The organism is Lachnospira multipara ATCC 19207 (genome assembly GCF_000424105.1).
Lineage (GTDB): Bacteria > Bacillota > Clostridia > Lachnospirales > Lachnospiraceae > Lachnospira > Lachnospira multipara.
On sequence record NZ_AUJG01000012.1, the window covers coordinates 1 to 57,671 of the forward strand.

General features: G+C 34.8%; 57 protein-coding genes (1 of these 57 running past the window's edge). 50 read left to right on the forward strand and 7 right to left on the reverse strand.

Annotation, left to right across the window (positions count from 1 at the left end; all coding sequences use genetic code 11):
* The 26 genes from G600_RS0109315 to G600_RS0109440 form a co-directional block, all read left to right on the forward strand.
* Positions 1-328 (forward strand): RNA-guided endonuclease InsQ/TnpB family protein (locus G600_RS0109315; protein ID WP_027431697.1); only part of this gene is annotated, 328 nt, incomplete at its 5' end.
* Positions 329-502: 174 nt separating this feature from the next.
* Positions 503-1,450, forward strand: a complete 948-nt coding sequence (locus G600_RS0109320; protein WP_027431698.1) for an L-lactate dehydrogenase — start codon at positions 503-505, stop codon at positions 1,448-1,450.
* A gap of 150 nt (positions 1,451-1,600) precedes the next feature.
* A complete protein-coding gene (locus tag G600_RS0109325) occupies positions 1,601-2,116 on the forward strand; it encodes a GNAT family N-acetyltransferase (protein WP_027431699.1) in 516 nt (171 codons plus the stop codon).
* Positions 2,117-2,314: 198 nt separating this feature from the next.
* Complete coding sequence (locus tag G600_RS0109330) at positions 2,315-3,769, forward strand: Mbeg1-like protein (RefSeq protein ID WP_027431700.1); 1,455 nt, start codon at positions 2,315-2,317, stop codon at positions 3,767-3,769.
* A gap of 139 nt (positions 3,770-3,908) precedes the next feature.
* Positions 3,909-4,307: a hypothetical protein gene (locus G600_RS14295; protein ID WP_034246158.1), complete on the forward strand. Its 399-nt coding sequence runs from the start codon at positions 3,909-3,911 to the stop codon at positions 4,305-4,307.
* A gap of 135 nt (positions 4,308-4,442) precedes the next feature.
* Entirely contained in the window at positions 4,443-5,669 is a 1,227-nt protein-coding gene (locus tag G600_RS14300; protein ID WP_081669464.1) for a trans-sulfuration enzyme family protein, read from the forward strand.
* Complete coding sequence (locus G600_RS0109345) at positions 5,650-6,840, forward strand: MalY/PatB family protein (protein ID WP_027431701.1); 1,191 nt, start codon at positions 5,650-5,652, stop codon at positions 6,838-6,840. Before G600_RS14300 ends, G600_RS0109345 begins: the two co-directional genes overlap by 20 nt.
* A gap of 9 nt (positions 6,841-6,849) precedes the next feature.
* Entirely contained in the window at positions 6,850-7,761 is a 912-nt protein-coding gene (locus G600_RS0109350; RefSeq protein WP_027431702.1) for a LysR family transcriptional regulator, read from the forward strand.
* Between the two features lie 240 nt (positions 7,762-8,001).
* Positions 8,002-9,081: an ABC transporter substrate-binding protein gene (locus G600_RS14305; RefSeq protein WP_051195463.1), complete on the forward strand. Its 1,080-nt coding sequence runs from the start codon at positions 8,002-8,004 to the stop codon at positions 9,079-9,081.
* Between the two features lie 13 nt (positions 9,082-9,094).
* On the forward strand, positions 9,095-10,054 hold the full coding sequence (locus G600_RS0109360; protein WP_027431703.1) for an ABC transporter permease: 960 nt from the start codon (positions 9,095-9,097) through the stop codon (positions 10,052-10,054).
* Positions 10,048-10,833, forward strand: coding sequence for an ABC transporter ATP-binding protein (locus tag G600_RS0109365; RefSeq protein ID WP_027431704.1), 786 nt, complete (start codon positions 10,048-10,050; stop codon positions 10,831-10,833). Before G600_RS0109360 ends, G600_RS0109365 begins: the two co-directional genes overlap by 7 nt.
* A 65-nt stretch (positions 10,834-10,898) precedes the next feature.
* Complete coding sequence (locus G600_RS14310) at positions 10,899-11,315, forward strand: DUF4418 family protein (RefSeq protein WP_051195464.1); 417 nt, start codon at positions 10,899-10,901, stop codon at positions 11,313-11,315.
* 168 nt (positions 11,316-11,483) lie between these two features.
* Positions 11,484-12,539: an ABC transporter permease gene (locus G600_RS0109375; RefSeq protein WP_162141500.1), complete on the forward strand. Its 1,056-nt coding sequence runs from the start codon at positions 11,484-11,486 to the stop codon at positions 12,537-12,539.
* Positions 12,540-13,190 carry an ABC transporter ATP-binding protein gene (locus G600_RS14315; RefSeq protein WP_051195465.1) on the forward strand — a complete coding sequence of 217 codons (651 nt, stop codon included), beginning with the start codon at positions 12,540-12,542 and terminating at the stop codon, positions 13,188-13,190.
* A gap of 194 nt (positions 13,191-13,384) precedes the next feature.
* Entirely contained in the window at positions 13,385-14,320 is a 936-nt protein-coding gene (cysK, locus tag G600_RS0109385; RefSeq protein ID WP_027431706.1) for a cysteine synthase A, read from the forward strand.
* Positions 14,321-14,547: 227 nt separating this feature from the next.
* Complete coding sequence (locus tag G600_RS15475) at positions 14,548-14,700, forward strand: YezD family protein (protein ID WP_081669466.1); 153 nt, start codon at positions 14,548-14,550, stop codon at positions 14,698-14,700.
* A 188-nt stretch (positions 14,701-14,888) separates the two neighbouring features.
* Positions 14,889-15,761 carry a radical SAM protein gene (locus tag G600_RS0109395; RefSeq protein WP_027431707.1) on the forward strand — a complete coding sequence of 291 codons (873 nt, stop codon included), beginning with the start codon at positions 14,889-14,891 and terminating at the stop codon, positions 15,759-15,761.
* On the forward strand, positions 15,754-16,110 hold the full coding sequence (locus G600_RS0109400; RefSeq protein WP_027431708.1) for a NifB/NifX family molybdenum-iron cluster-binding protein: 357 nt from the start codon (positions 15,754-15,756) through the stop codon (positions 16,108-16,110). Before G600_RS0109395 ends, G600_RS0109400 begins: the two co-directional genes overlap by 8 nt.
* A 46-nt stretch (positions 16,111-16,156) precedes the next feature.
* The gene (nifH, locus tag G600_RS0109405; RefSeq protein ID WP_027431709.1) at positions 16,157-17,005 is read left to right on the forward strand and encodes a nitrogenase iron protein; all 849 of its coding nucleotides are present in this window, start codon (positions 16,157-16,159) and stop codon (positions 17,003-17,005) included.
* A gap of 36 nt (positions 17,006-17,041) precedes the next feature.
* On the forward strand, positions 17,042-18,040 hold the full coding sequence (locus G600_RS0109410; protein WP_027431710.1) for a PLP-dependent cysteine synthase family protein: 999 nt from the start codon (positions 17,042-17,044) through the stop codon (positions 18,038-18,040).
* Positions 18,041-18,049: 9 nt separating this feature from the next.
* Positions 18,050-19,516, forward strand: coding sequence for a nitrogenase component 1 (locus G600_RS0109415; protein WP_027431711.1), 1,467 nt, complete (start codon positions 18,050-18,052; stop codon positions 19,514-19,516).
* Between the two features lies 1 nt (position 19,517).
* Positions 19,518-20,816 (forward strand): nitrogenase component 1, encoded by a 1,299-nt coding sequence (locus tag G600_RS0109420; protein WP_027431712.1) that lies wholly within the window; start codon positions 19,518-19,520, stop codon positions 20,814-20,816.
* A gap of 34 nt (positions 20,817-20,850) precedes the next feature.
* The gene (locus G600_RS0109425) at positions 20,851-21,300 is read left to right on the forward strand and encodes a NifB/NifX family molybdenum-iron cluster-binding protein (RefSeq protein WP_027431713.1); all 450 of its coding nucleotides are present in this window, start codon (positions 20,851-20,853) and stop codon (positions 21,298-21,300) included.
* A gap of 132 nt (positions 21,301-21,432) precedes the next feature.
* Positions 21,433-22,518, forward strand: a complete 1,086-nt coding sequence (gene mnmA, locus G600_RS0109430; RefSeq protein ID WP_027431714.1) for a tRNA 2-thiouridine(34) synthase MnmA — start codon at positions 21,433-21,435, stop codon at positions 22,516-22,518.
* Positions 22,519-22,570: 52 nt separating this feature from the next.
* Positions 22,571-23,467, forward strand: a complete 897-nt coding sequence (locus tag G600_RS0109435) for a LysR family transcriptional regulator (RefSeq protein ID WP_027431715.1) — start codon at positions 22,571-22,573, stop codon at positions 23,465-23,467.
* Between the two features lie 307 nt (positions 23,468-23,774).
* A complete protein-coding gene (locus G600_RS0109440) occupies positions 23,775-25,097 on the forward strand; it encodes an O-acetylhomoserine aminocarboxypropyltransferase/cysteine synthase family protein (RefSeq protein ID WP_027431716.1) in 1,323 nt (440 codons plus the stop codon).
* A 148-nt stretch (positions 25,098-25,245) separates the two neighbouring features.
* On the opposite strand, the gene G600_RS0109445 is transcribed toward G600_RS0109440, so the two are convergent.
* Positions 25,246-26,826 carry a glucose-6-phosphate isomerase gene (locus G600_RS0109445; RefSeq protein ID WP_027431717.1) on the reverse strand — a complete coding sequence of 527 codons (1,581 nt, stop codon included), beginning with the start codon at positions 26,824-26,826 and terminating at the stop codon, positions 25,246-25,248.
* Between the two features lie 230 nt (positions 26,827-27,056).
* Between G600_RS0109445 and dtd the strand changes: the two genes are divergently transcribed.
* Together dtd and G600_RS0109455 are read left to right on the forward strand one after the other, a co-directional pair.
* Positions 27,057-27,503, forward strand: coding sequence for a D-aminoacyl-tRNA deacylase (gene dtd / locus G600_RS0109450; RefSeq protein WP_027431718.1), 447 nt, complete (start codon positions 27,057-27,059; stop codon positions 27,501-27,503).
* A 44-nt stretch (positions 27,504-27,547) separates the two neighbouring features.
* On the forward strand, positions 27,548-28,588 hold the full coding sequence (locus G600_RS0109455; RefSeq protein ID WP_027431719.1) for a M42 family metallopeptidase: 1,041 nt from the start codon (positions 27,548-27,550) through the stop codon (positions 28,586-28,588).
* Positions 28,589-28,805: 217 nt separating this feature from the next.
* On the opposite strand, the gene G600_RS0109460 is transcribed toward G600_RS0109455, so the two are convergent.
* From G600_RS0109460 to G600_RS0109470, 3 genes are all read right to left on the reverse strand, one after another.
* Positions 28,806-29,210: an RNHCP domain-containing protein gene (locus G600_RS0109460; RefSeq protein ID WP_027431720.1), complete on the reverse strand. Its 405-nt coding sequence runs from the start codon at positions 29,208-29,210 to the stop codon at positions 28,806-28,808.
* A gap of 152 nt (positions 29,211-29,362) precedes the next feature.
* Positions 29,363-30,331 carry a hypothetical protein gene (locus G600_RS15840; protein WP_027431721.1) on the reverse strand — a complete coding sequence of 323 codons (969 nt, stop codon included), beginning with the start codon at positions 30,329-30,331 and terminating at the stop codon, positions 29,363-29,365.
* A gap of 136 nt (positions 30,332-30,467) precedes the next feature.
* The gene (locus G600_RS0109470) at positions 30,468-30,944 is read right to left on the reverse strand and encodes an MFS transporter (RefSeq protein WP_027431722.1); all 477 of its coding nucleotides are present in this window, start codon (positions 30,942-30,944) and stop codon (positions 30,468-30,470) included.
* Between the two features lie 246 nt (positions 30,945-31,190).
* Between G600_RS0109470 and G600_RS14320 the strand changes: the two genes are divergently transcribed.
* Positions 31,191-31,943, forward strand: a complete 753-nt coding sequence (locus G600_RS14320) for a HesA/MoeB/ThiF family protein (RefSeq protein ID WP_051195466.1) — start codon at positions 31,191-31,193, stop codon at positions 31,941-31,943.
* A 139-nt stretch (positions 31,944-32,082) separates the two neighbouring features.
* Here G600_RS14320 and G600_RS15140 read toward each other — a convergent pair whose 3' ends face one another.
* The gene (locus G600_RS15140) at positions 32,083-32,646 is read right to left on the reverse strand and encodes a TetR/AcrR family transcriptional regulator (protein WP_027431723.1); all 564 of its coding nucleotides are present in this window, start codon (positions 32,644-32,646) and stop codon (positions 32,083-32,085) included.
* A gap of 197 nt (positions 32,647-32,843) precedes the next feature.
* Between G600_RS15140 and G600_RS0109485 the strand changes: the two genes are divergently transcribed.
* The 21 genes from G600_RS0109485 to G600_RS0109585 all read left to right on the forward strand — a co-directional run bounded on the left by G600_RS0109485 (position 32,844) and on the right by G600_RS0109585 (position 56,529).
* Positions 32,844-33,776, forward strand: a complete 933-nt coding sequence (locus G600_RS0109485; protein WP_027431724.1) for a hypothetical protein — start codon at positions 32,844-32,846, stop codon at positions 33,774-33,776.
* Between the two features lie 235 nt (positions 33,777-34,011).
* Positions 34,012-35,829 (forward strand): methyl-accepting chemotaxis protein, encoded by a 1,818-nt coding sequence (locus G600_RS14330; RefSeq protein WP_051195467.1) that lies wholly within the window; start codon positions 34,012-34,014, stop codon positions 35,827-35,829.
* Between the two features lie 184 nt (positions 35,830-36,013).
* Positions 36,014-36,544: an HDIG domain-containing metalloprotein gene (locus tag G600_RS0109495; protein WP_027431725.1), complete on the forward strand. Its 531-nt coding sequence runs from the start codon at positions 36,014-36,016 to the stop codon at positions 36,542-36,544.
* Between the two features lie 131 nt (positions 36,545-36,675).
* Complete coding sequence (locus G600_RS14335; protein ID WP_034246163.1) at positions 36,676-37,509, forward strand: hypothetical protein; 834 nt, start codon at positions 36,676-36,678, stop codon at positions 37,507-37,509.
* Between the two features lie 142 nt (positions 37,510-37,651).
* Positions 37,652-38,329: an NUDIX domain-containing protein gene (locus tag G600_RS0109505; protein WP_027431726.1), complete on the forward strand. Its 678-nt coding sequence runs from the start codon at positions 37,652-37,654 to the stop codon at positions 38,327-38,329.
* Positions 38,330-38,354: 25 nt separating this feature from the next.
* Positions 38,355-38,921, forward strand: coding sequence for a flavin reductase family protein (locus G600_RS0109510; RefSeq protein ID WP_027431727.1), 567 nt, complete (start codon positions 38,355-38,357; stop codon positions 38,919-38,921).
* 99 nt (positions 38,922-39,020) lie between these two features.
* Positions 39,021-40,556 carry a M23 family metallopeptidase gene (locus G600_RS0109515; protein WP_027431728.1) on the forward strand — a complete coding sequence of 512 codons (1,536 nt, stop codon included), beginning with the start codon at positions 39,021-39,023 and terminating at the stop codon, positions 40,554-40,556.
* 181 nt (positions 40,557-40,737) lie between these two features.
* Positions 40,738-42,033, forward strand: a complete 1,296-nt coding sequence (locus G600_RS0109520) for a UDP-N-acetylglucosamine 1-carboxyvinyltransferase (RefSeq protein ID WP_027431729.1) — start codon at positions 40,738-40,740, stop codon at positions 42,031-42,033.
* 65 nt (positions 42,034-42,098) lie between these two features.
* Positions 42,099-42,311: a DUF1858 domain-containing protein gene (locus tag G600_RS0109525; RefSeq protein WP_027431730.1), complete on the forward strand. Its 213-nt coding sequence runs from the start codon at positions 42,099-42,101 to the stop codon at positions 42,309-42,311.
* Between the two features lie 65 nt (positions 42,312-42,376).
* Complete coding sequence (locus tag G600_RS14340) at positions 42,377-44,461, forward strand: RecQ family ATP-dependent DNA helicase (RefSeq protein WP_034246166.1); 2,085 nt, start codon at positions 42,377-42,379, stop codon at positions 44,459-44,461.
* 142 nt (positions 44,462-44,603) lie between these two features.
* Positions 44,604-45,689 (forward strand): GGDEF domain-containing protein, encoded by a 1,086-nt coding sequence (locus G600_RS0109535; RefSeq protein WP_027431731.1) that lies wholly within the window; start codon positions 44,604-44,606, stop codon positions 45,687-45,689.
* 11 nt (positions 45,690-45,700) lie between these two features.
* Positions 45,701-46,444, forward strand: coding sequence for a tRNA pseudouridine(38-40) synthase TruA (gene truA / locus G600_RS0109540; protein ID WP_027431732.1), 744 nt, complete (start codon positions 45,701-45,703; stop codon positions 46,442-46,444).
* A gap of 170 nt (positions 46,445-46,614) precedes the next feature.
* Entirely contained in the window at positions 46,615-47,328 is a 714-nt protein-coding gene (locus G600_RS0109545; RefSeq protein WP_027431733.1) for a hypothetical protein, read from the forward strand.
* Between the two features lie 57 nt (positions 47,329-47,385).
* Complete coding sequence (locus G600_RS0109550) at positions 47,386-47,904, forward strand: hypothetical protein (protein WP_027431734.1); 519 nt, start codon at positions 47,386-47,388, stop codon at positions 47,902-47,904.
* A 72-nt stretch (positions 47,905-47,976) separates the two neighbouring features.
* Positions 47,977-49,182, forward strand: a complete 1,206-nt coding sequence (gene fliB, locus G600_RS0109555) for a flagellin lysine-N-methylase (RefSeq protein ID WP_027431735.1) — start codon at positions 47,977-47,979, stop codon at positions 49,180-49,182.
* A 29-nt stretch (positions 49,183-49,211) separates the two neighbouring features.
* Positions 49,212-50,972: an ABC transporter ATP-binding protein gene (locus tag G600_RS0109560; protein ID WP_027431736.1), complete on the forward strand. Its 1,761-nt coding sequence runs from the start codon at positions 49,212-49,214 to the stop codon at positions 50,970-50,972.
* Positions 50,972-52,735 (forward strand): ABC transporter ATP-binding protein, encoded by a 1,764-nt coding sequence (locus tag G600_RS0109565; RefSeq protein ID WP_027431737.1) that lies wholly within the window; start codon positions 50,972-50,974, stop codon positions 52,733-52,735. Before G600_RS0109560 ends, G600_RS0109565 begins: the two co-directional genes overlap by 1 nt.
* Positions 52,736-52,750: 15 nt before the next feature.
* Positions 52,751-53,431 carry an ABC transporter ATP-binding protein gene (locus tag G600_RS0109570; RefSeq protein ID WP_027431738.1) on the forward strand — a complete coding sequence of 227 codons (681 nt, stop codon included), beginning with the start codon at positions 52,751-52,753 and terminating at the stop codon, positions 53,429-53,431.
* Complete coding sequence (locus tag G600_RS0109575) at positions 53,428-54,678, forward strand: ABC transporter permease (protein ID WP_027431739.1); 1,251 nt, start codon at positions 53,428-53,430, stop codon at positions 54,676-54,678. The genes G600_RS0109570 and G600_RS0109575 overlap by 4 nt, the downstream gene beginning before the upstream one ends.
* 2 nt (positions 54,679-54,680) lie before the next feature.
* The gene (locus tag G600_RS0109580; protein ID WP_027431740.1) at positions 54,681-55,727 is read left to right on the forward strand and encodes an ABC transporter permease; all 1,047 of its coding nucleotides are present in this window, start codon (positions 54,681-54,683) and stop codon (positions 55,725-55,727) included.
* Positions 55,728-55,743: 16 nt separating this feature from the next.
* On the forward strand, positions 55,744-56,529 hold the full coding sequence (locus G600_RS0109585; protein ID WP_027431741.1) for a 4'-phosphopantetheinyl transferase family protein: 786 nt from the start codon (positions 55,744-55,746) through the stop codon (positions 56,527-56,529).
* Between the two features lie 233 nt (positions 56,530-56,762).
* Here G600_RS0109585 and G600_RS0109590 read toward each other — a convergent pair whose 3' ends face one another.
* Positions 56,763-57,380 (reverse strand): cytidylate kinase-like family protein, encoded by a 618-nt coding sequence (locus G600_RS0109590; RefSeq protein WP_027431742.1) that lies wholly within the window; start codon positions 57,378-57,380, stop codon positions 56,763-56,765.
* A gap of 264 nt (positions 57,381-57,644) precedes the next feature.
* On the reverse strand, positions 57,645-57,671 hold the end of the coding sequence (locus G600_RS0109595; protein WP_027431743.1) for a TRAP transporter permease. It continues 1,938 nt past the right edge of the window; only the last 27 of its 1,965 coding nucleotides appear in the window; the start codon falls outside the window, past its right edge — the gene reads right to left on this strand; it ends in the stop codon at positions 57,645-57,647.

Sequence of the window (57,671 nt, forward strand, 5' to 3'; positions counted from 1 at the left end):
AGTAAATCGAAAACCAAGATTTATCTGTATTGAAGATTTAAACGTTGGTGGAATGATGAAGAATAGGCACCTATCCAAAGTAGTTCAAAATCAGGGATTCTTTGAATTTAGAAAACAACTAGAATACAAATGCAATGATAGTGGTATTCAACTTATTATAGCTGATAGATTTTATCCATCATCAAAACTTTGTAGTTGCTGTGGGAAAATTAAAAAGGATCTAAAACTATCTGATAGAACTTATAGATGTGAGTGTGGAAATGTTATAGATAGAGATTTCCAAGCATCACTCAATCTAAGAGCTTATGGAGAAAAATTTGCAAGCTAACACCTAAACGTTAATGCAAATATGTACGGATACGTTAGTTCGGAATTTACGCCTATGGAGAGTACAAGAACTTGTGAGTAGATAGGTATTTATACCATCAAAAGCATACTCGCTGAAGTAGGAATGAAACATAAAAGTATATAACTTTTTATAAGTTTTCAGTAACGGTATATTATGGGAACATTAAATAATAGAAAAGTTGCAGTTATAGGTTGTGGATTTGTAGGAGCTGCTTCTGCTTTTGCCATTATGGAGAGTGGCTTATTTTCAGAAATGGTTCTAATCGACATGAATACTGACAAGGCGGAAGGTGAGGCCCTTGATATTAGTCACGGACTTCCTTTTTCAAAGCCAATGCAGATTTATGCAGGAGATTATAAGGATATTTCCGATGCTGCAGTTATTGTAGTTACAGCTGGCGCAGGTCAGAAACCAGGGGAAACAAGACTTGATCTTGTTAAGAAAAATGTTTCTATTTTCAAGTCAATCATTCCACAGATTTCTGAGGTTAATAAGGATGCAATCATGCTAATCGTTGCAAACCCAGTAGATATCTTAACTTATACAGCATGGAAACTATCAGGATATCCAGAGAATAGAGTATTTGGTTCAGGTACAACCCTTGATACTGCTAGACTTAAGTATTTGCTCGGCCAGCACTTAGATGTGGATAGCCGTTCAGTACATGCATTTATCGTCGGAGAGCATGGAGATAGCGAGATTGCAGTTTGGAGTAGTGCCAATGTATCTGGTATTCCAATTAATAGATTCTGCGAGATGAGAGGACATTTTCATCACGAAGAAGCAATGCAAAGAATAGCTGAAGACGTTAAGAATAGCGCCTATGAAATTATTAATAAGAAGGGCGCAACTTACTACGGAATTGCCATGTCAGTTCGCCGAATCTTAGAGGCGATTATTCGAGATGAGAAGACAATTCTTCCTATTTCAAGTATTCAGCATGACAATCACGGAGTTTCAGGCATTGCCTTTAGTATGCCAGCAATTGTTGGTAAAAATGGTGTAGAGGCCACAGTGCCTATCTCTCTAAGCCCAGATGAAGAAAAGGCCTTAAAGGAATCAGCTAGCACATTACAAAAGGTAATAGATGATGTATTCTAAATTGGATGTAGGCCTAGAAATGTATAAACTGATATAGATAAATTTCCCTCTCTACTTTAATTAGTAGAGAGGGTTTTTGCTTGCCATAAAGAGTTAAATGTTGTATCTTTTTAAGAAACAAGAAAATGTAAAGGCAAAGGGAGGCAGGCTATGATTTACCTAAAAGAAGCAAACATGGAAGACGTAGAAAAAGAATATGAGTTTATCACTAACACACCCGAGGATGAAAATGGATTTACAAACCCAGATTCTGGCTGTAGTCTAGAGGATTTTAAAGATAAGATTTTACCAGGACTTATAAAGATGTCTAGAGGTATTGATCTTCCAAAGGGATTCGTGCCACAGACCAGCTATTTTCTATGGGATGATGATAAAATCGTTGGCTTGTTTAGAGTAAGACATTATTTAAATGAATTCTTAAAGGAGCATGCCGGTCATATAGGTTATGGAATTGCTAAGGAATACAGAGGAAAAGGTTATGCAACTAAGGGACTATCACTTGCCCTTGATATGGCTAGAGATATTATCTTAGAGGATGAGCTTTACATGTCAGTTAGAAAAAACAATCCTGCTTCTCTTAAAGTTCAAACAAAAAATGGTGCTTACATTCATCATGAAGATGAAGAAGAGTATTACACAAGAGTTAAGATATGGGAAGTAGAATAGAATTAAAATTTGGGAAGTAGAATATGATAAAGAATGGGCAGCTAAGGAATACCTTAGTTGTCCATATTTTAGTTAGCTACATTTTATTGCTAAAGTAAGTATATAGAAGATATAATGATGTTAATGACAGCGTAAACAATTTAGAAAGATATTTGTGATATTTTTTTCTATTACAGCAGAAATGAAGGAAGGAAAACTATGGATAACATAGAGTCATATGTAAAGTGGAGAGCTGACATTGGATTTGATATAAGTCCTTTTAATTTAGTTGATAATGTGGTGTTTTGTGCCTTATCTTATACATGCTTTAAGGGTATTATACCTGTGCTTTTAGGAGAGACAATTACAGTAAAAGAGGCAATAGATCAGTTCTTTTTAAAGTATAGTGAAGAAGAAATAAATAATAATGGCGAATTAGTTTTGGCTAAGACTGAATTAATGAAATTAATGGCGAATTCTAATAGATATGGTCAGTTAAAGCTAAGTAATTATATAGACCTTTATGATGAAGATATGCAGTCTCAGTTTGCGGCATTTCATATTGAAATCAATGAAAACTATAGCTATGTTGCAATTAGAGGAACAGATATGTCTATTATTGGATGGCAAGAGGACTTTAGAATGGCCCACGAAGTGGTACCTGCACAGCGCTTTGCCACAAAATTTTTTAATAGGACATTAGTAGAAAATAAAAAATATTATGTTGGTGGACATTCAAAAGGTGGCAATCTAGCTGTTTATGCAGCATCAATGTGCGATGAAGAGGTACAAAATAAGATAGAGAATATTTTTGATAATGATGGACCAGGTTTTTTAAGAAATTATCTAGAATCTGAAAGTTACAAAAAAATTAGAGGAAGAATTGTAAAAATTGTACCTGAGTATTGTGTGATAGGTATGCTACTTGAACACGATTTAAATCCTATTATTGTAGGAAGTAATTTAGAGGGAATTATTCAACATGATTTAATGACATGGCAGGTAGATGGCTGCGATTTGAATAAAAAAGACAAACTATCAGATAAGGCTCAATTTTTAAATAATGTTGTGAATGATTGGATTAAGGATGCAAGCATAGAAAATAGAGAAGCTTTTGCTAATGATTTTTTTGAAGCATTAAAAGCTGGAGGGGCTAAGGATTTTATAGACCTTTCTAAATCAGGAGCAGGGGGCTTAGAAGATATTATTTTATCTTTAAGTTCATCTAAACCTAAGACTAAAGAGGCCGTCGGTAAGCTAGTTAAGTCCTTTTATCGCAATTCAAAAAGACTAGAATTAAGGTCATTGTTAAGAGATAAGAATTTGCTAATCTGCCTTTTATTTATTGTTATGGGCTTTATAATGATTGCATTTCCTAAATATGCTCTTTTTGGCATAGGAAGAGCAATAACTATAGGAATTATTTTTTATATGGTTTATAGAATTTATAGACTGCTTAAAACTAAGGAGCATGTTATTGTTATTAAAAAAACCAAGTTTTTACTCTATTTATTAGGGGAAGCCTTTGTAATATCTTTACTTTTAAAGCATGAAATGCTTATAGGACTTATGAATAATTTAATTGGAGTGTTGCTAGTATATACAGCAGGCGCATTTTTGATAATTATAAATGTAATAAACATTATTGTGCTAGTTTATAAAAAGATGAAGTAGCAAACCACATTGACTAACAGATTAATAGATAGATTTGTAAAAAAATAGACTCTACAATGTGTTGATCCATGTTGTAGAGTCTTTTGTTTTATATTAAAATTAAGATAATGAAATAATTATTGACAAAAAGGGGACAATAATGGAAAAAACAAGAAGCATATTAAGAAAGCTAATAGTTAAGATACCGAATTTCCTAGAGAAAATCATAGGTATAATTTTACTGATTGGTGTAATTTATGGCGGATTTAATTTAATACTAGAGGTTATGGATTTTTCAGGCAATATAGAAGTTACTGAATATGTTGAGAATATTTTAAATGCAGCTTTTAACGTAGTTATTGTAATTGAGTTTGTAAGAATGTTGGTGAAGCATTCTATGAACACAATTATTGAAGTGCTCATATTTGCAATTGCCAGAGGACTTGTGGCAGGACATGAAGAACCTTTATCCATTTTAATGAGAGTTATTGCAATAGCAGTTTTATTCTTTATTAGAAAGTATCTCTTTAAGGACTTCGATTTTGAGGAAGAAGAATAGAAATATTAGGTAAATTTTTTACAAAAGAATTGATGTATAGGTCAAAATTATAACAAGACATAAATATTAGGTATTTCCATAGCTAGAGGCCAAAACCTTATAATAAGACTAATCTAGGAAGGTGAGGTAATAGCTATGGAATTACAATTTTTAACACGATGTTTGTACGGAACTAATGATTTTGAAAACGTAGAAAACACAGGAAGTATAAGCTTCCCAATCTATCAAACAGCAACTTTTAAGCATCCAGGAGTAGGCCAAAGCACTGGTTTTGATTATAGTCGACTCCAAAATCCCACAAGACAACATTTAGAAGAAATATTAGCTAGTTTAGAAAATGCAAAAAAATCTTTTGCTTTTTCATCTGGAATGGCAGCAATCACTGCACTTATGGAAATATTTGAACCAGGAGATGAGCTTATAGCAGATGCAGATCTCTATGGTGGCAGTATAAGATTATTTGATAACATAAGTAACAAAAATGGTATTAAGTTTACAAGAATTAATTTATCTAAGGAAGATCCAAGAGAATATATAACAAAGAAAACAAAGGCAATTTATATAGAGACACCAACTAATCCTATGATGAATGTCATAGATATACAGGAAATGGCACGTATTGCAAAGGAGAATGATCTTTTGCTTATAGTGGATAATACATTTTTATCGCCATATTTTCAAAATCCAATTGATCTTGGGGCAGATATTGTGGTTCACAGCGGAACTAAATTCCTTGGAGGACATAATGATACATTAGCTGGCTTTGTAGTTACAAGTAATGAGGAAATTATTGAGAAAATGTCTTTTATTATTAAAACTGTAGGCTCAGGTCTCGCACCATTTGATAGTTGGTTAATTATAAGAGGTATTAAAACACTTGCTCTTAGAATGGAAAAGGCTCAAGAAAATGCCTTCAAAATTGTCAAATTTTTACAAAATAATAAAAAGGTAAAGAACGTCTACTATCCTGGAATTGAGGGACATAAAGGCTATGAGATTATGAAAAAGCAGGCTAGAGGTTTTGGCTCTATGATTAGTTTTGAGGTGGAATCTAGTGAACTTGCAAAGACTATTTTAAAAAGTACCAAGTTAATTCCTTTTGCAGAAAGTCTTGGAGGAACAGAGACACTTCTTACATATCCAACTACACAGACACATGCTGATGTTCCAGAAGATATCAGAATTGCTAATGGCATTACAGATTCAGTTCTTAGATTGTCTGTGGGAATTGAAGATGTGGAGGATTTAATAAAAGATTTAGATCAGGCTTTTAGGGCATATGAGGTTGATGATAAGGAAGTATGTCTTCAAGGAGCTGAAAATAAGCTTAGGAGGATTCATAATGAAGGAGACCAATCTTGATTTTGATGAGTATATAGAAAGAAGAAATACTGATTGTTTAAAATATGATTTTGCTGTCAGGAGAGGAAAGCCAGCAGATGTGCTACCTTTATGGGTAGCAGATATGGATTTTAGGGCACCTAGCACTGTCTTAACTAAGATAAAGGAAAGAGTTGATCATGGTATCTTTGGTTATACAGAGCCAAGGGATGATTATTATAATACAGTAATTGACTGGTTTAAAAGGCATCACGATTTAACAGTTGAAAGAAGTCAGATATTTACAACACCAGGAATCGTATATGCTATTGCGCTTGCAATTCGTGCCTTTTCAAAAGAGGGGGAAGCAGTACTTATTCAGCAGCCAGTTTATTATCCCTTTAGCGAACTAGTAAGGGATAACAATAGAAAGCTAGTAAGTAACGACCTCTATTTAGGAAAGGATGGAAAATATCACATTGACTTTGAAGACTTTGAAAAGAAGATAAAGGAGAATCATGTTAAGCTCTTTGTTCTTTGCAGTCCACATAATCCGGTAGGCAGAGTTTGGAATTATGAGGAATTAGAAAGAATCATTGATATTTGCTATGAGAATCAGGTTATTATCTTTAGCGATGAAATTCATTGTGATTTTACATTTTCAAATAACAAACATATTAGTTTATATAATGTAAATGAAAAGGCAAAGGAGATTGGTATAGTTGCCACATCTCCTGCCAAAACCTTTAATTTAGCTGGTTTACAGATTTCTAATATATTTGTTGCTAATAATGATTTAAGATATAAATTAAGAAAAGAAAAAGCAGCATCAGGTTATAGTCAACCAAATACTATAGGTGCGACGGCTTGTGTGGCAGCTTATAAATATGGCGAGGAATGGTATGAGGCTTTACTTGATTATTTAGATGCTAATTTAGAATTTGTTAGAAATTATTTAGAAGAAAATTTACCACAAGTTAAACTTATAGAGCCTGAGGGAACTTATCTTATATGGTTGGATTTTAGGGAGTTAAATCTATGCGTAAAAGATTTAGAGGATTTAATAGTCAATAAGGCAAAATTATGGCTAGATAGTGGTGAAATATTTGGTAAAATAGGAGAGGGATTTCAAAGAATAAATATAGCTACTAATAGAGCTATTCTTAAAGAAGCTTTAGAGCGAATTAGGAAGGCAGTAAAAGAGCTAGAATAGGAGTTTTTCATGACTATTTTACAGTTAAAATATGTTATAGCAGTGGCTAATTCTCGTTCTATGAGAGAGGCAGCAAGTGGACTTTTCATATCACAGCCAGCTTTGTCTGCTTCTATTAAGGAATTAGAGGAGGAGCTTAAAATACAGATTTTTGAGAGAAATAATAAGGGTATTAGTTTGACAAAGGAAGGGGCTGATTTTCTAAGTTATGCTAAGCAGGCTGTGAGCCAATACAGCTTAATAGAGGATAGATACTTAGATAAAGATAAGAATAAGATACATTTTAATGTGTCTATTCAACATTACATATTCGCAGTGCATGCATTTATTAACACAATTAAAGCGGTAGATGCAAGTAAATATAATTATTCTCTTAGTGAGACAAAGACGGATGATGTGCTTCTTAATGTAAGTAAGCTAAATAGTGAGGTAGGGGTTATTTCCTTTACTAAAGCCAATGAGAAACTTATTAAGAAACTTTTTAGAGAGTACGGATTAGAGTTTAAGGAACTTCTAAAGAGGGATACCTATGCTTATATGTGGAAGGATCATCCTCTTGCTAATAGGGATTTAGTTTCTTTAGAGGATTTAAGGGACTATCCTTGTGTCTCTTTTAATCAAAATAGTGATAGTGATTTTTATCTACCAGAGGAGGCTCTGTCTAATTATAATCAGGATAAGAGAATTGAGGTTAATGATAGAGCCAGTTCTGTAGAGTTTATGCAAGCACTCAATGGTTATTCTATTGGTACAGGCATAATGATTGCAAGTAAGGCTCTAAAGGAGGGCTTTGTAAGTGTTAAGTTAAAGGAAGAAGATCCTTTAACTATTGGTTATATAGTAAGAAAGAATAATAATCTGTCAGATATTGCAAAGATTTATATTGATGAGTTGTTAAAATATAAGGAAATTGTCGTCTAGGGATTAAATATGATAGAAAAGGCTTATCACAAACGATAAGTTTTAGAAAATAGTCATAAATAGTGGCTTATGCTATATTTTAAAACATAAAAATTAGAGCTTTTATCATTAACTGACTGGAAAGACCAGAGGTTTTTATAGCCTCTGGTTTTTTTGTTGTTCTAATAAAAATATAGAGCAAAAGAAATTGTGTTAATGACCACAGTTTCACATTATGAAAAAAGGAAGGAAAAAAGATTTATGAGAGAGAGACTAAGAAAGGCAAGACTAATAGAAAGGTTGTTTCCCTTAGCAGCAATTGTATTAAGTGTGGTGATATTATCCCTGAACTTAGTAGCATGTAACACAAGTAAAGAGTCAAAGGATGATGTTGATATTGTTATTGGAACAGCTAATGGTTCCCTTTGTTTAGCAGCGCTTCATGTTGCAATTGATAATGGATATTTTGAAGAGGAATTCTCAAAGGCAGGTATCAGTTGGAGAGTAGAAGAAATTGATATGTCAAATATTGCTGATTTGGTAGCTTCTAAAAAGATTGATGCTTCAACTCAGCTAGCAGGATCAATGATTCCTCAGATAGATAATGGTTTAGAGATTACATTTACAGCTGGTATGCATACAGGATGTACTAAGGTTTATTCTAAGTCAGATTCAGGAATTACATCACTTTCTGATTTAAAGGGAAAGAAAATCGGTGTTCCATCACTTGGTGATTCATCTGTTGTAGCACTAAAGAGAGCGTTATATGACTTAGGAATAGATGTATCTGCTTCTAAACCGGAAGTTGAGTGGGTAGTTTATTCGCTATCAGATTTACCAATTGCTCTTGAAAATGGCGCAATTGACGCAGCAGCTCTTCATGATCCAGTAGCTTATAATGCTGAGCAAGAATATGGATTTACTAAGATTTTAGATTTAAGTACTGATGAGAAATTTGCTAATGAATATTGCTGTATGTCATTTGTAACTAATGATCTTGCAACAAATAATCCAGAGGCAGCAGCAGCTTATACAAGAGCTATTTTAAAGGCTAGTGCATTTGTTTCAGCTAATCCATATGAGGCAGCTAAATTACAGATAGATAACAATCAATGCTCTGGTGATTTAGAGACTAATGCATATTTATTAGAATCTTATAATTATTCACCATCTGTAGAAGCAGCAAAGACAACAATTGTTAATGCAGCCAGTGAGTTATCTAGAATTGGTGAGTTAAAAGCCTCAGATCCATCAATCTTTGCAAGCAAGGCATTTACTAAATTTGATGGAGTACCAGATTCTTACACTTACGTGGATGGAGAATTTATAGAGAAAAACTAATTAGGAGGCATAAATGAAGAAAATAAAATTTGTTATTAGGCTTAGCCTTCCATTTATAGCAGTTATTATTTCTAATTTAGTTTACTATTTGGTAAAAGATAATGGAAAACAAAAGGAAATGGCACATCCCTATTATTTATATTTCTTATATTTAATAGCTGCAGTGATTTTAATAGAGTATATAATTGCAATTTTTAATGAAAAAATACGAAAAAGAATTATATATAAAACACCATTTTTAACAGGAATAATAGTTTTTTTATTGCTTCTAAATTACATAACAACTAAGACGCTATTACTTCCTACACTTTATTTCCCGTCATTAGATAGAATTATAGGATTGATTGTGGAACAAAGAGTATTCTTGATTCATAACATTTTAGATTCACTTGGACTTTTATTAGAAGGTTTCTTATGGGGAGTAACAGTTGGCTTTTTAACAGGTTTAGCCTTAGGATACTTTAAAAAAGTGGGTTATTGGTTAAATCCTGTTACAAAGGCTATTGGACCAATACCTACAACAGCTTGGATTCCATTGGCATTGTCAACATTTCCTACAACACATAGTGCAAATGTTTTTCTTATAGCCTTTGCTGTTTGGTTTCCAGTAACATTAATGACAAGTAGTGGTATACAAGGCATTGGACAGGTAAATTTTGAAGTTGCCGGAACATTAGGTGCAAGTACAATTTATCAGATATTACATGTAGCCATTCCAGCAGCGATGCCAAGCATTTTCCTTGGAGTTTTTTATGGAACAGTATCAAGCTTTGCAACTCTTATGGCTGTAGAAATGAATGGAAATTCTTCAGGAATTGGCTGGTATATAAATTGGCAAAAGTCAGTAATGATGTATGATGGCGTATACGCAGGATTAATTCTTATAGCTGTTATATGTTCACTATCACTTACTATATTATTTAAGGTTCGTGATAAGGTATTAATCTGGCAGAAGGGAGTAATTAAGTGGTAGGAGAAATTACAATTAATAATGTCTATAAAAGTTTTAAAAGTTTAGATCCAAGTAAAGAAGATACTCTTGCACTTAATGGAGTTGATTTAAAGATTGAGCCAGGTTCATTTGTAAGTTTAATAGGACCATCGGGATGTGGTAAATCTACATTACTTAGAATTATAGGTGGTCTTGATAAGGCAACTAGTGGCGAATTATTTCTTGATGGAAATAAAATTATTAAGCCAGGTAGTGATAGAGGTTTTGCTTTTCAGGGGTCAAATCTATTTCCTTGGTTAACTGTTGAAAAGAATATAGCCTTTGGCTTAAAAGCTAGACATATTTATAAAAAAGAAAAAGAAGAGGTGCAGAAATTCGTTGATTTAGTTGGCTTAAAGGGATTTGAAAAATCCTATCCACACCAGTTATCCGGTGGTATGCAGCAAAGAGCATCCCTTGCTAGAGCGTTAGTGGGACACCCATCAGTGCTTTTACTTGATGAACCCCTTGGTGCTCTAGATGCATTTACAAGAATGACTCTACAGGATGAGATCCTTAAAATCTGGAAGCAAAACAATATGACAATGCTTATGGTAACTCATGATGTAGATGAGGCAATTTATATGTCAGATAAGGTTGTTGTAATGTCAGCTAGACCATCAAAAGTTGAAGAGATTATAGATATTGATTTACCTAGACCAAGGGCAAGAGCCCAAGATACTTTCCAACAATATAGAACACGAATTCTTGATGTGTTGAATTTAGGTGGAAAGATTGAGGAGGTAGAATATTATCTTTAGTATTTTGTGGGGTATAAATAAAAAGCCTACAAGTAAATAAAATAATAAAAAAATGAGGAAGAAAAATGAAAAACAGAATAATTAGTTCAATAGCATATGTAGTATTAGGAATTTTATTAATTTTAATCCCAACTGTAGTATTTCCAGTGTGTGATTCAAGCATGATGAAAATGGCATGCTATTACACAGGAAAGGCAGTTGTAGGTATTGGCATTATAGTATTAATTCTTGGAGTTGTATCAATTCTTTTTAAAGACGAAAAGGTCAGATTAGGAATAAGCATAGCAATAATTACAGATACAGTTCTTATCTATTTATATACTTTCAAGTTAATAGGTCTTTGCAAAAATGAGACAATGGATTGCCGTGTAGCAACAGAACCAGCACTTTTAGTTGCAACAACAATTCTTTTGTTAGTAGCACTGCTTAATGTGATTTTTATTATAGTAACAAATAAAAATAAGGTAGAGTCCAAGAATTAACTTAGGATAGAAAGGAAGACTTGGATGCAGAAACTAAGAAGATCGATTAAAAGCGTTAATAGAAATCCGATATATAGCTTATTTATTTTTATACCGCTTGTAATAATATCTTTTATGTTTTTTGCAGGGACAGTAGTGGATCAGAGTCTTGTTAGAGGAATGGCTAATATGGAAAAAAGACTTGGCTCTGATCTAATGCTGGTTCCAGCAGGAAGTAAGGAAGAGGCAACTTCTACATTACTTGAAGGATATAGAGGAACATTTTATTTTAGCAAAGATGCTTATGAGCAAATATTGAATATTGATGGAATTAAGGAAGTGACAGCTCAGTTTTATCTAAAATCCCTTTCTGCTGATTGTTGTTCTAGTGAGGTAGAGATAGTTTTTTATGATCCAGAATCAGATTTTATAATAGGCTCTTGGATTAACTCTAAAGTAACTGCAAAGCAAGATGCAAATTCAATTATAATTGGAAGCCAGGTTAATGCCACAAATGGTTATATAAAGTTGTTTGGTAAAGAATATAAGGTGGCTGCCCAAATGGCTAAAACGGGAACAAGTCTTGATAGCTCGGTATATTTTACCTTTGATTCCTTAGAAAGTGTTTTAACAGATGCACAAAATGGCGGTGCATTCTTAACAGATAATCAAAAGCAAACTAATTTAATTTCATCGGTGTTTATAAATGTAGATGATGGAGTAGATCTTGAGAAAATTATAGAGAATATAGAAGATAGTGTAGATGAGGATATAGATATAGTCTATCCTAAAGAATTATCAAGCAGTTTAAGGACAAATTTAAAGGGAATATATACATCAACTCATTTGATATTTATTTTTACGGGCATATTGATATTTTTTATATTAGTTATTGTAAATATCATTATAGCTAATGAGAGAAAGCGTGAAATTGCATTACTTAGAGTCTTTGGAGTTTCAAGAAAAAATGTTATTTCAATCCTTAATGAAGGGGCTGTTCTAATAGCGATTGTTGCATCAGCAACAGGATGTGTTCTTGCAAATATAATTGTAGTCATGTTTAGTAATCTGTTGGCACGTAATTTAGATATGCCATATCTTTTGCCATCCGCATCAAGAATAATTCTATTATACATAGTTGTTATAGCGGTTTTAGCTTTAATAACAGCATTAAGTTCTTTGGTGCCTGCTATATACATAAGTGGGCTTGAGGTGTATAAGGCGCTAAGAAAGGAGGGGGAATAGTTGATAGAATTAAAGAATATAGCTGTTAGCTATAATAAAAGTGCGGGAAATGTTTTTGAAAATGTTAATAAGACCTTTGATAATAATGAATTCGTTATAATTAAAGGCCCTTCAGGAGCTGGCAAAAGTACCTTATTAGCTGTAATAGGAGCTTATTTAAATCCTGCTTTTGGAAATGTAATTTATAACGGTAAGGATATAAATAAATTAAGCAAGAAGAAAATAGATTTAATACATAGAGAAAAGTTTGGTTATGTGCCACAATCTAATGTAATGCTAAAAAGCTATTCTATTATAGAAAATGTAACATCTCCTTATCTTTATGGAAATAAGAATTTGGAAAAAATAAAATTAGAGGAAAGAGCAGGACAAATTTTAAGTGACTTAGGTCTTTCTAATAAGCTTTATAATAAGCCAAATGAGTTATCTGGAGGAGAGTTAAAGAGAGTGGCTATAGCAAGAGCCCTTCTTATGGAACCTGAAATTGTGCTTGCAGATGAGCCAACTACTGGGCTTGATAGCCAAACAGGAAAAATAATTTTAGATTATCTTTATAATTATTCGAGAAAGAATAAATTGGTTATAGTTTCAACACATGATGAAAAAGCTTTTAAGTATGAAGCAAGAATAGAGGATATTACAAGCTTATAAGATGCTTTTTGTACATTGATAACAAAATACATAAAGTCAGTTTGGCAAGTTTGGTTATAAAAAAAACTTATCACTAAGAATAAAATTTACCGATTTTTCAAACATTACAAAGGGTGATAATATATAGTCAATCCAGTTAAGGATAAAAAATATCAAAAAGCAAACATAATAACAAATTTAAGGAGGAAAAGAAAATGAGCGAAATTAAACAGAGTGCATTAGAATTAATCGGAGGAACACCAATTTTACAACTTAATTCTTATTCAAAGAAAAGGGAGATTACAGAAGCAACAGTACTTGCAAAGTTAGAGTATTTAAATCCAGCAGGATCAGTTAAAGATAGAATTGCATTAGCAATGATTGAAGATGCAGAAGAAAAGGGTATCTTAAAGCCAGGCGCAACAATTATTGAACCTACAAGTGGTAATACAGGTATCGGTCTTGCATCAGTTGCAGCAGCTAAGGGTTACAAGGCAATTCTTACACTTCCTGATACAATGTCAGTTGAAAGAAGAAATCTATTAAAGGCATATGGCGCTGAGCTTGTTCTTACAGAAGGTGCTAAGGGTATGAAGGGCGCTATTGCTAAGGCAGAAGAATTAAATAAGGAAATTGAAGGTTCAGTTATCCTTGGACAGTTCGTTAACGAAGCTAATCCAAAGGTACATAAGGAAACAACAGGTCCAGAAATCTGGAAGCAGACAGAAGGTAAGGTTGATATCTTTGTTGCAGGTGTTGGTACAGGTGGAACAATCACAGGTGTTGGCGAATACTTAAAGGAACAGAATCCTAATGTTAAGGTAGTTGCAGTAGAACCTGCTACATCAGCAGTTCTTTCAACAGGTAAGGCTGGTGCACATAAGATTCAGGGTATCGGTGCTGGTTTCGTTCCTGATGTATTAAATACAAAGGTTTATGATGAAATCATTCCAATCGAGAATGAAGATGCATTTGCAGAAGGCAGAACATTTGCAAGAACTGAGGGTATCTTAGTTGGTATTTCATCAGGTGCAGCTCTTAAGGCAGCAGAAATTCTTGCAAAGAGACCAGAAAATAAGGGTAAGACAATTGTTGCATTACTTCCAGATTCTGGTGATAGATATCTTTCAACAGCTCTTTTTGCTGAATAATAACTAAAATGATCTTTAACTCAGTCGGAGAAATCTCCCACATCTAAGCGTTAGCGTAGGTGGGGGTTATGACAAACTATACTCATTCGGGGTACAAGCTCCGACTGAGTTAAACGCTCCGCGAGGATGCGCACGGATTCGGACAGGAATTTGTCTGCAGTAGCAGACCCGAATCCGGCGCGCAAGACTCGCGAGCGAGTCTTGCAATAATAAGGAGGTGGGCTTTAGTGGCTAGATTAGAACAAACAGGAAAAAGTACAAATGATTATATTGACGAAGTAAAGAAAATTGTAGAAGATATAAAGTTTGGAAGCCTAACTCTTGTTATTCAAGATGGCAAAGTTATTCAATTAGACAGAATCGAAAAAATAAGATTATAAATGTAAACTGACTGGAAAGACCAGAGGTTACTTAGTTGTCTGTTTTTTACAAAATAGCAGTTTCATTTGCTGCAAAGTTTTGTAAAAATACGACAAATAGGTAACCTCTATTTTTTATACCCAATTTTAGCTTTTAAAGATAACTAGTAAGTTAAAACTGTAGTAAATGTAAAGAAGGAAGGAATTACATGGGAAGAGAATATAGTGATTTACAAAACTCGCATCCATGTTTTGGAGGACATAAAAATAATGCCGGTAGAATTCATTTACCAGTAAGTCCGGGATGTAATATAGCATGTAAGTTTTGCGATAGAACCATTAATGATGTAGAGGAAAGACCAGGTGTTACCTCTAAAATCTTAAAACCAGAGGAATCTGTAGAAATATTAAAGAAAGCATTAGAGATTTGTCCAGACATTAAAGTTGCTGGAATTGCAGGACCTGGCGATACATTGGCAACAGATAATGCTATAAAGACATTTTCAATAATAAAGAAGGAGTTTCCACAGCTTATTAAATGTATGAGCACTAATGGTTTACTTCTTAATGAAAGAGCCGAGGAAATTATAGCCTTAGGACTTGATTCATTGACAGTTACAGTTAATGCAATTGATCCAGAAATAGAAGCGCAATTAAATGATTACATTATCTATCATGGAAAGAAAATTGAGGGAGTAGAGGGCGCTAAGATCCTTATTCATAATCAGCTGGAAGGTATAAAGAAAGTTGCTGCGGCTGGAATTACAATTAAGGTTAATTCGGTTTTGGTACCAGAAATTAACGGTGATCATATTGAGGAAATAGCTAAAACTGTAAAGGCAGCAGGAGCTAAGATGTATAACGTTATTCCTTTAATACCGCAACATAAATTAAAGGATTTAAAAGCTCCAGCATGTGCTGATATTGAAAAGGCAATTTGGAAGGCAAGCAAGCATATTGAGGTATTTAGACATTGCCAAAGATGTAGAGCTGATGCAGTAGGCGTTCCAGGAGTGTCAGAGTTTGGAGATCAGATATATCAGAGAAGATTAAGAGTAAGGGAGACATTTTCACATGGCTAATTCTTATAAAATCGGCGTTGCATCCCTTGACGGTATGTATGTTAACTGTCATTTTGGCAGAGCTAACAAATTTTACATATATGAGGTAGGTGATGGTGACGAGATAGATTTCGTCGAGTTAAGACATGTAGTGCCGGTGTGCGCTGGAGGAAATCATGATACTAATTTGCTTGAGACAAATGTAAAAAGATTTCTAGATTGTAAATATTTGATAGTTGCAAGAGTTGGTGATGGTGCAATGTCTATAGCCAATAATTTGGGAATTGAAATTCATGAAATCCCTGGAGATATTTACGATTCAATTGAGCAGCTAATTAAATATAAAAAAGTGCAGGAATTATTTAACTAAAGAGTATTGGCAGAAGTAATTAATATAAGGAAAGGGAAGGAAAATTATGAGCGAATTAAGACAAATTGCGATTTATGGAAAGGGAGGTATTGGTAAATCTACAACAACACAAAATTTAACAGCTGGACTTGTTGAACATGGTAAGAAAGTTATGGTTGTAGGATGTGATCCTAAGGCAGATTCTACAAGATTACTTCTTGGCGGTTTAGCTCAGAAGACAGTTCTTGATACTATTAGAGAAGAAGGCGAAGATATTGAACTTGATAGAATCTTAAAGGAAGGCTATGGCGGAACAAAGTGTGTTGAATCTGGCGGTCCAGAGCCAGGTGTTGGATGTGCTGGTAGAGGTATTATTACATCTATTAACATGCTTGAAAACTTGGGAGCTTATACAGATGATCTTGATTATGTTTTCTATGATGTATTAGGTGATGTAGTTTGTGGTGGTTTTGCAATGCCTATTAGAGAAGGTAAAGCTAAGGAAATCTATATCGTTGCTAGTGGTGAAATGATGGCTTTATATGCTGCTAACAATATTTCAAAGGGTATTAGAAGATATGCTAAGACAGGTGGTGTAAGACTTGGTGGTATCATTTGTAACTCAAGAAATGTAGATAGAGAGTTAGACCTTTTAAGAGCATTTTCAAAGGAATTAGGTACTAAGTTATTATACTTTGTTCCTAGAGATAATGTGGTTCAGCATGCTGAAATTAACAAAAAGACTGTTATTGAATATAGACCTGATTCTAACCAGGCTCAGGAATATAGAAATCTTGCTCAGGCAGTTATTGAAAATAAGGATTTTGTAATTCCAACTCCAATGACACAGGAAAGACTTGAGGAAATCTTAATGGAATATGGAATGATGGAATTAGCAGATGATTACAAGATCTAATTAATATAGAGGATCATAAAAGAGGAAGGAAAGAATATGGGAAAAATCAATAAATCAATTACAGAATTAGTAGGAAAAACTCCTTTACTTGAACTAGTTAATTATGAAAAGAAACATAATTTAGAAGCAAAGATTTTAGTTAAGCTTGAATATTTTAATCCTAATCAAAGCGTTAAGGATAGAATTGCGCTTTCAATGGTTGAAGATGCTGAAAAGAAGGGACTTTTAAAGCCAGGATATACAATTGTTGAAACAACTAGTGGTAATACAGGTATTGGTCTTGCAGCTATTGCAGCATCTAAGGGATATAAGTTTAGGGTTTATATTCAGGACAATGTAAGTAAAGAAAGATTCCAGGTAATTAAAGCCTTTGGCGGTGAAACAATCAAATTGTCAGAAGAGCCTCATGTGGCTAAGACTCTTGCTGAAACTGGTGGAGATTTTGTTGCAGCTATTAAGACTTTAAAAGAAGAGGTTTTATCTAAGGAAGAAAATATCTATTTTGTAGATCAGGTTTCAAATCCAGCAAATCCAGCTGTTCATGAGCGTACAACTGGTCCTGAAATTTGGGAAGATACAGACGGTAATTTAGATATTTTTGTTGCAAATGTAGGTACAGGCGGAACTGTATCAGGAACAGGTAAATTTTTAAAGAGCAAAAACCCTGATATTAAGATTGTAGCAATTCAGCCAGGACCTAATTCACTTCCAAGTGAGACAAATCCTGAACCTGAGGAGATTACAGGAGTACATCCTTTTGAAGGAATTCCAGCAGAAAGAATACCAGCAACTTTTGATAGAAATATCTATGATGAAAAGGTAGAAGTAGAAACTGTTGAAGCATTTAAGGCAGCTAGAGAAGTAGCAAAGTCTGATGGAATTTTAATTGGAACATCATCAGGAGCTGCAATTTATGCAGCAACTAAACTCGCACAAAGACCTGAGAACAAGGGTAAGACAATTGTTGCAGTGCTTCCAGATACAGGTCTTAGATATTTATCTACAAACTTGTTTAATGAGGATTTTTTAGTATAGGAGACTAATATGGCAATTAATTTAAATAATTCAAACGTTGCAACACGTGAAAACAGAATTGGTTCTATTACAGGATATGTAGGTACGTTAAAGGATTTAGCTAGTCAAAGTGAATGCGGAACATTAAAGGGATGTTCTAGATGTTTTTCACAGTCTAGTACTTGTCTTTCATCTTGTGGACTTGGTCAGTTATCAGCTATTAGAAATGTAGCAGTAATTCACCATGGCCCGGCAGGATGTTCAGTAGCTAGTGCTGGTGCTTACTATATGTCTAGGGTAATGGCAAAGAAAAGAGGAGTTACATCTAACACAATTTACATTGGAACTGATATGAATGAAAAAGATACAATCTTTGGTTCAACAGAAAGCTTAAGAAAGGTAATTCTTGAGGTTAATAAAAGATATTCTCCTGAAGCAATTTTTGTATCAAGCTCATGTGCTACAGGTATTATCGGTGAAGATATTGATAGTATTGTAGAAGAGGTAAGAGATGAGATAGAAGTTCCAATTGTAGCAGTACATTGTGAAGGTTTTAAGTCAAGAATTTGGGCTACAGGTTTTGATATTGCAGATCATGCAGTATTACAGGAAATCGTACAGCCACCAAGAGAAGGCGTTAAGACTAATAAGATTAATTTTAAGAACTTTTTTGAATCTGCAAGACCAGAGATTATTGAAATCTTTAAGAGATTTGATCTTGAACCAGTATTCCTTTATTGTAATTCAACAGTTGAGGAATTATCACATATTTCTGAAAGCCTTGCTACAACATGTATTTGTGGTACACTTGGTAACTATTTAGGAAATGCTTTAGAGGAAAAGTATGGTGTTCCATACATTAGAAGTATTAACCAGTGCGGTATTAAGGGCTTTGAGACATGGCTTCGTGAAATTGGTAGAGTAACTAATAGATCAGAAAAGGTTGAAGAATATATCCAGGAGCAGCGTGCTATTTATATTCCTCAGATTGAAGAAGTTAAGAAGGAATTAAAGGGCCTTAGAGCAGTTCTTGGTATGGGACCTGGTTATACATTTGAAGTATCAAGAGTATTAGACGAACTTGGCATCAAGGTAGATTGGGCTCTTGCATGGCATTATGATAAGAAGTATGAAAATGGAGATGTTCCACCTTCAATGAAGTACTTACTTGATAATGATATTGACTTTGAGGCAAGTGTAGCTGATCAGCAGAATTATGAAGTAATGAATATTCTTAATAAATATAAGCCAGATATGTATCTTTCACGCCATCCAGGCTCAACTGTTTGGGCAATTAAAAATGGTACACCAGCAATTTATGTTGCTGATGAATATATGATATTTGGTTATAAGCATACACTAGAATTTGCTAAGACTATCGTGGATGCAATTAAAAATAGAAGTTTTGAAGAAAATCTAGCAAAGAGAACGAAGCTTCCATACACAGACTGGTGGTATAAGCAGGATGTGGATACATTCTTAGAGGAGGCAAAATAAGATGGCAAAGATATTAGACAAGCAAAGATATAAGTGTGCCTTAGGAGCTATGCAGACAGTACAGGCAATTGAGAGAGCTCTTCCTATACTACATTCTGGTCCTGGATGTGCACAAAAACTATCAGATACTAATGGAAGTTCAGGTTATTTTTCACCTAATATTTTCCCATGTACAAGTATCAATGAGAAAGATGTAGTATTTGGTGGCGTAAAGAAGTTAGACTCAACAATAGAAAATGCTCTAAAGGTTGTAGATGCTGATCTTTATGTCGTTTTAACAGGATGTATTCCAGAAATTGTTGGTGATGATACAGGAGAAGTTGTATCAAGATACGCAGATAACGACAAGCCAGTTGTATATGCACCAACTGCCGGTTTTAAGGGTAATAATTATAAGGGTCATGAGCAGGTTGTAAATGCTATTATTGATCAGTACTTAGAACCTTCAGATAAGAAGCAAAAGGGCTTGGTAAATATCTGGGCTGATGTTCCTTATCAGGATTTATTCTGGCTTGGTAACATTCGTGAACTTGAAAATTTAGTTAGAGAAATAGGTTTAACACCTAATACAATTTTTGGTTATAAGCGTGGTATTGATAATATTAATAAAATACCAGAAGCTGAGTTTAATCTTTTAGTATCACCTTGGGTAGGTTTAAGTACAGTTAAGAAACTTGAAAAGAAGTTTGGTACACCATATCTTCATTTAAAGACATTACCTGTAGGTGCTACAGAGACTAGCAAATTCCTTCGTGAGGTAGGAAAATTTGCAGGTGTTGATGAATTTACTGTAGAGCGTGTAATTAAGGAACATGAAGACTATTATTATTATTTAATTGAAAGATATGCTGATCTTTTCCTTGAAAACAGAGTTATTAATAAGCAGTTTACAGTAGTTGCAGATGCACAATATACACTAGGAATTACTAAATTCTTGGTAAATGATTTAGGACTTGTTCCTGCAAAGCAGTTTATTGTGGATGACACTCCTGCAAATCAAAGAGAAGCAATTGCAGAAGAATTTAAGAAATTAAATTATGGTATTGAAGCAGAAGTTTCTTTTGAAACAGATGGTTTTAAGATTCATGATGAAATTAGAAATCACGATTATCATGGTTATCCATTGGTTTTAGGCGGATATTATGAAAAGGATGTTACAGAAGAATTAAAGGGTAATTTCTTAAATATATCATGGCCAGTACAGGATAAGGTTGTATTTGATAGAGCTTATGCAGGTTATACAGGTGGTATTAGATTAATTGAAGATATCTATACTGTTGCGGTTCAAAGATTCAACTAATAATCGTAATAAATAAGCATAAGAAGGTGTTGTTATGGCATATAAAATAGCAGTGGCATCTTCTGATGGAGTTAATATTGATGTAAAATTTGGGGCTATAGACTCTTTTCTTGTTTATGAGATAGATGATGATGAAATTAATTTTTTGGAAAAGAGACTGATAGCCTTAGATGAAGAAAATGTGACTAAGACTAGTGCAAATGTTAACTCAAAATCAGATTGTAATAGTTCTTGTAATACTAATTCTTGTGGTGGAGGCGCTAAAGGTTGTGGCGGCCCTAGTGGAGTTACTTCTAGAGTAGAACTTATAGGTGATTGTAGAAGTGTTGTATGCGCTAAGGTTGGTTTTCAGGCTCAAAAACAGTTTGAAAAGAAGGCTATATCAGTATTTGATATAGAATGTCCAATAGACTTTGCCCTTAAAAAAATTAGTAGTTATTACAAGGCAATAGATGGTAAACAGAAGTGGCAGGCCAATTTATAAAGTGATATCAGATTCATGATAAAAAATATATAAAAATCATAATCTTAAAGGACAAAACTTGACTTCATAGATTATACTATATATGACTTTTTAAAATTGCTAATTCAAATAATTTATTATAAAGGAGTATATATGAAAAGAGCTTTAGTTGCTATGAGCGGTGGCGTTGATAGTAGTGTGTCAGCTTATCTGATGAAGAAAAATGGTTATGATTGTGTGGGCTGCACAATGAGATTATATGAGAATAATATGATAGGGGAGGATATGCTTAGTACATGTTGTTCTCTTAAAGATACAGAGGATGCAAGAAGCGTTTGCAACAAACTAGGCATTCCTTATCATATTTTCCATTATGAGAATTTATTCCAGCAGGAAGTTATAGAAAATTTCGTTTCATGTTATGAATTAGGATTAACACCTAATCCATGTATTGAATGTAATAGACATTTTAAATTCAATCACTTATATGACAAGATGAGAGAAAATGACTGTGAATATATAGTAACAGGTCATTATGGAAGAATTGAATTTAACGAAGAGACTAAAAGATATGAATTAAAGAAGGCAGTTGATTTAACTAAGGATCAAAGTTATGTGCTATATACAATGACGCAGGATCAGTTGGCACATACAATTTTCCCACTTGGAGGATATAAGAAGACTGAAGTTCGTGAGATTGCCAATGAAAATGAATTTAAAAATGCAAAAAAACATGAAAGTCAGGATATTTGCTTTGTACCTGATGGTGATTATGTTGGCTTCATGGAAAGATATAGAAATAAGAAATATCCAGAAGGAGATTTTGTTGATTTAGATGGTAATTTCTTAGGAAAGCATAAGGGTTATGTCCATTATACAATAGGTCAGAGAAAGGGCCTTGGAATTGCAATGGGATATCCAGCTTATGTAGTTGATATTGATGCCAAGGAGAATAAGGTTGTACTTGGTAAGAATGAAGATTTATTTACAAGAACATTAGAGGCAGATCATATTAATTTAATCTCAGTTCCTGATTTATATGAGGAAAGACATATTAAGGCAAAGATTAGATATGGAATGGTTGAGCAACCAGCTACAGTAAAACAAATATCAGAAGATAAGATTGTTGTTACTTTTGATGAGCCACAACGTGCTATAACAAAAGGACAAGCTGTTGTACTATATGACGGAGATACAGTAGTTGGTGGAGGTGTTATTACATCTACTGTTAGGGAATAGAAAAAGGCACGGTAAATATTAATCTTTAGGGCTAATAGGAAAGGGATTGTTTATGACATTACAGCAAATGAAATACGTAATAGAAATTGCCGAAAGGGGCTCAATGAATGAGGCGGCAAGATATCTATTTATTTCACAACCAAGTTTATCAGAGAGTATTAAGGAACTTGAAAAGGAAATTGGAGTTAAGGTCTTTTCAAGAAGTAATAGAGGTATCGAGCTTACAACAGAAGGTAGAGAATTTATAGGCTATGCCAGACAAATTCTAGAACAATACTCTTTACTTGAAAATCATTATAATAATAAGACTGACAATGACAAGAAATTTTACGTATCAACACAACATTACACATTTGCTGTTGAAGCATTTTCTAGAACTATTAGAAATGCAGGTATTGATGAATATGATTTTGCTATTTATGAGACACGTACTCATGAAGTAATTAAGGATGTAAAGAATACTAGAAGTGAACTTGGGATTATCTATCTTAATGACTTTAATGAGAAGGTAATTAATGCTGATTTAAAGGAAAATAACCTTGTATTTAACGAGTTGTTTGAGTGTTCTACATATGTTTATTTAAGTGCGGATCATCCTTTATCTCAAAAAAAGAAGATATCCTTTAGAGAATTAGATGGTTATCCTTGTCTTTCTTTTGACCAGGGAGATAAGAATTCTTTTTATTATGCTGAGGAGGTACTAAGTACTTATCCATATAAGAAGATTATTCATGTAAATGATAGATCTACAGCGCTTAATATGATGACTTTATTAGATGCATATACATTATGTTCTGGTGTTATATGTGAAGAGCTTAATGGTGAAGGATATAAGGCTATTCCATTGGAATCAGAAGAAAAGATGAAAATAGGTTATATAAAAAGATCCGATAGCAAACTTAGTGATATTGCTAAGAAGTTCATAAAGGAACTTAAAAAATATGCTTAATGACTAATTATTAGTATTTGTTATATGCTTTTTGATGGTAGCAATCTATGGTTGCTACAAAGGCTTTAAGATATTAATTTATCTTAAGGCCTTTTTATTTTGCTTTTTTATAGTAAGTAATAATAAGCAAAAATTATCATGTGTAATAAAATTTGGATTTGCCATAGGTTTTTCTTATATCTGATTCTTAATTTTAAGAATTATACAGCTAAGATTTGCTGTGATAATATGTAATCAAGTTAAGGAAAGCTAAAGAAACTCATGAGGATCTTAACTAATATATAAAGTATTGAAAGGAGAATAAAAAATGAGCGATCATCAGTATAAATTTGAAACATTACAATTACATGTAGGACAGGAAAAGGCAGATCCGGTTACAGATGCAAGAGCAGTACCAATTTATCAGACAACATCATATGTATTTCACAGTGCACAGCATGCAGCTGATAGATTTAATTTAAGAGATTCAGGTAATATTTATGGTAGATTAACAAATTCTACACAAGGGGTTTTAGAAGACAGAGTAGCAGCACTTGAGGGAGGCGTTGCAGCACTTGCAGTATCAGCTGGTGCAGCAGCAGTTACATATTCACTTATAGCACTTGCAGGAGCAGGAGATAATATTGTAGCTCAGAATACAATTTATGGAGGAAGCTATAATTTACTTGATAATACTTTAAAGAATTACGGCATTAATACTAGCTTTGTAAATATTCATGATCATAGTGAAGTTGAAAATGCTATTACAGACAAGACTAAGGCTATTTTTATTGAAACACTTGGAAATCCAAATTCAGATATTCCAGATATAGATGCACTTGCTGTTATAGCACATAGACATAACATACCTTTAGTTATTGATAATACATTTGGCACACCATATCTTATTAGACCAATTGAACATGGCGCAGATATTGTTGTTCATTCTGCTACTAAGTTTATTGGTGGACATGGTACAACACTTGGTGGTGTTATTGTTGATAGTGGTAAGTTTGATTGGAAGGCTTCAGGTAAGTTCCCACAATTTACAGAGCCAAATGTAAGTTATAATGGAGTTTCATTTACAGATGCAGCAGGAGCGGCAGCTTATGTAACTTATATTAGAGCAATTTTACTTAGAGATACTGGAGCAACACTATCTCCAATTAGTGCTTGGATTTTATTGCAAGGTCTTGAAACACTTTCACTTAGACTTGATAGACATGTAGAGAATACTAAGAAGGTGGTTGAATTCTTATCAAATCATCCTTTAGTTGAAAGAGTAAATCATCCTTCATTAAAGAATCATCCTCAGCATGACCTTTATGAGAAATATTTCCCTAATGGAGGTGCTTCTATATTTACATTTGATATTAAGGGTGGTCAGAAGGAAGCCTATGCATTCATTGATGGCCTTAAGATTTTCTCATTACTTGCAAATGTAGCAGATGTAAAGAGTTTAGTAATTCATCCATATGATACAACTCATGCAGAATTAACAGAGGAACAGTTAGAAAAGGCTGGAATTTACCAGAGTACAATTAGATTATCAATCGGTACAGAACATATCGATGACATTTTATGGGATTTAGAGCAGGGATTTGAAGCTGTAGAGAAGTTAAATTCACAAGCAGAAAGGAAACTAGCCTAAAAGAAATATTATAAAGAATAGATGATTAATTTGCCATTATATTCATCTTCATTGATGTAATTATACAAAACCTTAAAAAGAGAAAGAAACGGGATTAGTTAAAAACTAGTCCCGTTTCTTGTTACATTTTCATTATTATTAACTTAAATTAGATGTTAAGTAAATCGCTGTAAACCTTAAGAGCACCCTCTGTTTCGTGAGCAAGTACCTTCTTAGCAAGAACCTTACCAAGCTGAACACCTTCCTGATCGAAGCTGTTGATGTTCCATACAAAGCCCTGGAACATAATCTTGTTCTCGAAGTGAGCAAGTAAAGCACCAAGTGCCTTTGGTGTAAGCTTATCACCAACGATAATGCTTGATGGACGGTTACCTGCGAAGTTTTTGTTAGCGTTGTCATCCTTCTTACCGCAAGCAAAGGCTACGATCTGAGCTGCAACGTTAGCGCAAAGCTTCTGCTGGCTTGTGCTACCCTGAATATCAACATCAGTTTCAAGCTGGTTGTTTCTAAAGCCGATGAACTGAAGTGGTACAATATCAGTTCCTTGATGTAATAACTGATAGAAGGAATGCTGTCCGTTAGTTCCTGGTTCACCAAAGATTACAGGACCAGTCTTATAATTAATTGCTTCACCAAATCTATTAACTGACTTACCATTAGATTCCATATCAAGCTGCTGTAAATGAGCTGGGAAACGGCTTAAAGCCTGTGAGTATGGTAAAACAGTTGTACAAGGATAACCAAGTACATTTCTTTCATAAACACCAATTAAAGCATCAAGCATAGCTGGGTTCTTTAATAATTCCTTATTCTTAGATAAAACGTCTTCTTCTGCTGCACCAGCAAGGAAATCTGCAAATACTTCTGGGCCAAAGGCAAGAGAAAGTACTGCGCCACCTACTGAAGATGTTGAAGAGAAACGACCACCAATATAATCATCCATAAAGAATGCAGCTAAGTAATCAGAGGACTTAGCAAGTGGAGATGTCTGGCTTGTTACAGCTATCATATGCTTAGAAGCATCAAGGCCAGCCTTCTTTAAGGCATCCTTAACAAATGATTCGTTAGTTAATGTCTCAAGTGTTGTACCTGACTTAGAAACTAATACGAAAAGTGAATGAGCAACATCGATTGAGTTAAGAACTGCTGCTGCATCATCAGGATCTACGTTACTAATAAATTTAGCTTCCATCTTAAATGCGTTGTTCTTCTTAGCCCAGTTCTCAAGTGCAAGATACATAGCACGAGGACCAAGGTCAGATCCACCGATACCAATCTGAACTACTGTTGTAAACTTCTCGCCTGCTGCATTAGTGATTTCGCCTGCGTGAACCTTATTAGCAAATTCAGCGATTCTAGCCTGCTCATTAGCATAGAATTCTCTCTTATTAACGCCATCAGCCATAACATCATTACCTAACTGACCACGTGTTAACTGGTGAAGAACTAATCTCTTCTCGCCTGTATTAACAACTTCACCATTATATAATGCTTCATACTTATCAACTAACTGAGCTTCATCTGCTAACTTTGCTAAGCAATCTAAAACTTCTTCGTTAACCTGCTTAGAAGCATAATTATAGTTAAGACCAGCACCCATAGGAACTGTCATTTCCTTAACTCTTTTAGCACCATTTTCACCAGACATAACCTCAGTTAAGTCTACTTTTGCAACCTTAGTAAGTGCATTATATGCACCTAGAGTATCCATATTACTCCAATTAACCATATAAAACCTCCAAATTAGTAGCATTTAGCTAATTATTTTTATTCCATATAGCATGGAAATTTATAAATTGTTAAAAACACAACATAAGAAAATTATACTCCTTTTAGACTTCTGAAACAATATATAAAGTTCAATTGACTTGATTTATCTAGATGTTCTACAATTATTCTAGTTTACTTAGTCAGCTAAAAAATTGGGCTAAGATTATAAACTTTAGGAGGAAATTTTAAGTGAAATTTGTAATTCAGGTAGTAACAGATGCAAATGTAAAAGTAGAGGGAAAGACAGTGGGAGAAATCGGCAAAGGCTTTCTTGTTTTAGTAGGCGTAGGTCAGGAGGACACTAAGGAAGTGGCAGATAAGATGATTAAGAAACTTATTGGAATGCGCATTTTTTCAGATGAAAACGGAAAGACAAATCTAGCCCTAAAGGATGTTAATGGTGAATTACTTCTTATTTCGCAGTTCACTCTTTACGCAGATTGCAAGAAGGGCAACAGACCTAACTTCCTAAATGCAGGTAAGCCAGAAATGGCCAATGAACTTTATGAATACATCATTAGCGAGTGCAAAAGATATGTCCCAGTAGTAGAGAAGGGCGTATTTGGCGCAGAGATGATGGTATCTTTAACTAACGATGGTCCTTTTACAATTATTCTAGATTCTAGAGATTTGTAAAAATAAGACATAAATCAAAATACATTTATAAAGGAGCAAGGAAAATGAACTTTGAAAAATATCAGGATTTCATTATGGAAAAGACTCTTGAGCTTTTAAACATCAACTCTCCAACAGGTTATACTGAGGATGCTGCAAACTACTGTTTAGAGGAGTTTAGAAAGCTTGGCTTTGAGGCTAAATTAACTAATAAAGGTGGCGTATTAGTTAATATTGGCGGCAAAGATAAGGAAAATGGCCTTCTACTTGAGGCTCACACAGATACACTAGGGGGCATGGTTTCCTCTATTAAGTCTAGCGGACGTTTAGTGGTTACACCTCTTGGTGGCATGAATGCCAATAATGCTGAGACTGAAAATGTAACAGTTATCACTAAGTTTGATGGTGAGTACGAAGGTACTTTCCAGCTTAACAATGCAAGTATCCATGTAAATGGAGAATATAACGATACTAAAAGAACCTTTGATAGTTGCGAAGTAGTTCTTGATGAAGATGTAAAGTCAGAAGAGGACACTAAAAAGCTTGGTATTAGCGTTGGTGATATTGTTTGCTTTGAACCTAATGCTAGAATCACTAAGTCTGGCTATATTAAGAGTAGATTCCTTGACGATAAGTTAAGCGTTGGTATTCTACTTGGCTTTGCAAAATATATCGCAGACAATAAGATTACACCAGAGCGTGCAATTTATATTCATATTACTGTATTTGAGGAAGTAGGCCACGGTGGTTGTGCTTCTGTTCCAGAGGGAGTTACTGAGGCTATTTCTGTAGATATGGGTTGTGTAGGTGAAGGCCTTACATGTACTGAAAAGCAGGTTTCAATCTGTGCTAAGGATAGCGGTGGACCTTACGCTTTCTCAATTGTTAAGGGTCTTATTGAGGCTGCCAAGAAAGCAGGGGCTGATTATGCAGTAGATGTTTATCCTCACTATGGTTCAGATGTTGAGGCAACTTTATCTGCTGGTTATGACATTAAGCATGGCCTTATTGGTGCAGGGGTTTATGCTTCCCATGGCTATGAGAGAAGTCATAAGGAAGGTGCCCTTAATACAATGAAATTATTGGTGGCTTATGCAGATTTATAATTTATAAGTTAATTAGATCTTTAATTTTGGTTAGATTGTATTTTTACAAAAAACGGACACGGTAAAAATTGAAAAAAAACGACATTTTTTTTTAGAAAGCCGTTTTTAAATTGAATATGCTTTGTTATACAACAATAAAAAAGGAAGTTCTAACTAGTGGGGTTAACCTCATTAGTTTGGACTTCCTTTAAGTATTCTCATTAAGTTTAAAAAGCTCTTAGTCTAGGCCAAGCTTTCCTTCTTCATCCATCATACGGCTCATCTCTTCGATTCGCTCAAGTGGGAAAGGTGGGTTAGCGATAGGCTTCATAGCAATTGACATAAGCTTCATTGGATTGTCATCTGCTGCGATTCTGTTAGAGCTTAGGGCACCACAAGTCTTGCAACGGTGGATAATAGCCCACTCGCCATTCTTTCTTACCCAAACACCGATTGGCTCCATAACTCCGCCACAATCAGCTTCTCTATCACCTGGTTCGATATCAAGGTGCTTACTTGAAAGACAGTAAGGGCAGTGATTTCTGTGATCACTACTTGCACCATCTGGTTTTATTGTTCTTCCGCAAACATCGCATGTGAAAGTCTCTTCACAGGCATGATCTTTATAATAACCTTTTTTCATATTATCTCCTTGTTTTTAGATATATTAATAGTTATATTAATAATTAAGTAAAGTAATGCTAACATAAGAAAATAAAAAAGGCAAGTTAGGGAAAAGCCGTCCATATTTTTGTGCCTTATGGGCTATTATACATTTTCAAAATTAGTTAAATACTAGTTTAAAATCTTTGTTTCATACTTTATCTTGTTAGCCTGAAGTAGGTTAGCAAGTGTAAGAGCTGCACCAGCGATACTAAAGATATAGTTAAGTATAAGGTCGCTGTTGTAAGCGCTAGCAAACTCTGAGCTTAAATCCTTCATCTGTGGAATATATGAAAATGCATCAAAGAAGTTTACATCACTAAAGGTTCTAACGAGCCAAATTGCGTAATTAATCTGAACTGAGAAATAAATCATAGCACACATAATTACAAAGCAAATTACAATTCCAATCCAAGAAATCTTCTTAGCGAATTTATGATATAGACTAAAGGTTGCATAACCCATTACGATACCTGAAATTACGGCAACATAGTTTAACTGTCCAATAATTACGATACAAAGTACACCCACTAAAGAACCTAAGATACCACCAATAATACCGGCAGCGAAGTTTTCCTTAATTGAATGTTCGTACTGCTGTGCCTGTGAGAAATTCTTGCTGATATCGTTATAACTAATGCTATCTAAAATGTGGAAGTTGCCGGCAATTACTGCTGCAACGAGGTTTTCTGTTCTACCACTAATTTCATCACAAGGGATGTAATTCTGGCTTTGAAGATAATTTACCACATAAGCAATACTATTGCAGATGTTCTGAACTAGTGCTTCCATCTTTCCGTTTGGTACAAAGCTAATAGTTAAAAGGCAGTTCTGAATAGTTGCATTACAGAAATGCTTTCTTGTGTTGCTATTAATTGTATTAATTAATTCTGTGATATTAGCCGAATTAAGAGTTGTATTAGTGGATGGATTAAAAGCAGTAATTCTAAATTCAACTTTAGTTGCTGCACCATAACTTGAAAGTGTATTTACAATAATTGTATATCCGTTATAGTTTCCACTTGAAAAATATCCTGATGGATCTAGATTAAGACCTAATGTATTGGCTACATTAGTCATGAGCTTTTTAGTATTAGCCATTCTATAACCTCCATTTTTTGAAAAAGTTCCCATAGATTGTATCATTATGAAAACTTTCGGTCAAATAGAAATAATGATTATATAAATGGCTAATATAAAAAGTAATGATTTGAAAGAACTAAATGTTATGTAAAGTTTACGGTTTCATGCTGCTTTCAATGATGCTTGCTTCAATCATTTCAAAGCAATGCATTTTAAAAACGATTAAGTCTTTCTCTGAAAGCATAGTGTTTTTAAGAGCACATACCTCTGATTCACTCTTGTTAAGTCTAGTCTTTGAAAACTTTAGCTTTTCTAGAGTCTTAATAAATATAACAAGTAGTGTTACACATATTAAAGACAAGCCTATGATAATGACAAACTTAAAAGGTGAATTGTAACAATTGTAAATAACTACAGCCGAAAGTAATAGGCAGATTGTAAATATAAATCCTGCCACAATAGATTTGCTAAGACTCTCCCTCAACTCAATTCTTACATCTTCTAGCATTTCATTAGCTTGGGCTACGAATTCATCTCTAACATCGGCTGCTGTTAACGAGAGAATCTGACGCTTTTTGGCCTCAAGCTCCTCAGCGGAATAACCGCTATAATCTTCGTTTAATAATGCCATATTATCCCCCAGTTTTTCACAAAAAAATACTTCTAAAGTTATTATATGTTATTTTCTCTGGTATAGTAAAGCGACTATAAAAATAGTTATAATTCTATTAGTATTATTGGAAATTTATATAGTACATTTTCTGTAAAAACTGTGACTTTTTTACTATAATTAGAAGGTAAATGTGACTATTTACTTATAAGTAATCAAATAATAATCACATAAAATTTTGATTAGTTAATGCAGTAGGAGGAAAAAATGGGCTTAAATAATGAGGAAAAGGAAAGATATCAAAGACAAATACTATTAAAAGAGATTGGAAATGAAGGGCAGGAGAAGTTAAAAAACTCATCGTGTTTAGTGATTGGGGCAGGAGGCCTTGGTTCTCCGGTGTGCTTTTACCTAGCCGCAGTGGGAATTGGCCACATAGGTGTCATGGATGGGGATAGACTAGAGCCTTCAAATCTTAATCGTCAGATTATTCATAAAACTAAGGATTTAGGGGAGCTTAAGGCGGCTTCTGCAAGGGAGAAGATGTTAGAGCTAAACCCTAATATTAAGGTGACTGCCTATTGTGAATTTTTAACTTATGAAAATGCAGACGAAATCCTAAAGGACTACGACTTTGTAGTAGATGCTACTGATAACTTTAAGGCTAAATTTCTTATAAATGAGGTGTGCGTTAGAAACAATAAGGCCTTTGTCTATGCCGGAATTTCAAACTTTAAGGGGCAGTTAATGACCGTATTACCACATAAAAGTCCCTGCCTTAAATGCATTTTCACAGATGAAGCCTTATCAGAGGAAAATAACGCCGTGGAGCGAAAGGCAACCATCGGGGCAATTGTTGGTGTTATTGCTAGTTTAGAAAGCCTTGAGGCTATTAAGTATCTTCTTGGAATTGGCGAACTTCTTACTGGGAAAATGTTAATAGTAGATGGACTTAGCATGAATATTAGAAAGGTGACTATGCCAGAAAGAAACGAACATTGTGAGAGCTGTGGGGCTTAATGTCATTGTAAAGCGGGGGATTGCTTACACTGCGTTCAAAATAATAAAAAAGGGAATCTGCCGGTTTAAAAACTTAAGCGGATTCCCTTTAATAATCTTCTTATTTCGTTTTAAACTATCTATGAATTCTTAGCCTATCTTAGTTAAAGAATGACTTATAACCGTCAAAGATAAATCTTGTAATGTTATCTGCAAGATGTTCCTTTGTAACATCACCTGGGTGATCAAACCACTTGATAATAGGGTTAAATACAATTGAACAAATGCAAACGCTTAAGAATTCAGGATCATGAACATTAGCTGTTTCGCTTAAAGACTTTGCAATCTTATAAGTGAATCTAAGTTTGATCTTATGCTGTAATCTAACATCGTCAACATAGTTAAAAATTGAGTTTAAATCACTTTGACGTGATTCAATGATATTGATTAATTGAATAATTGCTTGACGTGTTTCAACCTTATCTTTCGGAATTGCTGTAAGTTGATCGAATAATTCGTTGAATTGGTCTAGAATATAATCTTCAACTGCATCAATTAAATCTGGAATGTTTTTGTAGTGAGCATAAAAAGTTCCCCTACTAATGTTTGCTCTTTCTAGAATGTCGTTGACTGTAATCGTCTTTGTGTGTGGCTCCTGAATTAACTCATAAGTCGCTGTGATTAAAGCTTTCTTTGTTCTGATAACATCGCGTCGTTCAGCCATAAAAATCTCCTTTTTTGTTTATTCCCATATTTGTGCATAAAGCTATACATCTATACTCTGATAGTATAACATTATATACAAAAAGTAAAGCAAAATCTAAACATTTACTTTATATTGTCTTTTTGTTTTAATAAATACAAGGACAGAGTTGTATTATACAACTTTATTTTAGATTATCAAGTTATTAGGAGTAAGAAATGAATAGAAAAAATCTAGTTAACTATATACTTGCAGTTTTAGTTATAACATTTATGGTATTCTTATCAGAACTTTTAGGAGAAAAAGAAATAATATTCCCAGAACTGGCTGCTCTATCAGTGGGAAGCCTTGTGTTAGCTGCTCTTCCATGGGTTGTGGATGGAAAACGTATGATTTTATACATTTCCCTTTCTGCTGTATGTGGTGTATTGATAGTATTGTTTTTACCAGGTCCTATATATTTTCAGATGATAGTAGCTTATGCCCTAAGTCAGGTGATTTTCCTATTATCAAGAACTACAATGGCCCCAATGATTTCAGCAATAGTGCTCCCTGTTATGCTTCAAACTAGAGGCTATGTCTACATTTTAGCTGCCATTAGCCTTACAAGCTTGATTGTATTTATCAGATGGATTTTAGTAAAAAAGGGACTTAAACTAAATGTGGTTTATAAGCCAGCGGACAGCCTAAATAAGGACAATATAGTCCTTGTCCTTGAAAGAATTATAGTGGTTAGCTTGCTTATGCTAATCTTTATTCCTAAGGATTTAAAGTTTATGCTAGCCCCTCCACTACTTGTGGCCTTTACTGAGTTTACAAGGAAGGGAAATAAAGCTCTTAAAGCCCCCGTTAAGGCAGTGCTATTAATTACACTTTGTGCCACAACAGGCATGGTCTTCCGTTTTATATTAACAGTTAAGGCAGGTCTTCCTCTAACTTTAGTTGCAGCTCTAGTGGCTAGCGTAACATTTTTAATAATGAGATATATGAAAATGTATCTTCCGCCGGCAGCAGCCATGGGGGTTTTAGCGCTTCTAATACCGGAAGAAAAATTACCTGTATACCCCCTTCAAGTAGTAGTAGGAATCACATGTTTAATGCTTTTTGCAAAGTTAATAGATAAGTTTAGATATTTATTTAGAAAAAAGTAAAATTATTCGTGCAATATATTAATTTTTTTGGTAAAATATATCTTAGAGAGAGGTCCTTTAAAGACCTCATATAAAAGGTAGCCGCAAGTACCTAAGTAAAGCCTTGAAATTAAGCTAAATTAGCTTAGTTTTACAGACCTTATTTAGAGGATTTGTAGCTGCTTTTTTTATTTTGTGAACAAATAAATATGCGTTTAGAGAAAACGTAAAAAAATTCCGTTTAAGGGGGTTATTTATGTCAGAGAAGAATGAAACAAATGTAAGTATTTTAAATTCATTAGCTTTTAAGCTATCTGTTGTAGCTTTTATAATTGCTGGTGTATTAATCTCAGTGCAGATGTATTTTGCCATTACAAGTTCAAGAAATACTATGGAAGATACATATTACAAATATGCACAGAATCTGGCTGAAACAGCTGCGACTGCCCTAAATATTCAGATGGAAACGCTAGCACCTGAGTATGGTTTAGAAGCAAATGAAGAAGGTGCAGCAACAATTGAAGCCTACATTACAAAATGGGCTGAGACAAGTCCATCTGAGCATGCATCTACAATTGCAGAGCGTTTTGAGGATTCTCTAGGTTCTGTTTCCCTTGAGGGTATTGATACAAGTTATACTTACCTTTCAAGTCAAAATGCAATTATGGTTTATCATCCAGAGAAAGATAGAATTGGTACAGCTGTTACAAATGATGCTATTAATGCTATTTGTAAAAAGTTACAGGCAGGTGCTAGCACAAGCTCAATCGGTAATGGTGTTGTAACTTACACAGCTGATGGCTATAAGAAATTCGCAGGTTATGCCTTTACTAATGGTGGCAATATCGTAGTTGTTCTTGGTGAATTTTCACAGGTAATGAAGCCTATTGATGATTTACAGAATTACCTATTAATCTTCTTAATCGTAGGTATTATTATTATGGCTATTATCCTTTATGTGGTTATTAGATTATTCCTTAACCCATTAAGAGTGGTAACTGAAAAACTTAATAAGACAGCAAGATTTGACTTTACAACAGATGAGAATGACAATAGTGAAAAGCTTGGCAAGCGTAAAGATGAAATTGGCGTAATTGCTAGAGCGGCCAATGAAATGATTGAGCATCTTACAAGTATTGTTGTTAATATTAGCGATGCAGGTGAAAAGATTAATAGTAACGTTTTGGAGCTTCGTAATAGTACGGATGAGGTTAATAATAAATGTACCGATAACTCTGCAACTAGTGAAGAGCTTGCAGCAGCTATGCAGGAGACTTCTTCAACTGCTGAGACAATTGCTCAAAATGTTGTGGAGATGCAGGGCGAGGCAAAGAATATTGACAAGTTAGCAGACTCTGGCGTTGGCTTATCTGAAGAGATTATGGATAGAGCTGATAAGTTAAAGGTTAGCACAGATCAGGCTACTAATAAGACTAAGTCAATGTACTCATCTGTTAAGGCTAAGGCAGATGAAGCTATTGAAAGCTCAAAAGCTGTGGATAAAGTAAATGAACTTACAGACACTATTATGGCTATTTCTTCACAGACTGGCTTGCTTGCATTAAATGCTTCTATTGAAGCTGCTAGAGCGGGTGAAGCTGGTAAGGGCTTTGCAGTTGTTGCTACAGAAATTGGTAGTCTTGCAGACCAGACAAGTGATGCAGTAGGAAACATCAATGGCATCATTGGTGATGTAAATAAGTCAGTTAATAAGATGAGCGAGTGCTTAGAAGAAATCAATGGCTTCCTTGAGCAGACAGTACTTAGTGACTATGCTCAATTTGCAGAAGTAAGTGGGCAGTACTACAGTGATGCTAATAGCTTTAAGGAGAGCATGATTGATATTAAGAACTCTCTATCAGAGCTTGGTGGTTCTATCGATATGGTTACAGAATCTGTTTCAACGATTTCTACAACAGTTGAAGAGGCAGCAAGAGGCGTTACTGACATTGCTGAAAAGACAACTGAAATTGTTCAGGAAACAAGCGGCAACTTAAATATGGTTGACGAATGTGAAGGCTATGTTGAAGAGCTTGAGGAAATCGTTCATAGATTTAAGATTGACGAGCAGTAAAATTTATCAAAAAAATGAATACTGTTTTGTAATTGAAAATAATTAATCAAAAGACCCATATTTTACAAATGTGGGTCTTTTTTTTAGACCTCATTTAAGATAAAATATTGCTTAGCTATAAATTTTGAATACCAAGTAGATAATATATAGAGATACATTTTCAAAAAGAAAAGGATAGGAAATTATGAGTAAGAAGTTATTAGATAAGATTTATAAAGGCCATAAGTTACAGGATAAATATGGCAAGGAGTTTTATGAGGAGGCTAAGGAAATTTTAGAGCATCCAATCGTTTTACAGATGAAGCAGTTTAATCATCACAGTCAGACAAGTTGCTATCAGCACTGCGTACATGTGGCTTATTATTGTTACAAGCTGGCGAAGATTCTTGGTTGGGATGAGAAGGCTTTAATGAAGGGCGGATTGCTTCACGATTTATTCCTTTATGACTGGCATGATTACACACCGGGAAAGAATGAAAGATTACACGGTTTTGAGCATCCCAATAAGGCTCTTTATAATGCTCATAAGTATTTTAAGCTTACAAGAAAAGAAGGGGATATTATTGTAAAGCACATGTTCCCACTTACTTTAACTCTTCCTACTTACAAGGAAAGTTACGTAATTATTATGGTGGATAAATTTGTTACCTCTTGCGAAGTTTTAGATAGATTCTTTAAAACTAAAAAAAGAATACTTAACCAGAAAGCTAGATAATACTGAACTTTTTGGATACAGGAAACTTAAATTATCTTTACGGGTATATTAATTCATGTTATAATATTTTACATTGTGATATATTAAAATATTTTCACAACTATAAAATAAAAATATTGGAGGATTACAATATGAAATTTTGTCCAAATTGCGGCAAGCAGCTTCAGGATAACGAAGTTTGTACATGCCAGCAGACATCAAATGTAGCTCAGGGACAAGCACAGACAGCTAATGCAGGTCAGGCTCAGTTCAATCAGGCACAGTTTAATCAGGGTCAGCCACAGTACCAAGGTCAGCCACAATACCAGGGTCAGCCACAATACCAGCAGCCACAGTATCAGGCTCCAAAGCCAATGAACCCAGCTGTTGCAGCAGTACTTGCATTCTTTACACAGGTATTTACAAAGCCTTTCGATGCAGTTGTTAATTATCTTCGTTCAAACTCAGTAGCTGCAGCATACATCATGCTTACAGTATCTGTTGTATTATGCTTTATTAATAACATTTTAAGTGAATTAGAATCAGTTATTGCTTATAGCACTCCTTTTTACAATCGTGAATTCCAGTGGGCTACAGTAGGTAGAAACTCTGGTATTGATTTACTTCAGATTTATGCTTATGCTTCACTTGCAGCATTAGTTTTTGTACTACTTACAAACTATTTTGATAAGAAGAACAACAATAGAATCAGCTTTACACAGGGTATTTTATTATTCTCAATTGCTGGTATTATCTCAGATCTTATCGGTGTTTGTGCTAACTTAATTGACTTAATCAATGTTGAGTTCTTTACAAAACTTGCAAGCTTAGTTAATAAGTTCTCTTATGGTTTTGAAATTATCGTTGTTGTAACACTTGCAACACTCCTTGTTAAGGATAAGAACAAGTTACCACTTGTTTATGCATTAGCAGCAACAGCAGGTGCATTTGCATCAATGATCATCAACATTTTATTTACATTATAAGATGACTAGAATTTAATAGTGAATTTAGGCGAGACCCCAGTGGTCTCGCTTTTTTTATGGATTTATTATATAATGACAAAAGATGGGGTGAAGAGGGCTTATGTAAGCCCATAAAAAGATTTATGTCTTTAGGAGGTTTAAGATGACATATTTAGACAGCGAACAAAACAAACAATTTTTAGGGAACGGCAGGGAGAATGCTAAAGGTGAAAGCCTAGAAACATTTTTAAATAATTATGATCCAACTAAGTATCAAAGTCCTTGTAATACGGTGGACACTTTGGTTTTTACTTATATTGAAGAAGATGGACATAAGAAAATCAACAGATTGCTTCTTATTAAGCGCGGCAATCATCCAAGTATTGGTATGTGGGCTCTTCCAGGCGGCTTTGTAGATTTTAAGGAAGACTTAAAGGCAGCAGCTATTAGAGAATTAAAGGAAGAGACAGGAATTAGTGATATCGACGCAATTCAGCTTAAATCCTATGGAAAGTATGATAGAGATCCAAGAACAAGAATTATTACAACAGCCTTTGTTACTTTGATTCCAGAAGGTTCTCAGAAGGCTGAGGCAGACGATGATGCCAGTGATGCAGCATGGTTTGATATTAATTTAGTGGATATTTCTGAAAATGTTACAAGACTTACTTTAACTTCAAAGGAAAAGGAAGAAGTCATTGCAGCAGATATTGAAAAGGCTTATGTAAATATAGCTGGAATTGTGGGAAAAGAATATAAGACGATTGAAAAAATCGGACTTGCAGCAGATCATGGGGAAATTATTTTAGAGGCCTATGAGATGATTAAATCTGCACTATAATACATTTTATTTTGAGGTATTAGATATGAAAAAACAGACATGGAGAGCAGGAAATATGTTATATCCTGTGCCTGCAGTAATGGTTTCTTGTAAGAGAGGAAATGAAAAACCTAATATTATTACAGTAGCTTGGGCAGGAACTGTATGTTCAGACCCAGCTATGGTTTCAATTTCTGTTAGAAAATCAAGATATAGCCATGACATCATTAAGGAAAGTGGCGAATTTGTGGTAAATCTTACAACTAAGAAGCTAGCTAGAGCTACAGATTTTTGTGGAGTACGTTCTGGTAGAGACATGGATAAGTTTAAGGAAATGCATCTTACAGAATATAAGTCTACACAGATTAAGGTACCAGGCATTATGGAAAGTCCTGTAAACATTGAGTGTAAGCTTAAGCAGGTGATTGAGCTTGGTACTCATGACATGTTCTTAGCAGAAGTAGTAGCGGTAAATGTTAACGAAGATTTGCTTGATGAAAAGGGAACTCTTCACTTAGAAAAGGCTGAGCTTATTGCCTATGCACACGGTCAGTATTATGGTTTAGGCCAGCATATTGGTAAGTTTGGCTATTCTGTAAAAAAGAAGAAATAATTACATAGAGTTTACATTTTCGGGCTTTTTTGGTAATATTTAATTTGTTACAAAAATATTACATTTTTATGTATTTGATTTAGAGGTAGGATTACAGTTATGCATATAACTAGATATGGAAGAGGAATCAAGAAGGCAGCTATTATTATTACAGCACTTACAGGATTCATAGTTGCATTTTCAATTCCTTTTTATACAAAAAGTATGCTTGACACTAAAGTAGGATATTATTCAATTTCCATTAATGGAGTTACAGTAGGGGCTGCTAACTCAGTAAACGATGTTAATGAGGCTTTAGCCAATGCAAGAAAGAAGCTTTCAGCTCAGTATAGTAGTGATGTTTATATGAATCCTGATATTGAGATTGTAGAGGAAACTAGAGCGATTGCTAATAGATCAAGCGTAGATGAATTAAGCGATGATATATATAGTTATCTTTTTGATAACGTCTTAGAGGTAGAGAGAAATTTCGATTATACATTAAGAGTAGATGATTACACAGTTACACTTTCAAGTTTAGAAGAAGTAGAGGATGTACTTAATCAGATAGTAGAACAGTACGACACTCTTTCACAATATAAGGTTACAATCGCATCTTCAGAAAAGATTGATAGCGGATATGTAGTTAACCTAGAGAAGAAATCAGAGTCAAATCAGTCAAGTGATATTGTTGCCGCAGCTATTGGTGGCGACGGAACAACCGTTAATGAAGCAACAGACGTTACTAATGGCGGTATTACAGCAATTGAATTTAAGGAAAATGTATCTATTATTGCAGTTCCAGAAGGAATTGAAGCTACAGCTTCTGTAGAGGATGCGTTAAGCCAGTTAACAGAAGAAAAGACAGTTAATGAAAGCTATATTGTAGCTGAAGATGAAGATCTAGAATTTATTGCAAGTAAATACGGGGTTACAGTGGATGACTTAGTTAAATTAAACCCATTAATTAATGCTAATACAATATTAGTTGAGGGTGACATTATTACAGTTCCAGCTAAGGAGACAATCCTTACTGTAGTAACAACTAAGCAGTTATCTTTCCAACAGGAATATGATGTAAGCCCAGAATATACAGATGACGATAGCTTATCAAAGTATAATAATGTTGTTACAAGTGAGGGAACAACAGGCCAGAGATACACTGAAGCCAATATTGTTTACTACAACAACACAGAGATGACAAGATCTTATGTGACAGTTGGCATGTATGTTACAACAGAGGCTACACCAGCTAGTATTTCTGTTGGTACTTTATCATCATCAAGCTTTACAAGACCACTTGCCACATCCGTTGGAACTTATAAGTCAGGCTTATTTGATGATGGTTCTTTAAATGGAGTTATTTGGAGCGTTGATAGCGGCACGAATGTATTAGCAGCTAATGACGGTACAGTAACAAAGGCTAGATGGTATTCAGACTATGGTTACGTAGTTGAGATTAAGCATAGTGATGGAACAATTACAAGATATGGTTATTTATCAGAGCTTAATGTTTCTGAAGGAGATACAGTAACTAAGGGTAGTGTAATTGCTAAGACAGGTAATAGTGGAGCAGCAAGTGATAATGAACTTCTATTTGAAATATGGAAGAGCGGAGTTTCATTAAATCCATTAGATTACGTTAATAAAAATTAAATATGACATCAGGTTAAAGCGTGAAGTTACAAGCTTTTGTAGTTTCACGCTTTTTTAAAGTGGAGGTGCTAACCTTTACAAAATTAATTCTTGTGATATAATTCTTTAGGATTATTAAAAAGATAATTTGATATGTAACTAGGGATTGAAGGCAAAGGCCAAGAAATAAAGAGGTTTATAAATGGAACAGTTTGTTGTTAAAGGTGGATCACCACTAAATGGTAGTGTGTCTATTGGTGGTGCTAAGAATGCAGCTCTTGGAATTTTAGCTGCAGCAATTATGAGTGATGAGACAGTTACAATAGAGAACGTACCTAATGTTAGAGATACAAGAGTACTTTTACAGGCAATTCAGGGGATTGGTGCAAAGGTTAAATATTTAGATAACAATACAGTAGAAATTAATGGCTCAACTATTAATGATGTAGTTGTAGATTATGATTATATTAAGAAGATTAGAGCTTCTTATTACTTACTTGGAGCATTACTTGGAAAGAAGCATGAGTCTAATGTTGCACTTCCAGGTGGCTGTAATATTGGTTCAAGACCTATTGATCAGCATTTAAAGGGCTTTAGAGCACTTGGTGCTAAGGACGATATTGATAAGGGTATGGTTCATGTTAAGGCTGAGCACTTAGTAGGAGCTCATATTTATTTTGACGTGGTTACAGTAGGTGCCACAATTAATCTTATGATGGCTGCTTGTATGGCAGAGGGTTCTACAATTTTAGAGAACGCTGCTAAGGAGCCACACGTAGTTGATGTTGCCAACTTCTTAAACGCTATGGGCGCTAATATTAAGGGTGCTGGTACTGATGTAATTAGAATTAAGGGTGTTGAAAGCTTACACGGCTGCACATACTCTATTATTCCAGATCAGATTGAAGCTGGTACATTTATGATGGCAGCAGCTACAACACATGGTGATATTACAGTTTGTGATGTTATTCCTAAGCATTTAGAGTCTATTTCAGCTAAGTTACTTGAAATGGGCTGTACAATTATAGAAGGTGATGACTCAGTTAGAGTTATTGCTACAGATAGAACACTTAAGGCTACTAATGTTAAGACATTACCATATCCAGGCTTCCCAACAGATATGCAGCCACAGATGGCAATTGCATTAGCTGTTGCAGAAGGTAACAGTATGGTAACTGAAAGCATTTTCGAGAACAGATTTAAGTACGTTGATGAATTAGCTAGAATGGGTGCTAAGATTAAGGTTGAAGGCAACACAGCTTACATCGAAGGTATTGAGAAGTTCTCTGGTGCAGATGTTAGTGCTCCTGATTTAAGAGCTGGTGCAGCACTTGTAGTAGCTGCTTTATCAGCAGATGGTTTCTCAGTAATTGATGATATTGAATATATTCAGAGAGGTTATGAGAGCTTCGAGAAGAAGTTAACTAGCCTTGGTGGTAATATTGAGAAAGTTGATAACGAGAGAGATTTACAGAAATTTAAGCTAAAAATTGGATAAAATTCATTTTTTGCCAGTAATTAATGTGATAGTATAGTTATATCAACTTATAAGGAGTGGAAGATATGGAGAAGAAGGTTACACAGGATATGATTATCGCTGATATCATTGCCCAGAATCCATTAGCAGTTGATGCTTTAATGGAATGCGGTATGGGTTGTATTACATGCCCAGCTTCACAGGGTGAATCTTTAGCAGAAGCTAGTCAGGTTCATGGCTTAGATCCAGAGGACGTTGAGGCTTATGTTAATCGTTATTTAGAATTAGTTCAGCCATAATTAATACATGAGTGAATTTAGAGTGTTGCCCATAAGGGTGGCACTCTTTTTTTGAAAGGAATTCTATGACAAGTAATGAAATATTAAAATCTGTTTTCGGTTATGAAGAATTTAGAAGTGGACAAAAAGAAATAATAGATGAGATATTAGCAAAGAAAGATTGTCTTGGAATTATGCCAACGGGCGCTGGTAAGTCCATTTGCTATCAGGTACCAGCCCTACAACTTCCCGGTATAACAATAGTTATTTCGCCCCTTATATCTTTAATGAAGGACCAGGTCTTTGCCCTTAATCAGGCAGGTATTCATGCGGCCTACATTAACAGTTCCCTTACAGAAAGACAGATTTCTATGGCCTTTGATAATGCTTGCAGAGGTCAGTATAAAATTATATATATAGCGCCGGAAAGACTAGATACTAAGCGCTTTTTCGAGCTTATTCACGCAGTGGATATTTCCATGGTGGCAGTCGATGAGGCCCACTGTATTTCTCAGTGGGGACAGGACTTTAGACCGGCATATCTAAATATCGTAAAGTTTGTAAATATGCTTGAGAGAAGACCGGTTATTGCTGCATTTACAGCAACTGCCACAAAGGAAGTTAAGGAAGATATTATTAAGATTTTAGGTCTAAATAATCCGCAAGTTTTTATAACTAGTTTTGATAGACCAAATCTATACTTTAGAGTGAAGCACGTGACAAGTAAGCCTGTAGAGGCCCTTAGATACTGCTTAGAACATAGAGATGAATGCGGTATTGTCTACTGTGCAACTAGGAAAAATGTAGACGAGATATGTGATTTACTCAATAGTAAGGGCATTCCTGCAACCAGATATCATGCGGGTTTGACAAACAAGGAACGTAGCAAGAATCAGGACGATTTCATATATGATAGGGTTAAAGTTGTGGTGGCAACTAACGCCTTTGGTATGGGTATTGATAAGTCCGATGTAAGATATGTCCTTCACTATAACATGCCACAGTCTATGGAAAATTATTATCAGGAGGCAGGTAGAGCAGGCCGAGACGGAGAAGAGTCAGAGTGCTTATTACTTTATAATCCTCAGGATATTATTATTAACAGATTCCTAATTGAGAATAAGGAAGCTAAGGATGATATAGATATTGAAACTCAAAAGGAAATTGCTAGACGAGATAGTAAGCGATTACAGGTTATGATTGATTACTGTAATACTACAGCTTGTCTTCGTACTTTTATTTTACAGTATTTCGGGGAGCAGGCAGACTATAAGGATAGCAGAGCTAATTCCATGACCGCCTGTGGACATTGTTGCAATTGCTGTAATGAAGTGGATTTTGTGGATGTGACAAATGAAGCTAGTAAGCTAGTGGACTGCGTCTATGAACTAGGAGAAAGATTTGGCCAGGGCATGGTTATATCTGTTCTTCGAGGGGATGACAACGACAGAATTATTAGAATGGGACTTAATGAATTATCCTCTTTTGCAAGCCTAGCAAGTCTATCTGAACGCTCTTTAAAGGACATTATAAATGAACTTATAAGACAGGAAGTTCTAGTAAAGACCGCAGGTCAGTATCCACTTCTTCAAATGGGACCAAGACGAAAGGTCTTTGATAATGGTGACATTAAGATTAGTATTCGTGATGAAGGCAAAGATAGCAGCTTTAAGAGAGAACTTACAAGGTCTAGAAAGCGTAGTCTAAGCTCTATGTCAGAGTCTGATTTCTCGGGCGGCAGAGCAGGTTCTAGCTATGGAGCTTTTGGAGCTGGCTATGGCTCGTCAAGCTATGGATATTCTGACTACGGAGATGACTATTCTTATGGCAGCGCAGGAGCTAAGGGGCGTAAACGTGGACCTGCAGGAATTAGTAGAGATTACTATACTTCTGCAAGTAAGATAAATCTAAGCCCTGAGGCAGAAGAGCTACTTGCCAACTTAAAACAAGTTAGAAAGAGCATTGCGGCTAGAGAGAAGATGCCAGCCTACATCATATTTGGTGATAAGACTTTGATGCAAATGTGTATCTATCGACCAACAAGCTACGAGGAAATGCTTGGTATCTCAGGTGTTGGTGAGAATAAGAATAAAAAATACGGTCTTGAATTTGCTAGAGAAATAGCAAAATTTGATGGCAAAAAGATAGATGATAGTGACTGGGATTTGTAAAATAGCTTTAGTAAGCGAGTCTAAAGGCTAAGAAGGCTTCATATACATATATAGTAATAATGTATAATATTGACAAAGGTTTCTTTAGAAACTAAAATTTAATTAGAAGTTATTGAACGTAATTTTTAATAAAGAGGCCAGTATGAGTGAATTTGAAGCAAGAATTAGATCGCTTATTTTACGAATTATATTAGTTGCTATTATATTTGATGTAATAAGCAATATTGGATTAACAATTTATTATATAGTTACAGATGATTTAGGTTCGGAAATATCTGTGTATTTGTCGGAACGCATTATAATGCCAACTGCAATTAATGTGCTTGCCCTAATTGCGGCGAAGCGTTTTAATGACTCTAAGAAAGAAACAGCTAAGTCAAAATATTGGGCATGTGCTATGGCCTTTGCAACAGTAGTGGGCTCTTTAGCAGTTTTCCAATGCTATTTTCCATGCCTTTGGACAGGACCAGCAATAGCCATGATCTTTTGTAGCATTTTCCATGACTTTAAATTAATAAGGGTAATGTTTATCTACAGTATGGGCATTATTGCCTTGGCCTATGTCTTTGTGGTGGGGGACTATCCTGAGAATATGTCCTTTTACATGCAGTGCGCTATAGTTAGTGCCATAATTACAGTGATTGCATTTTTATTAGCAAACGCCATGGAGGAATATGCAAGAAATGTGGCAAAGCTTAATAGGGAAAATCTTGAAAAAGAGATAGAGCTTAAAAGAAAACTAGATTTTGACCCTTTAACAGAGGTACATTCAAGAGGTTATATGGATTTGCGCGGCGAGGAGATGCTTAAAAATGCTGATAGATTTAATCCAGTAACTGTTGCTATAATAGACATTGATGATTTTAAACAAATTAATGATAAATATGGACATGAAAATGGAGACAAGGTTTTAAGGACTTTGGGCCTTCTCTTAAACAGTCTTATTGATGAGAGACATACAATCGTTGGCAGATACGGCGGCGAGGAGTTCTTATTTATTTTTGAAGGTGGCAACATAAACGAGCATGAGGCATTACTTGATGCCCTAAGAGAGAGTTTTTCTCTTATAAATTATGCTTTTATGGGGCCAACTAATAACTCTTGTTCCTTTAGTGGCGGTATCACTGTGACCTATGAAAGACAGCATTTAGATGAGGTCTTTAAGGTGGCAGATGAGGCACTTTACATTGCTAAGGGCAAGGGGAAAAATAACATAGTTAGGAAGTAAAGGTTAAGTTTATGAAGAATTACAAAATGACTGTATGCTATGACGGTAGTAGATTTTACGGATGGGAGCACCAGCCAGATATAGAGATGACAATTCAGGGAAAGCTTGAGTCGGTTTTAAAGGAAATGCTAGGCCAGGAAGTAGAGGTTATTGGTTGTGGTAGGACCGATGCAGGAGTTCATGCTAAGGCATACATTTGCAATGTCCACATGGAAACTGAAATGTCAGAGAAGGAAATCAGGGATTATATGAATCACTATCTACCTGATGATATTGGGGTTAATGAGGTGAAGGTGGCTTCGGATAGATTCCACGCTAGATATAATGCCATGGGTAAAACTTACCAGTATGCTTGTTATATCGGGGATAAGAAGCCTGTATTTGATAGAAAATATGTCACAGTCCTTGAGGGCAAAATTAACGTCGAGGCTATAAAAAAGGCCGCAAGTTACTTAGTTGGAGAACATGATTTTAAGTCTTTTTGTGGAAACCCAAAGATGAAGAAGTCCACAGTTCGAGAGATTTATTCTATAGATGTTACATGTAGAAATGGCTATATGTATCTAACATATCATGGAAAGGGATTTTTACAGTATATGGTAAGAATTCTTTCAGGTACCCTAATTGAGGTAGGAGAGGGAAAGAGAAGCCCAGAGTCTATTATAGATTTGATTGAGGCAAAGGATAGAAGCCTTGCTGGACCAACCGCTCCTGCAAAGGGATTAACTCTATTAAAAGTTCACTATGCCAAATAGAAGAAACAAAACTTGTTATAGATATCAAAAATTCAATCTTTTATGGAAATTTATGCCTATATAATGTAAAATAAAGGTTGTTTATCTCATTTGCAGATAAATATGAGTTTAGTTGGAGTCGCAATTTCTAACTAGACAAGACTTGATAATATAGGGAGGTTTTTTACAAGATGACCCAGAAAACTAAAGTGGCCAACGTGTTTTTCAGAATAGTGATTTTTCTTGGCCTTATCGCATCAATTGTAGGAATTGTTGAGATGTGCTTGATTGCACTAAAAGAGAATTATTCAACTAATACCGCTGTAATTTATTATGGCATGGCGAATAATCTATTTATTTGGACAATTGCCTTCATGGTTCTTACAGGAATTTCAGTTTTAGCTTTTATTATGAATTTTGTTTCACATAAGGCAGTGGGTACCCTTTCTTATGTATTAAGAACAATTTTTATCTTTGTTGAAGCTTTAATTAACATTATTTTATGCACTGTAGCTTATGTATTTAACGTAGTTGCCGCAGTACTTCTTGGATATTTACCAGTAGAGAAAGTTTATGAAGTTAATTCATATATTGACGATGTAGATAAGCTTGAAATCTTAGTTGCAATCCTTGTATGTGCAACAATTGCAGCTTTTATCTTTTATTTGATTTTAAGTGTTACATCGATTGTTTCACTTCATAAGATGAATAATAAGCTTTTTGAAAATGCATCACAGCCACAACAGAAGAATTACACAGCACAGGCAACTGAAGAAGTGACTTTAGAGGAAGTTGTTGAGACTCCAGTAGAGCAGGTAAAGCCTACAACTGAGACAGTAGCTCCAGTAGCTCAGACAGAGCCTACAGCTCCAAGTCAGGATTTTTCAGGATTTAATAATAACTAAAATTAAAGAGCAGGAATAATCCTGCTCTTATGTTCTTTATAGCAGATTAGGAGGCTTATGGATAAGGTATATAGAAAAAGACAACTTGCATTTAGCATAGTTCTTTTACTTGGAGAACTAACAGGAATTAGATCTGTCATTTATATGTTAACATTTATTGGAAATTATAAGGATTTATCAGATGCTTCAGCTTTTGAAATGGGAGCTTCAGTGGGACTAAATTATATGCTTTTTTCAGTGCTTATAACTATAAGCTTCATTTTAAGTATTAGAGCTAAAGCGGCAGTTAAGCATATGGAGTATCTTAGCCGTAACATTGATATGGTCATTGCAGTAATAATTACAAGTTCATCTTCAGTGGCAGTGCTTATTGTCATGATGCTTGGCTATGCAAGATATATGGGCGATATGGATATGCTTGCAAGAATTTATGAGTCAGAAGAAGTTAAGTTACTTATCTCAAATCCGCAGGAGTTCTACATTTACATGATTGCAGTAGCAATTATTTTACCACTAGCAATTAAGTCGATTTTTGACATTATAAATTACTTTAGAACTAGAAAAATAGAAGATTAAGAGATTAGAAGATAAATATAGAAGAAAAGAAGAAGTAAAAGATTATTGAAAATGAGGAAGTAAGTGGGAAAAATGAAACTAGTAACACCTAAGTATTATGAGGAATTTAAATGCATCGCTGGAGACTGCACAGATACTTGTTGTGCAGGCTGGGATGTGGATGTAGACAAGAAATCAAACGATTTTTATAAGACAGTAACAGGACCTTTCGGGGATAGACTAAAGGCGGTTTCTGTAGATGATGAAGAGGGCGGCTGCACATTTACCTTAACAAAGGAAAAAAGATGTCCCTTCTTAAATGATGCTAATCTTTGTGATTTATATACAGAGTTAGGAGAGGACAAGCTTTGCGATACCTGTGCAGAGTTTCCAAGATTTATTAACAATTTTGGCGCCTTAAGAGAGATGGGAATTGCACCATCTTGTAAGACAGCTGGGGAAATTATATTTGCCAAAAGAGGAATGATGGAATTTAGCGAATCTGATATTGATGAGGATATCGCTCTTAATGACATCGACCCTTTTGTATATATGCTTCTTAGAAGGGTAAGAAAGCTAAGCTTTAACTTAATTAATGACACGGATTATAAGTTGGGCGAGCGTATTGCAGCCTTCCTTGCAATGAGCAGGGATGTGCAGCGACTTCTTGATATTCAGGAAGATGAGAAGATAGGCAACGTGCTAAAGGCCTATGAGAATAAGGATTTGGTGGATGAGGCTATTAAAAATATTAGAAAGAGACGTCTTGAATCAGAGACACTCTCTGCTAGAAAACTTGGTTTCCCTCAGGATGCTAAGTATTTTGAGCAGATCAAACACTACTTTGATAGTTTTGAAGGCATGGAAGTTATCAACCCTGATTGGTATAAAGTCTGTCAGGCTGTGGATAAGTTCTACGAAGATATCAAGGAAAGTAGAAAAGCTATTGAATTAAAGGACGAATTCAATGAATACTACAAGGATAGACTTGCTGAGTATGACCAGTTATTTAACTACACAATATTTAGATATCTACTAGATGCAGTTAATGACTACGATTTACTCTTAAAGACTACAATTTGTATTGTTTGGTATATTGTTTTAAAGGCAGCAGACATTGCGGTTTGGTATTGCAATGGAAAGACACTATCCTTTACAGAACAAGTTGATATAGCACATTTATACTCAAGACAATTTGAACACTCTTATTCTAATTTTGAAGTGTACAACGAAATGTTTGAAACAAATGAAATATATTCCGTAACTAATCTAGAAGCAATTTGCTTAATGTTTGACTAGTTTGGAATAGTAAGAAAGGTAATTTTAGTATGAAGATGATAATGAGGTATTTGGAAAAATTCAAAAAAGAATGCGTATTAGCACCACTTTTTAAAATGCTAGAAGCAGTATTTGAACTTTTTGTTCCTATTGTAGTTTCTGCAATTATCGATAAGGGTATTGCAAACGACGATATTGCTTTTATTTTAAAATGTAGTGTAATGCTTGTATTCCTTGCGATGATTGGACTTGCAAGCTCAATAACAGCTCAATATTTTAGTGCGAAGGCAGCCATTGGATGTGCAACAAAACTAAGATATAGCGTGTATGAGCATATCTTAGGATTATCTTTTACAGATTATGATGAAGTTGGAACATCCACATTGATTACAAGATTAACTTCTGATATTAATCAGATTCAAAATGGTGTTAACTTAGTTTTAAGACTATTCCTTCGTTCGCCATTTATTGTATTTGGTGCAATGATTATGGCCTTTACAATTAATGTAAAGATCGCTCTTGTATTCGTGGTTACAATTCCTGTATTAGCATTTATTGTTTTTGGAATTATGCTTATTACAAGACCTATGTATCGCGATGTTCAGAATAAGTTAGATAAAGTCCTTTTAACTACTAGAGAGAACTTAACAGGTGTTAGAGTTATTCGTGCCTTTAATAAGCAGGCTAAGGAAAATGTAAAGTTTAAGGCAGAAAACGAAGACCTCAATAAGCTTCAGAGAGTAGTTGGTAGAATATCAGGTCTTATGAATCCTTTGACTTATGTGGTTGTAAATGCTGCTATTGTAGCCTTAATTTACTTTGGTGCTATCAAGGTTAACACAGGTTCCATGACACAGGGACAGGTAGTTGCCCTTTATAACTATATGTCACAGATTTTAGTAGAGTTAATTAAGCTTGCTAACCTTATTGTAACTATTACTAAGGCCCTTGCTTGTGCAGGTAGAGTAGAAAGTGTATTAGCTATTGAATCTTCTATGGATTTTGTAGAAAAGAGACAGGAATTAGATCTTGATGAAAATGTATCTAATAATCAGCCTAAGTTAGAACTTCGCAATGCATCCCTATGCTATAAGGGAAACAGCGAGGACTCAGTTTCTAATATAAATCTTGTTGCTAAGAAAGGTGATATGATTGGAATCATTGGTGGTACTGGTTCAGGTAAAACTACAGTGGCAAATCTTATCTCTAGATTTTATGATGCAACAAATGGTAGCGTACTTATTGATGGTGTAGATGTTAAGGATATTCCTAGAGAAGAGCTTGTAAAGAAGGTATCAGTTTGTATGCAGAAGGCTGTTTTATTTAGTGGAACAGTAAGAGAGAACTTAACAATGGGGAGAAAGGATATCCCAGAGGAAGTTCTTGAAAGGGCAGTGGAAGTTTCTCAGTCTAAGGAATTCTTATCAAAGAAGGAAGGCTATCTTGATTACATGATAAATCAAGGGGCTAAGAATCTTTCAGGTGGTCAGAAGCAAAGACTTAATATTGCAAGAGCACTTTCAGCAAGTCCAGAAATTCTTATTTTAGATGACTGTTCTTCAGCTCTTGATTATGCAACAGATGCAGCACTTCGAAACGCAATCGTAAGAGACTTAAAAGATGTAACAACTGTTATTATTTCACAGAGAGCCGCTTCCTTACTTAATTGTACAAAGATTATTGTACTTGATGACGGTAAGATGGTAGGCGAGGGAACTCATGAAGAGTTACTTGAAAACTGCGAAATTTATAAGGAAATCTACGATTCTCAATTTAGCTCACAGGCTAAAGTTGTAGGAGGTGCACACTAATGAAAAACAATAATAAGAAAACAGTAATTTTTAAGATTTTAGATAGAGTAAAAAATTATAAGCTAGCTTTAGCAACAAGTCTTGTTATGGCTATTGTAACAGTAGTTTGTCAGCTTTATGTGCCAATTTTAATTGGTAGAGCTATTGATTTAATTGTAGGTCCTGGAGAAGTGGATTTTACAGGTATTGCAAAGGTTTTAGGACAGATTGGAATATTTATCTTTGGGGTATTTTTATCTCAGTGGATTATGAATATGTGTAACAACAAGATTACCTTTGGTGTAACAAAGGACATTAGAGATGAGGCTTTTGATAAGATTGAAACTCTCCCTCTAAAGTACATTGACGGTAATTCTTATGGTGATATCGTAAGTAGAGTAATTGCCGATGTAGATACATTTGCAGACGGCTTACTTATGGGCTTTACACAGTTCTTTACAGGTGTGCTAACAATTATTGGTACTCTTGGTTTTATGTTTTTTATTGACTTTAGAATAACATTGCTTGTATTCTTACTTACACCACTTTCACTTCTTATTGCTTGGTTTATTGCAAAGAAGACCTTTAACAGCTTTAAGAGACAGTCAGAGACTAGAGGCGAGCAGACAGCGCTTATTGATGAATCTATTAACGGCGTAAAGATTATTAAGTCTTTTAATAGTGAGCAGAAGTATCTTAAAGAATTTGATGAAATTAATGAACGACTTGCAGATTATTCATTAAAGGCTGTATTCTTTTCAAGTTTAACAAATCCTTCTACTAGATTTGTAAACTCTTTAGTTTATGCAGTAGTAGCTGTAAGTGGTGGTATTTTAGCAATTAATGGTGGTATTTCAGTTGGTGAACTTGTTTCATTTTTAAGTTATGCAAACCAGTATACTAAGCCATTTAACGAGATTTCTGGAGTTATAACTGAATTACAGAATTCAATTGCTTGTGCAGCAAGAATTTTCGAACTTATTGAAGAAGAATCAGAGATTTCAGATGAGGGCAAGTTAGAGCTTTCAGAAATTTCTGGTAAGGTTGATTTGGAAAATGTATACTTCTCATATACAGAAGACACACAGTTAATTACAGACTTTAATTTAGATGTTAAGCCAGGCCAGAGAATTGCAATCGTTGGTCCAACAGGTTGTGGTAAGACTACATTAATTAACTTACTTATGCGTTTTTATGATGTTAATGAAGGAAGCATAAAGATTAGTGGCCATGATTTAAGAGATATTACAAGAGAGTCTTTAAGACATGGTTTTGGTATGGTATTACAGGAGACATGGCTTAAGTCAGGCACAATTAGAGATAATATTGTTATGGCTAAGGAAGATGCTAGCGAAGAAGAGATTATTACAGCTTGTAAGGAAGCATATTCTTGGGGCTTTATTAAGAAGTTACCAAAGGGCCTTGATACTGAGATTGGTGAAGATGGCGGAAGTCTTTCAGCAGGTCAGAAGCAGCTTTTATGTATTACAAGAATCATGCTTGCTAACCCACCAATGCTTATCTTAGATGAGGCTACATCTTCAATTGATACAAGAACAGAATTAAAGATCCAAGATGCATTTGCAAAACTAATGAATGGAAAGACAAGCTTTATCGTAGCCCACAGACTTTCAACAATTAAAAATGCAGACGTAATCTTAGTTATGAAAGACGGAAATATATTAGAACAGGGAAATCATGAAGAGCTATTAAAGGCTAATGGTTTCTATAAGAAGCTTTACGACAGTCAGTTTATTAAGGCTTCAGATGAAGAGGAAGAGTAATAAAGAGGTAAATTTATGGCATTTATTCAGGTAGAAAATGTGACTAAGCGTTATGGCAAGAATTACATTTTAAAGGATATAAATATTGAGGTAAATAAGGGTGAATGTGCCGTTATTATTGGCGCAAACGGCTGCGGTAAGACAACACTTTTATCTATACTTGCAGGAAGTAATAAAGCTAGTTCAGGAAAGATAACTATTGACGGAGTTAATGCGATTTCAAATAGCAAAAGTTTTGATAAGATGATTGGATACATCCCTCAGGAAAATCCACTACTTGAAGGACTAAGTGTTAGAGATAATCTAAAGTTTTGGTATGTTGGAACTAACAGAAATATGGAGGAGGACCTAAAGTCAGGTGCACCTGCCATATTTGGTGTTACAAAATTTCTTGATAAGAAGGTGGAGCAGTTATCAGGAGGTATGAAGAAACGTCTTAGTATCTGTGCGGCTCTTGCAAAGAATCCACCAATTCTTATTCTTGATGAGCCAGGGGCTTCTCTTGATATTGTCTGCAAGCAGGAAATTAAGGAATACATTGAAAGATATATGGCAGTTGGCGGAACAGTGATTTTAGCTAGCCATGAGGATTACGAGATTAATCTTGCAACGAAAATGTATCTTTTAAATGATGGCGTTTTAAAGGAAGTAGAAGTTGGAAGTCACAATGAAATTATGAGGGGACTAGCGCGATGAAAAAGAAATTAGAGTATTTAAGACTACAGATTATTAGTAGTTTTACTTGGGTCCCTAAAATAATTTTGGTGTCGCTAATCTTAGCTATAATCATTGGGGCAGCAGCCTATGGAATATCTGCTTATTCATCAAATTCAGATGACTCCTCTCTTTTAAAGGTGGCAATAGTATATGACGATAATGATAATTCAAAATACATAAGGCAGGCTATGTCTTTAATTGCAGATGAAGAAAGCGTTTCGGAAGTCTGCAGTTTGGTGGAAATGGATGAAGAAAGTGCCCTAACAGGCCTTAAGGATGGAACTGTGGATGTTGTTGTGCTTATTCCTAAGGGACTTATAAGAAGTATTATGAACGGTCAGAATAAGACAATTGAAATGATCTTCCCAAGTGTTGGTGTTAATAATTCTTCTTATATTTATCAGGAGATGATAAATGCCGGTACAAGCGTTGTAAGTACAGCTGAGGCTGGAGTTTATTCTATGGATGATGTCCTAAATGCTCTTTTTAGTGGTCAGAAGGATAAGCAGACAGAATTAGAAAATAAACTTAGCGAAATCTACTTTAGTTATGGCCTTGATAGAAGCATCTACTTTAGTGTGACAGATGTTTCAAAGACAGAAGGCCTCTCAACTACACAGTTTTATATAGCCACTGGTTTCATGCTTTTATTGCTATTTAGCGGTATAGTTTGCGAGAAACTTTTTGTGGTAAATAACAACAGCCTAACTAGGGTGTTAAGAATTGCAGGAATTAAAGAAGGCTACATAAGCTTTTCAAGAATAATGGGAATATGCTTGGTTTACACAGGATTTTTCTGGCTGGTATGCATTTTCCTAGGAATAGTTGGACTACGTTTCCCAGCAATATTTAATTACTACGAGCTTAGTTCGCCTCTAGATTTAATCACTTCCTTAATAGGACTTTTTGTGATTAATTATGCAATTCTTAGCTTTATATTTTTTATATTTATATTAATAGATAACACAATTTATAAGGTTATAGGGCTTTTTATAATAGGAATAGTCTGCATGTATATGTCTGGCTGTATAATTCCTAGCTCACTTCTACCTAATGCCGTAAGGATAATAGGAAACTTCTTACCAACCTACTATTTCTTCAGACTAATAGGACAGATAATGACAACTAATATTAATCCAATCTTGCTTTTTGAAAATGTATTGATTGCTGTAGTTTTAACATCACTTGCAAGTTTGGTGCTTAAATTAAGGGTGAGAAGGGAGTAGTTATGAAAAGGGTTTTATTTTGGATATATTTAATGCTAAAGAAGCAGATTAAAAATCCCTTTATTGTTGGACTTTTGATTGCTATTCCTTTAGTTACTTTGATTGCAAAAAGTATTCCTGCTTTGAATAAATCGGACACGATTCAAATAGGACTATGTCTATCAGATGAAGATGAAATGGCTACAAATACAGTGGAAGCGTTAATTTCTGGAGATTATCCAGTGGATTTTTATTTAGTTGATTCAAGAGAGGATTTGCTTGAAGATATAGTAAACAAAAAGGCTGAGTGTGGTTATGTATTTGGAGAAAATATTTCTGATAAGATAATGGAGGATAACTATAACGGAATTATTGAGTTTGTTATAAATGAATCTAATTATGTAAGTTCAATGACTAACGAGATTGTATTTTCCCAGTTATTTAAGAACTTCGCAGATGATGTATTAGTGGACTTTATATCTAATAATAAGATATTTTCAGAAAAATTAGATAAGGCCATAGTCAACGCTAAATCTAGATATGAAAAATACTTATCAAGCGATGTAACTTTTCATATAGACTTTACTGTGCTTGATAGCGATGATACTTCTAGAAGTGAAATGACTCAAACAACAGGAAAATTTCCGTTAAGAGCCATACTTTATATATTAATATTTGCAGGAGGCTTGTTTGGGGTAGCTTGGTTTTTAGAAGATGAGGCAAAGGGAAGCTATGTAACTTTATCAAAGAGATATAAGATACTTGCAAGACCAGTATATGCCTTTATTGGCGCTTTTCTTTTTTGGATTTCTTCAAGCATTGCCTTGCTTATTGCGGGTAGCAAGATAAGTCCAAAGACGGTTTTATTAGGTATTGCCTATGTGTTCCTTGTAACAGCTTACGCCTGGATTCTTGGAATGATTTTTAGAAGAATCGAGAATTACATAGCAATTACTTTTGTTTTAATTGTTGCCTGCTTTATCTTCTGTCCAGTATTTATCAATATTTCTCTTTATATTGATGCGGCAAAATATATCAGCGCAATCCTTTTGCCAAGCTGGTTTATATAGATAACGAGGTGTTTTAATGAAAATATATTTAGCTAAGGCCGATACAATCGCAGATTACAGCGACATGGCCTATGCAAAACTTACAAACTATCGAAAGAAAAAAACAGACAAATTACACGTAGAACTAGCAAGACTAACAAGCATAACTGCAGGGCTCTTGCTAAATTATGCCACTAAAGATTATTTGAATGCAGGAAGTGATGAGGATTTCGGTATTGATAGTTCTTCGGTAGCTGCTGCGGACTTTGAAGCTACTAATGCTTTAAAAGCGTCTGCCGGCTTGGGGGCTATCTTTCAGGCAAATACAGCCTTCCTTGAATCTTCAATAACTGAGATTTCCTCAGATGAATTGTTTGATGCTTATGATCCAGCTTATGATTTTGAAATTGAAGAGCTTGGTCAGGGAAAGCCAGTGTTTAAAGAAAGAACAGACCTTTACTTTAACATTTCCCACACAGCTAACATTGTAGTTGTGGTTATGGCTAGAAAGCCTATTGGCATTGACATTGATGGCAACAGAAATTTCAGTGACAGAATGATAGATAAATTTTATTCAAAAAAAGAAGCTCAATGGGTTTATGGAAATGAACTTAGAAAGTCAGATAGATTCTTTAATATCTGGACTATGAAGGAAGCTTTTTCAAAGATGCGTGGGGATGGCATTGCAAGAACAATTCTTAATGTAGAATTCTTGCATGACACAGACCAGGTAGAATGTATCTTTAATGGCGAAAAGCAAGACGTGTTAATTGAAGAGCAAGAATATTACGGATACAAAATAGCAGTGATTAGGGAGGCCTAGTCACTGTTTTTTTGTGGCTTAATGGAGTTTTACTATAACTTCGAAAAGACAATTCTAAGCTTGTTGGCACTTAAAAAATCCAGAACAAGATAATCCGCTGTCGAAGACAGAGATTATCAAAGTTCTGGATTTTTGCTAGTACCACTACAAGCTTAGCTTAGCGGGAGCGTGTCTTTGAGAAGTTAATAGTAAAACGCAATGACCGTTTTACAATACATTCCAAAAGCATCCCACTAATCCAGCTCATCAATATGTTTCTTAACTATATCCGCAATGATATCTGCGCATCTTTCTGGTCCAATAACACCAGTATTTAAGCAGATGTCGTAATTGTGGTAGTCACCCATTTCCTGATGAGTGTACTGCTTATAATATGTTTCTCTTAAAATGTCGTGTCTTTCACGGGCCTTCTTAGGATTGAGGCCGAAATTTTCTTCAAGCTCACCTGTACGCTTTGTACGAACTTCTTTATCGGCGTATAGGAAAACATTAAAACATGGAATTCCAGCTTGCTTTAAAACGTAGCCGGCGCAACGACCAACGATGATACAAGGCTTTTTTGAAAGGTTAATAATAACTTCCTTTTGTGCATGGAAGATTCCATCATAAGAACTTGTATAAACCATGGCGTTGTTCATAAGGCTGTTCATAAAGCGAGTAGCACGGCTCATAGCCTCGCCTTCTCTTCTAATATCATCTTCAGAATAACCACTTCTTTTAGCAGTTTCTTTTACGAAATCCTTGTCATAAAAAGGAATGTCTAGAGTGTCAGCTAGGCGCTTTGCAACTGTACGGCCATAGGCTGCGTATTCTCTACTGATAGTGATTACTGGATATTTTAAATTTTCCATAAAACCCCTCCTGGTAAATGTGATTTGTTAGTGGCGGCCCTTGTGGACTGCCACTTTTTAAGTACATTGTAAAGCGGACATTCGGAATCCGCTTCGCTACTTCCTCATGAACGCAGTGGCACTTTGTGCCACCTGTCAGAAGGGGCTTTAACCCCTTCTGACACTAGTAAGCTTTATACCCCCCGCTTAAAGCTTACGCTTTTGAAGCGGGGGATTGCTTACACTGCGTTCAAAAATGATTTCAAATTAAATAATAACTAATTACTAATTACTTGAAGCTAAATCTCTAGG

What these genes read in the sequence shown, in the direction of transcription:
- G600_RS0109320 (WP_027431698.1), top strand. Translation starts at nt 503, where the DNA reads ATGGGAACATTAAATAATAGAAAAGTTGCAGTTATAGGTTGTGGATTT.
- G600_RS0109325 (WP_027431699.1), top strand. Translation starts at nt 1,601, where the DNA reads ATGATTTACCTAAAAGAAGCAAACATGGAAGACGTAGAAAAAGAATAT.
- G600_RS0109330 (WP_027431700.1), top strand. Translation starts at nt 2,315, where the DNA reads ATGGATAACATAGAGTCATATGTAAAGTGGAGAGCTGACATTGGATTT.
- G600_RS14295 (WP_034246158.1), top strand. Translation starts at nt 3,909, where the DNA reads ATGGAAAAAACAAGAAGCATATTAAGAAAGCTAATAGTTAAGATACCG.
- G600_RS14300 (WP_081669464.1), top strand. Translation starts at nt 4,443, where the DNA reads ATGGAATTACAATTTTTAACACGATGTTTGTACGGAACTAATGATTTT.
- G600_RS0109345 (WP_027431701.1), top strand. Translation starts at nt 5,650, where the DNA reads ATGAAGGAGACCAATCTTGATTTTGATGAGTATATAGAAAGAAGAAAT.
- G600_RS0109350 (WP_027431702.1), top strand. Translation starts at nt 6,850, where the DNA reads ATGACTATTTTACAGTTAAAATATGTTATAGCAGTGGCTAATTCTCGT.
- G600_RS14305 (WP_051195463.1), top strand. Translation starts at nt 8,002, where the DNA reads ATGAGAGAGAGACTAAGAAAGGCAAGACTAATAGAAAGGTTGTTTCCC.
- G600_RS0109360 (WP_027431703.1), top strand. Translation starts at nt 9,095, where the DNA reads ATGAAGAAAATAAAATTTGTTATTAGGCTTAGCCTTCCATTTATAGCA.
- G600_RS14310 (WP_051195464.1), top strand. Translation starts at nt 10,899, where the DNA reads ATGAAAAACAGAATAATTAGTTCAATAGCATATGTAGTATTAGGAATT.
- G600_RS0109375 (WP_162141500.1), top strand. Translation starts at nt 11,484, where the DNA reads ATGGAAAAAAGACTTGGCTCTGATCTAATGCTGGTTCCAGCAGGAAGT.
- cysK (WP_027431706.1), top strand. Translation starts at nt 13,385, where the DNA reads ATGAGCGAAATTAAACAGAGTGCATTAGAATTAATCGGAGGAACACCA.
- G600_RS0109395 (WP_027431707.1), top strand. Translation starts at nt 14,889, where the DNA reads ATGGGAAGAGAATATAGTGATTTACAAAACTCGCATCCATGTTTTGGA.
- G600_RS0109400 (WP_027431708.1), top strand. Translation starts at nt 15,754, where the DNA reads ATGGCTAATTCTTATAAAATCGGCGTTGCATCCCTTGACGGTATGTAT.
- nifH (WP_027431709.1), top strand. Translation starts at nt 16,157, where the DNA reads ATGAGCGAATTAAGACAAATTGCGATTTATGGAAAGGGAGGTATTGGT.
- G600_RS0109410 (WP_027431710.1), top strand. Translation starts at nt 17,042, where the DNA reads ATGGGAAAAATCAATAAATCAATTACAGAATTAGTAGGAAAAACTCCT.
- G600_RS0109415 (WP_027431711.1), top strand. Translation starts at nt 18,050, where the DNA reads ATGGCAATTAATTTAAATAATTCAAACGTTGCAACACGTGAAAACAGA.
- G600_RS0109420 (WP_027431712.1), top strand. Translation starts at nt 19,518, where the DNA reads ATGGCAAAGATATTAGACAAGCAAAGATATAAGTGTGCCTTAGGAGCT.
- G600_RS0109425 (WP_027431713.1), top strand. Translation starts at nt 20,851, where the DNA reads ATGGCATATAAAATAGCAGTGGCATCTTCTGATGGAGTTAATATTGAT.
- mnmA (WP_027431714.1), top strand. Translation starts at nt 21,433, where the DNA reads ATGAAAAGAGCTTTAGTTGCTATGAGCGGTGGCGTTGATAGTAGTGTG.
- G600_RS0109435 (WP_027431715.1), top strand. Translation starts at nt 22,571, where the DNA reads ATGACATTACAGCAAATGAAATACGTAATAGAAATTGCCGAAAGGGGC.
- G600_RS0109440 (WP_027431716.1), top strand. Translation starts at nt 23,775, where the DNA reads ATGAGCGATCATCAGTATAAATTTGAAACATTACAATTACATGTAGGA.
- G600_RS0109445 (WP_027431717.1), bottom strand. Translation starts at nt 26,826, where the DNA reads ATGGTTAATTGGAGTAATATGGATACTCTAGGTGCATATAATGCACTT.
- G600_RS0109455 (WP_027431719.1), top strand. Translation starts at nt 27,548, where the DNA reads ATGAACTTTGAAAAATATCAGGATTTCATTATGGAAAAGACTCTTGAG.
- G600_RS0109460 (WP_027431720.1), bottom strand. Translation starts at nt 29,210, where the DNA reads ATGAAAAAAGGTTATTATAAAGATCATGCCTGTGAAGAGACTTTCACA.
- G600_RS15840 (WP_027431721.1), bottom strand. Translation starts at nt 30,331, where the DNA reads ATGGCTAATACTAAAAAGCTCATGACTAATGTAGCCAATACATTAGGT.
- G600_RS0109470 (WP_027431722.1), bottom strand. Translation starts at nt 30,944, where the DNA reads ATGGCATTATTAAACGAAGATTATAGCGGTTATTCCGCTGAGGAGCTT.
- G600_RS14320 (WP_051195466.1), top strand. Translation starts at nt 31,191, where the DNA reads ATGGGCTTAAATAATGAGGAAAAGGAAAGATATCAAAGACAAATACTA.
- G600_RS15140 (WP_027431723.1), bottom strand. Translation starts at nt 32,646, where the DNA reads ATGGCTGAACGACGCGATGTTATCAGAACAAAGAAAGCTTTAATCACA.
- G600_RS0109485 (WP_027431724.1), top strand. Translation starts at nt 32,844, where the DNA reads ATGAATAGAAAAAATCTAGTTAACTATATACTTGCAGTTTTAGTTATA.
- G600_RS14330 (WP_051195467.1), top strand. Translation starts at nt 34,012, where the DNA reads ATGTCAGAGAAGAATGAAACAAATGTAAGTATTTTAAATTCATTAGCT.
- G600_RS0109495 (WP_027431725.1), top strand. Translation starts at nt 36,014, where the DNA reads ATGAGTAAGAAGTTATTAGATAAGATTTATAAAGGCCATAAGTTACAG.
- G600_RS14335 (WP_034246163.1), top strand. Translation starts at nt 36,676, where the DNA reads ATGAAATTTTGTCCAAATTGCGGCAAGCAGCTTCAGGATAACGAAGTT.
- G600_RS0109505 (WP_027431726.1), top strand. Translation starts at nt 37,652, where the DNA reads ATGACATATTTAGACAGCGAACAAAACAAACAATTTTTAGGGAACGGC.
- G600_RS0109510 (WP_027431727.1), top strand. Translation starts at nt 38,355, where the DNA reads ATGAAAAAACAGACATGGAGAGCAGGAAATATGTTATATCCTGTGCCT.
- G600_RS0109515 (WP_027431728.1), top strand. Translation starts at nt 39,021, where the DNA reads ATGCATATAACTAGATATGGAAGAGGAATCAAGAAGGCAGCTATTATT.
- G600_RS0109520 (WP_027431729.1), top strand. Translation starts at nt 40,738, where the DNA reads ATGGAACAGTTTGTTGTTAAAGGTGGATCACCACTAAATGGTAGTGTG.
- G600_RS0109525 (WP_027431730.1), top strand. Translation starts at nt 42,099, where the DNA reads ATGGAGAAGAAGGTTACACAGGATATGATTATCGCTGATATCATTGCC.
- G600_RS14340 (WP_034246166.1), top strand. Translation starts at nt 42,377, where the DNA reads ATGACAAGTAATGAAATATTAAAATCTGTTTTCGGTTATGAAGAATTT.
- G600_RS0109535 (WP_027431731.1), top strand. Translation starts at nt 44,604, where the DNA reads ATGAGTGAATTTGAAGCAAGAATTAGATCGCTTATTTTACGAATTATA.
- truA (WP_027431732.1), top strand. Translation starts at nt 45,701, where the DNA reads ATGAAGAATTACAAAATGACTGTATGCTATGACGGTAGTAGATTTTAC.
- G600_RS0109545 (WP_027431733.1), top strand. Translation starts at nt 46,615, where the DNA reads ATGACCCAGAAAACTAAAGTGGCCAACGTGTTTTTCAGAATAGTGATT.
- G600_RS0109550 (WP_027431734.1), top strand. Translation starts at nt 47,386, where the DNA reads ATGGATAAGGTATATAGAAAAAGACAACTTGCATTTAGCATAGTTCTT.
- fliB (WP_027431735.1), top strand. Translation starts at nt 47,977, where the DNA reads ATGAAACTAGTAACACCTAAGTATTATGAGGAATTTAAATGCATCGCT.
- G600_RS0109560 (WP_027431736.1), top strand. Translation starts at nt 49,212, where the DNA reads ATGAAGATGATAATGAGGTATTTGGAAAAATTCAAAAAAGAATGCGTA.
- G600_RS0109565 (WP_027431737.1), top strand. Translation starts at nt 50,972, where the DNA reads ATGAAAAACAATAATAAGAAAACAGTAATTTTTAAGATTTTAGATAGA.
- G600_RS0109570 (WP_027431738.1), top strand. Translation starts at nt 52,751, where the DNA reads ATGGCATTTATTCAGGTAGAAAATGTGACTAAGCGTTATGGCAAGAAT.
- G600_RS0109575 (WP_027431739.1), top strand. Translation starts at nt 53,428, where the DNA reads ATGAAAAAGAAATTAGAGTATTTAAGACTACAGATTATTAGTAGTTTT.
- G600_RS0109580 (WP_027431740.1), top strand. Translation starts at nt 54,681, where the DNA reads ATGAAAAGGGTTTTATTTTGGATATATTTAATGCTAAAGAAGCAGATT.
- G600_RS0109585 (WP_027431741.1), top strand. Translation starts at nt 55,744, where the DNA reads ATGAAAATATATTTAGCTAAGGCCGATACAATCGCAGATTACAGCGAC.
- G600_RS0109590 (WP_027431742.1), bottom strand. Translation starts at nt 57,380, where the DNA reads ATGGAAAATTTAAAATATCCAGTAATCACTATCAGTAGAGAATACGCA.